The organism is Acidovorax sp. M2(2025), from assembly GCF_049330835.1.
In the GTDB taxonomy this organism is placed as follows: Bacteria; Pseudomonadota; Gammaproteobacteria; order Burkholderiales; family Burkholderiaceae_C; genus Acidovorax.
Genome location: NZ_CP186262.1, coordinates 560,959 through 616,500, shown reverse-complemented (window position 1 = coordinate 616,500; position 55,542 = coordinate 560,959). Strand labels below are relative to the sequence as shown.

The following is a 55,542-nucleotide window of genomic DNA, read 5'->3' as shown; positions in this document are numbered from 1 at the left end:
GGCCAGCAGCGCTGGGAAGCGGCCCAGGCACACCGGCTTGCGGTCGGCCTGCATGTGCCAGCAGTCGAGCGCGGGATGCAGGCGCAAGGCTGCCGGCCATGTACCTTGCGCGGCACCGCTGCGGGCGAGGTAGCGGCCGGCCGCATCGTCGACCGACACCGGCCGCGCCTCTGCCCACAGGCTGGCGATGCGCGCCCGGTTCACTTCGTAGGCGTGCCTTGCTCCTGCTGCGCTCATGCTGGCTGGCCTTCCTGCACCAGCACGGCGTGCAGCGCATCGAGCATGTCGTCCATGGCTGCGGTGCGCTCGGCCATCGCATCGGCCAGCACGCGCAGCGCGGCGGCGAGGTTTTCTCCGGTGAGGGTGTCGGCCGCGCAGGGCGCCATGTCGGCCACGGCCTCGAACGCGAGCTGGGCTTGGCGCATGTGGGTGTGCTGGTCGGTGGCGTCCATGGCGAGATGCCTTGCGCGGTCGTCTGTGTGGCGTACCCCGGTGGCCGTGCGCAGTGCGTCGATCCGCACGCCAATGGCGTCCAGACGCTGCTCCATGGCGTCGCTGTGCAGATGCAGCAGTTCGCCCAGGCCGTCCATGTTGACGGCGGCGTGTGGGTTCGTGGCGCCAGCGGCCAGCGATGCAATGGCATGGCAGGCGCGCAGCACGGTGCGCAGGGATTCGGTGAAGTCCTGGGCTTCAAGCACCAGTTGCGACAGGCAAAGCTCCGCCTGCGCTGCCGGATGGGCAGCGTTGTGGGTGGTCGTGTGCATGGTTACCCCTCCAGGCTCAGGGCCACGTCCAGGCCGCGCAATGCGGCCAGGGCCTGCATCACCTTGCGGCGTGCGCGGGCGGCGTCCACATGCGGCTGGCGCAGGTGGTGCAGTGCGGTGCCCAGCGCGTTGTGCGCAGTGGCGTGCAGCTGGATGGGGTCGGGGGTGCCCGGTGCGGGCGAGGATGTACGCGCGGCGATTGCGCGTGCGTGAGTACGGTCAGCCATGGTGGCCTCCAAGCGGTCGATTTGCAACAACCACCGCACCCAACGCCAATTGAGGGCGGCAGCTCGAACAGGTTGGCGTACCGGGACCGCTTGCGCTGACCGGCGAGCCTTGCGGCTCCCTGCCCGAGCCGCCAAAAAAATGGGGCACGAACGAACAAGCCGCAGGTACTCTGCGGGAGTGACTGCGGCTTGCGTCGCAGCGGTCTTCGGGACGCCAATCCCGATCACGCCTTTTTTTGACGTGACGGGGCAGTGTAGCGTGCGAGGGGGCTGTGGGACAAGGGCTTGCATCGTGAAGTTCCTCACGGTTGGGCGCTCAATTGCCCGGCGCCGCTGCGCTGGTGTTCCGTTGATCGCGCATGCGCATTCACCAGCGCCTGCGGGGACTGCGGCAGGTTGATGGATGGGTCGGGCTTGCCGGAGGGTGACAGCGTGCGCACGGCTTCGGCCTGCACGACGAAGCTGTAACTGCATTCCGGGTCTTCACATTGGTAGATCAGCTCGCGCAGCGTAGGCGACAGGCCCCGGCTGGTGCGGGTCTTGGTCTTGCCCTTGCAGTGGGGGCACAGGAACATCATGCGCGTGGCCATCAGAGCACCCCCATGGCAGATGCCAGTGCGGCCCGGCCTGGCTTGGCGGACTGGGCTGGTGGAACTGGTGGTGTAGCACCCACCGCAGGACGCGCGGCGATCCAGGCGTCCACCTCTGTTTCGCGCCACGCCACGCTGGTGCCGTGCAGTTGCACAGCGCTGGGGAAGTCTCCGGCCTTGACCTTGGCGTAGATGGTGCTGCGGCCGAGGCCCGTCATAAAGCACACATCGTCAATACGTAGCAAGCGCTCGCGGTACGGGCGCACATCGGACGGGCCGGGACCGGCCTGGATGGGTGTGGTTTGCGTGGCTGTTTTCTGCATGTCCCTATGGTCTTGTGTGGACTGCTGAAAGCCAAGAAACCTATGCTGTGGCTGCGCTCCCCACAGTTAGTGGCGGGGGAAATGGGCGGAAAAACGACGCGCGCCGTGGCTCCGCGTGGTGCGGTGCAATTCAAAAAATCAGGGGACGTGAGAGTGCGCGCCGCGGCGCGCTATGTGCGCATCAGCGCGCCGATGACCACGCCTCGGCCCGTCGCTGGGCATCGCGGGCCATGCGCTGCGAGGTGGTCACTAGGGTGTCGATTTCTGCGAGGTGTTCGGGAGACAGCAGTTCGTCCACCTCACAGGCCGCTTGGCCGGATTCGACCTGAAACACCAAGGCCAGTGCGCGACCAGTGGCCATGGCGCAAAGGTACGTGAACGCAACCAAGCCGCCCACCAGGGCGAGCAGTCCAAGCGCGGCCACTATGACGATGAAGGCAGTCATGACGGGATGGTAGCGCAGGGCTGACTTGGTGGGTTTTCTGCCGAAATGCGGACGGTTGGCCTGTGAAAATCATTGATATTTTCAGAATGCAAAGCACTCACTACAAATTTTGCAATTGACTCCACCTCATTCCTTTCTTCCCTGGCGATCCTTTTCCAAAATTAGAAATTCAAAATAGAACAAAATTTTAATCAGATGATGCAAATTATGCATTTCCCTAAAGAGCACGAGAATCATTCTCATAAAATCCAAAAAATACATCGTCTCCCCAGCCGTTTGGGAAATTCCCCCACCATTGGGATAATACCTTATTAGCTGCGTCACCTCATCATAGTGAACATTGTTGTGCGCAATTGAATTTCGAACACCAGCATCAACCGCATCTTTGTCTATATTATAAAAACAATCATCGAGATACTTAAACTTATCCGAGAGCGTTTTGGCAGCAAACTTCTCCAAAGAACTTAGAGCCCCTCCATCCACCTTTTTAAAATCTTCAAAATCACCACGCTTAATAATATTATTAATCCCAGCAATAAGTATCAACTGACGCCCAAAGACTTCGACAATATCTTTATACAAATCCTTATAAGATTGAAAATCTTTTGTTGAAATTCTTGCGGCAGTCTTCGCCTTCTCATAGTCGCCTTTTAAGTCGAGAAATAGAGCTGGCCGAAGCGCCATCTCAGCATGATAGATTTCAGGATAAATCTTTAAGCAGTCCTTCTGAAGATTAGCCAAAAATCCTGCTTTAACAATCGCGTCAACGAACCTCCCCAGCGCAGGCTTGGGAAGTTTTACACTGAGATCACTAAAACCATCAACTACGTCCTTCACCTCGCCAAAATTCACAAATGGCAGAAAAACAAAACTCAGAAACTGATAAAGCGTTGCATTTAAATCTTGTGGCTTCAATGATGGCCCTTGATCTCTTTCAAGAAAATCGCTGACGCGCTTTTTAAATAGCTGCTTATTGTTTCCGCCGTATAGGCGAATTATTGTTTTTATTTCATCAGCCTTGTTGTGAAAGTAATTTAATTGATTTAATCTCTCATTATGAAACTGCATCTTTAAAACCCCCATCATGGGATTTTCATCATCATGCAATTCCTGCGATGCATACATAAATGGAGTAAGTCCTGGAACGTACTCTCCAAATCTGACAGGAAAATCCAGATGCAAATCAACAAATGGATTCGATCCATCAAACATCCTTCTAGGCTGGTTATCAGAAGGCCGACATGATTCAAATGAAAATTTCGATTCTGGCGCATCAGAAATATCCAGCGTTATTCTCATCAGCGATCCGCAATGTGGGCATGCAAAGCTCAACGGTTGGATTTCTCGATTTGAATAACCAATGCGGCAATCTGTATCTTCATTGCACACCTTGCAAGTCATCGTCATATTTGTATTCATTACAGAAATTCCTGTCGAAATAGTTGAAAATAAACAGTGCTAGGTGGCATTTTATGCAACCGATGGTATCCATCTACTCTCGAAAACACAGCACTGATTCTCTAAAGTTTGCAAAGCCAACGCCACTCTGCGCCAGTGGAGTTTGTAGGCTTAGAAGGGTTTGCCCGCCCTCGCAGCGTAAGCCCAGGTTTTGACCAATCCGCAGACCGGCATGCTGCAGAGGTCTCCATGCAGGGTCAAGTTTTAGGTGCAGCGCCGTCTTCTTCGAGGTCTCAGGCCGCGCTCCTTGGTGGGGTTTGTAGGCTTTGAAGGGTTTACCGACCGTCGAAGCGCGAGCAAGTGTTTTGCCCAAGGCACCGGCCTGCACCCTGCAGGAACCAGCAACAAATCAAATTCCATACACCGGGAGATGCCATCTGCAAAACCTTCCGGATGGTCGCCGCTTGGTGGGGTTTGTAGGCTTTGAAGGGTTTACCGACCGTCGAAGCGCGAGCAAGCGTTTTGCCCAAGTCGCCGGACTGCACCCCACTGGAACCCATATCAATTCAAATTTGAGATACCCGAAAAGAACTACCTACAAAGCCTACAAACTGGTCTTCATTGGTGTGTTTGTAGGTAGTTGATTCCAAGTATTTCTAGTTTGAAGAAAGGTTCTTCCCGTTACGTCACAGGCTCCGGCGCCACCCGGCCCACGGCCTCAATAGTCCGTCGATTCCCGACAGTGAAAGCGGCCCTGCAGCGCCCCGCAAGCCCTCGTCAGGCTTGGCGATGCACCCAGGCGGCACCCCCGGCGAAATCAACGCACGAAGCGAGCGGGCGCGGCGGGGTCTCGACAGCGCGCCAAGGGTCGAACCCGCTCCGCCCTGCCTGCGGCTTGGCTCGCCCTCCCCCCGGCTGTCCAGTCAGTGCGCTGGCACCTCGGCGCGTAGTTGGTCGAGGTAGTCGGCCCAGAGCTGCATCATGGCCACGCGCTCCGCGATGAACTCGGTGCGGTTGTAGGCCCGGCCCAGACTGTCTTTCACCGAATGGGCGAGCTGCGCTTCCACCACTGACTCAGCCACGCCCAGGCGCTCTACCAGCATGGTGCGTGCGGTCGCCCGGAAGCCATGGCCGGTCACCTCGTCGGCACTGAACCCCAGGGCGCGCAAGGCGGCATTGATGGCCGCGTCGCTCATGGGGCGCGAGTGGGTGCGCTCGCCACGGAACACCATCACGCCGTTGCCGGTGATGGGCTGCAGTTCTTCCAGGATGGCCACGGCCTGCCGCGCCAGGGGCACCAGATGCGGTTTGCCGTACAGCTTCCCGGCTTTCTCGCGCTTCATCCGGGCTGCAGGCACTGCCCAGGTTGCGGCCGCCAGATTGATTTCAGGCCATTCACCTTGCCGCAGCTCCCCAGGGCGCAGCAGCAGCATCGGCAGCAGCTTGAGCGCGGCGTTCACCACGGGAGTGCCACGGTAGGAGTAAATGGCACGCAGCAGCGTGCCCAGGCGCTCTGGCGAGGTGATGGCCGGGAAGTGCTTCACCATCGGCCGACGGAGCGCGTCTTTCAGGTCGCGGGCCGGGTCGCTGACGATGCGCCCCGTGGCCACGGCGTACCGGAACACCTGCCCGCAGTTCTCCAGCGCCCGATGGGCCGTTTCAACCACTCCCCGCCCTTCCACGCGGCGCAGCACTGCCAGGACCATCGGCGGGGTGATGGAGGTGATGGGCTTGGCGCCCAGCCACGGGAAAACATCGACCTCCAGCCGACGCATGATCTTCTGGCCATACGACGCGGACCAGTCCTCTTTGCGGGTTTCGTACCACTCCCGGGCGATTTGCTCGAAGCTGTCAGGCGGGGGCAGCCCTGCAGCCTCGCGCGCCGCGTCGGCTTCGTCGGCCTGGGTCTGCACCTTGGACGCCTTGCGCACGTCGCTGGGGTCTATGCCCTGGGCGATCAGGGCGCGGGCTTCGTCCCGCTTGTCGCGGGCGGCTTTCAGCGATGTGTCGGGGTAGGTGCCCAGCGACAGGCGCTTCTCGACACCCGCAATCCGGTACTTCAGGCGCCACCACTTCCCGCCGCTGGGGGCAACTTCCAGGTACATGCCCTGGCCATCGGTCAATTTCTGGGTTTTGGGGCCGGGAATAACGCGGCGAATTGCGGTGTCTGTCAGAGGCATTGGGGGCAACTTTTGGGGGCAGCTGACCCAAATTTAGCAGTTGCCCCCAAAGTTGCCCCCAGAAGGTGCTGGCTTGGCATGGACAGCCGTGGACGCGTATGGACAAAAAAAATCCCTAAGCGCTTGATTTGCTTAGGGATTTTGTCATCTGCTGGACGCCTGTGGACGTCTGCGGATAGGTGATTGGTGGCCTGGGGCGGAATCGAACCACCGACACAAGGATTTTCAATCCTCTGCTCTACCGACTGAGCTACCGGGCCTGAGCCTCAAATTATAACCAGAAAAAAGGCGCTTTCCGCAAAAGCTAGAGAATTTGTTGGCCGGTCAGCCGCGCTTGCCCCGGCCCAGGTCCACGCCCAGCTGGCGCAGCTTGCGGTACAGGTGCGTGCGCTCCAGCCCGGTCTTCTCTGCCACGCGGGTCATGGAGCCACCTTCGCGGGCCAGGTGGAACTCGAAATAGGCTTTCTCAAACCCATCGCGCGCTTCGCGCAGGGGGCGGTCCAGATCGAAGCCCTGGTGGGCATGGGGGCCGGGCTCCACGCTGGCGACGGCGGAAGGCGCCGCGGGCAGGTGGGAGAAGCCCGGTTCGGCCGGTGCATGGGCTGGGGGCGCCGCGGCTGGCGCGGGGGCCGCCTGGTGGGCTGCGTTGCGGGCCAGGCCTTGCTCCACGGCCTTGAGCAGCTTTTGCAGGGTGATGGGCTTTTCCAGGAACGAGAAGGCGCCGATCCGCGTGGCCTCCACGGCCGTGTCGATGGTGGCGTGGCCGCTCATCATGATCACCGGCATGGTGAGCACGCCGGCCGTCGCCCATTCCTTGAGCAGGGACACCCCGTCGGTGTCGGGCATCCAGATGTCGAGCAAGACCAGGTCATAGGTATTGCCGGCCCGCGCGGTGCGTGCCTGGGTCGCGTTCTCCGCCAGGTCCACGCTGTGACCTTCGTCGTTCAGGATTTCCGACAACAGGTCACGAATGCCGAGCTCGTCGTCGACCACCAGAATGTTTGCCATGGGTATTGAAGCGCCTTCGGATACTGCGAGGCGGTGTTGTTATCACGCCACCGCGGGTTCAGGGGCGAATGATAACGAGACTTGGGCCCCGCGCACCACGCCATCTTCGGTGCGGTTGGACAGGTCGATGCGCGCTCCATGCTCATCGGCGATCTTTTTGACGACGGCCAGGCCGAGGCCGGTGCCCCGGGGCTTGGTGGTGACATAGGGCTCGAATGCGCGCTGCAGGATGTGTGCGGGGAAGCCCGCGCCGCTGTCCGCCACCACGAGCCGGACACGCCGCGACGACTCGCTCCAGCGGGTGCTGATGCGCACCGGCGGTGGGGGCTCGGAGCCCGCGGCGCGCGCCTGCTCGGTGGCATCCTGCGCGTTCTGCAGCAGGTTGTGCACCACTTGGCGCAGCTGCTGGGCATCGCCCGCGATACGAGGGCAGCGCGGGTCCAGCTCGGCCTCCACGCGCACGGTGGCGTTTTCTTCGCCGTACAGGTGGAGCACGTCCGCCACCAGGGCGTTGAGGTCCAGCGGATGCAGTTCGGCGGCGGGCAGGCGCGCGTAGTCGCGGAACTCGTTGACGAGGCGTTTCATCGCGTCCACCTGGTCCACGATGGTCTTGACGGACTTGGCCAGGATGGCCTGCTCGGGCGCGGGAAGCTTGCCCGACAGCTTGAGTTCCAGCCGCTCGGCGGACAGCTGGATGGGCGTCAGCGGGTTCTTGATTTCGTGGGCCAGGCGCCGCGCGACCTCGCCCCAGGCCTGCGCGCGCTGGGCTGAAACAATTTCTGAAATGTCGTCAAAAACCAACAGTCTATCGGCTCCGGGCAGCTCTGCCCCGCGGGCGACGAGGCTGGTGGCGTGCTGGCCGGCCCCCCCAGCCGATGCGTGCAGCTCAAAGGGTTGCTGCCAGTGGTCCAGCCCGTGGCGCTCGTGGTCCCCTAAAAAGGCATCGAAGTGCGCCTGCACCGACGCGGCAAACTCGGCCAGGCCGGGGACGTCGGCCAGCGAGCGTCCCTCGTAGGCGGCCATCGGCGCGCGCAGGATGCGGGTGGCGCCGGGGTTGGAGGAGCGGACCACGCCCTGCGCGTCCAGCACGATGACGCCGGCCGTCAGGTTGTCCAGGATGGTCTGCAGATTGGCGCGGGCAGCATCCACCTCGCCCATGCTTTGCTCCACGGCATGCCGGGCATCGGCCAGCTGCTGGGTCATCAGCGCGAACGAGCGGGTGAGCCCGCCGAGTTCGTCCTTGCCTTGCAGCACGGCCTTGGGGCTGAGGTTGCCAGCGGCCACTTCGCGCACCCCTTCGGCCAGGACCAGCAGGGGCCGCGCCAGCTGGTTGCCCAGCAGCACCGCCAGCAGCACCGCCCCGAACACCGCCAGGAAGAGGCTGAGCGTGAGCGTGCCGACGTACATGCGCCGCAGCCCGCCGCGCGCCAGAGCCCGCTCCTGGTATTCCCGGTTGGCCTCCTGCACGGCAACGGCGTTGGCCACCAGCGCGGGCGGCAACGGCAGTGTGGCCTGCAGGTAGCGCGGCTCCGCCAGCAAGCCAAAGCTGGAACTGGTGACCAGCGCAATGACCTTGACGCGCGCGTTCTGGGCGGCGGCCGGATCGGATACATCGTCCAGCCCCTCGATCTGCGCGGCAGCGCGCTGCTCCCGCACCGTGCGCAACAGGGACGCACCGGGGCGCTCGGGGTTCAGGCTGTAGCGTGACTGCCCCGCGCTGGCCACGGCCTGGCCGGCAGCGCTCCACAGGACGACATCGCTCGCGCCCAGCTGGTCGCGGATGCGTTCCAGCACCAGCCCCGCGGCGGCGTCGGGCACCTGGGCCACCTGGGCGCTGGCATTGCGCGTCTTGGCCGCCATGTCGGCCGCCAGGGAGTCCAGCGACACGCGGGCCAGGTTGACGCCCGCAGACAGGGCTCCCTCCACCTTCACGTCGAACCAGCTCTCGATGGAGCGGGTGACGAACTGGTAGGACACCACATAGATCAGCAGCCCGGGCATCAGGCCCACCAGCGCGAAGATGGCGGCCAGCTTGACGAGCAGCCGGCTGCCAAAGCGCCCCCGGCGCAGCCGCATGCCCAGGCGCACGGCCACCCACGCCAGCACCGCCAGCAGCAGCACCGCCACCAGCACATTGACGCCGAAGAGCCAGGCGTAATTGCGCTCGTACAGCGCACGGTTGTTGGTGGCCAGCGTCAGCAAAAACATCAGCACGAGGCCGATGGCGGACATGACGGCCGCCCCCACGCCAACGGCCCAGCGCACGGCGCGGGACTGGGGTGCCCCCGCAGGGCTCGGCGCGGCAGCCGGGGCAGCAGCGCTGGAAGCACTGGAGGCGCTGTTGGGGCGGCTCACTTGGCGGCCTCCGCGGCGAGACGCTGGCTGCGCGAAACCAGCAGGTTCCACCCCGACCGCCCCACAGCCCCGATCTGCAGGGGCCGCGGAAGCTGGGACATGTCCAGCCGGAAGCGGAAATTCACGGTGTGGGCCGCATCGGGTTCGATCGCGTCACTGTCCGCAATCTTCCAGCGCGAAATGCGCTGCACGGCGGACAGCGCGTCGCTGTAGTCCTCGAAATTCTGGCCCAGCACCACGCCCAGACCGCTGTTGGTGATGGGCACGGGTGACACGTTCAGGCGCCACCGGCGGGTCAGCGGCTGGTAGCTCAGGCGCAGGTAGCGGGTGGTTTCGGCCACCTGGCGGTCTGACCAGTACCAGCGATCCCGCAGCACCTGGGCTTCCGCCACGAAGAAGATGGGAATGCCCTTGTACAGCGCGTCCTCGGCCAGCTCGGGCAGCGCGAATTGCAGCGCGGTGCTGAGGTACAGGCCGTCCGCGGCATGCTCCAGCTGCAACTCGGCCACCTCGGCCGCGGCGGTGGAAGCCGCCACGGCAGGCGGCCCCCCCCCGGCGCCTGCCGCCCCCCACAAGAGCACACAGGCCAGCAGCCAGCGGGCCACCCACCCGCTATTGCGGCGATTTTTGCAACAGTGCGTAAAAAAACCCGTCGTGATCACCCGGCCGATTGTCCGGGACCGGCCCGCCCTTGTCCCGGTTGCCGGGAATTAAATGGCCGGGCGATGGCAGCAATTGCGCGTCGGTGTTGTGCGCAACAAACGTTTGCACCTGAGCCTCGCCTTCGGCCCGGAACACCGAACAAGTGCAATACAGCAGGCGCCCGCCCGGGCGCACCAGGGGCCAGAGCGCCGCCAGAAGCCGGGCTTGCACGCCCGCCAGCTGGGCGATATCGCTCTCACGGCGCAGCCAGCGCACGTCGGGGTGGCGCCGCACGATGCCGGAGGCCGAGCACGGGGCGTCCAGCAGCACGGCGTCGAACAGCGCGCCCCCACAGTGCTGTGGCCACCACTGCTGCGGCTGGCCGGCGTCGGCCACCACCACCTGGGCCGCCACGCCCAGGCGCCGCAGGTTGTCGTGGATGCGGGCACTGCGGGCCGGATCAATCTCCAGCGCGGTGACCTGCAGCGCAGCGCCGGCGCCCGCCCGCTCCAGCAGGTGGGCGGTTTTCCCGCCCGGGGCTGCGCAGGCATCGAGCACGCGCAGCGGCTGCGTGAGGTCCAGCCCTTCCAGCAGCAAGGGCGCCGCCAGCTGGGCCGCTGCGTCCTGCACCGACACCCAGCCGGCCTCGAACCCCGGCAGCTCCGTGACGGGCACGGGATGCCGTAGCACCAGGCCGGCCTCGCCCACGGGAGAAGAATCAATGTTGATAGCAGCTAGCGCTTGCTGGTAAAGGGCTAGAGTGGTTTTTTGCACATTGACCCGCAAGGTCATGGGTGCGTGGTCGTTGTTGGCCTGCAGAATCTGTTGCCAGGCCTGGGGGTAGTCCTTGCGCAGCCGCTCGATCCACCACCGCGGGTGATTCCAGCGGGCGACCGGATCGGCCTCCGTGGCGGCCACCAGCGCCTCCCGTTCGCGCAGAAAGCGACGCAGGCAGGCGTTCAGGAACGAGGCCTGTGCGCGAACGGCCGGGCTCCGTTTGGCCGCCTCGACGGTCTGGTTGACGAGCGTGAACGCCTCGTAGGGTGCGTCCTCGGGGTTCCAGCACAGCGCCAGCGCGCAGCACAGCAGCGCATCGGCCGCCGGCGGCGGCGTGCGCGCCACCATCTGGCGGCGCAGTGCCTGTGCACGGCCGGTATGGCGCAAAACCCGGAACAGCAGGGCCTGAACGCCCGGCCGCAGCCCTGCGTCCACAGCCGCCAGCGCGGCCGTGCCCGACTGCCCGCCGCGGATGGCCTGCAGTGCGCCCGCCACGGCCTGCAGTTGCCGCCACAGAGGCTCGGGCGCTGCAGCAGCCCCGGTGCTTTTGGCCCGGCGTTCCGGCGGGGCAGGAGGTGTGGTTGTAGTCATGGCAAAGGGGTTACAGGCTGCGGGCGGCCTTGAAACCGAACACGCGCGCCAGCAGGCTGGCGGGAAACTGGGCGATCGCGGCGTTGTACTGCACCACCGCGCCGTTGAACACGCGCGCCGCCTGGTCGGCCTGCTGCGCATGGTCGTCCCACCGCGCACGCCACTGCTCCAGCCGTTGCACGGGCGGCTGCGCACCTTCGCAGGCAGACCCGGCGTCTTCGGCCGCTTTTCCGGCCTTTTCGATCTTTTGGGCGTCTTCGCCTTCTTCCTCAGCCTGGTGCGCAGCGAGGGCTTGCATCCCCTTGTGCCAGCAGGCCAGGAGCACGTCACGGGCGGCGATCAGAGCGGCCACGGCCTCCGGCTGCAGCGGCCGCGCCCGCGCCATGGCCAGCGACGCGCTCAGCTGCGTGGCAGCACCTCGCAGCGCGGCCATTTCGGGGACGCTGGCGGCTGGCGTAGCAGGCACCCGGACCTCCTGCGCCGCTGCGAACTCTCCCAGCAGTGCCAGCCAGCGCACCATATGGGCATCAAAACTGCCGAAGGTCTGCACTACGGCGGAGCGCAGGCGCATCAGGCGGTTGTAGGCACCCAGTGCCCAGAACATGGCCAAAGAGAAAGCTATCCAGAAAAGAGGCGAGGACCACATGCGTTGTTGCCATGGGCGCTGCAGTGCGCGCGACGGCCCCAAGAAGAAAGACAAAGAAAAAAAGGATAGGGGGAAGCAGCGGCGACCGGTCCCGGCGGACCCTGCAAAAAAGCTCCCGGCCTGTCACGACAGGGCGGGAGCTTTTGAGGACGCGGCCGGTACTGCAAGGGACGCTGGTGGCACCTGCCCACGCACCGGCGTGGACAGGCTCAGCGGCGCCTTGCTCAGTCGGCAGCCGCGTCGGTCGCTGCGGAAGCGGCGCTGCCTTCGTCTTCCGTTGCGTCGGCCTGGGCAGCCATCTCGGCGGCTTCGGCTTCAGCAATGGCGCGGCGCTCGGCGTCGTCCATGGCGTCCTTGGCCTTGCGTGCCTGGTGGTAGGCCAGGCCGGTACCGGCAGGGATCAGGCGACCCACAATGACGTTTTCCTTCAGGCCACGCAGCTCGTCGCGCTTGCCCATGATGGCAGCCTCGGTGAGCACGCGGGTCGTTTCCTGGAAGGAAGCAGCCGAGATGAACGAATCGGTCGACAGCGAAGCCTTGGTGATCCCCAGCAGCAGGTTGCTGTAGGTCGCGGGGATCTTGCCTTCGGCCTGGAGCTGCTCGTTGGTGTTGAGGATCTCCGAACGCTCCACCTGTTCGCCAGCGATGTAGCTCGACTCGCCAGGGTTCTCGACCACGACGCGGCGCAGCATCTGGCGAACGATCACCTCGATGTGCTTGTCGTTGATCTTCACGCCCTGCAAGCGGTACACGTCCTGCACTTCGTCCACGATGTAGCGCGACAGTTCCTCGATGCCCAGCAGGCGCAGGATGTCCTGCGGATCGGCCGGGCCGTCCACGATCAGCTCGCCCTTGTTGACCACCTGGCCTTCGTGCACCAGGATGTTCTTTTCCTTGGGGATGAGCTCTTCCCAGACCTTGCCGTCCGGATCGGTGATCTGCAGGCGAATCTTGCCCTTGGTCTCCTTGCCGAACGAGATCGTGCCGGTCATCTCGGCCAGCGTGCCCTTGTCCTTGGGTGTGCGGGCTTCGAACAGCTCGGCCACGCGTGGCAGACCGCCGGTAATGTCGCGGGTCTTCTGGCCTTCCACGGGGATACGGGCCAGCACTTCGCCGGGGCCCACGTCCTGGCCGTCGCGCACCTGGATCAGCGCGCCCACCTGGAAGCCGATGGTCACCGAGTGGTCGGTGCCGGGGATCTTCACTTCCTGGCCTTGCGCGTCGATCAGCTTCACCTGCGGACGGACCACCTTGGCAGCGCCGCGGCGCTTGGGGTCGATCACCACCAGCGTGGACAGACCGGTCACTTCGTCGACCTGCTTGGCAACGGTGAGACCTTCTTCGACGTTTTCGAACTTGGTCTGGCCAGCGAACTCGGTAATGATCGGTCGCGTCAGCGGATCCCAGTTGGCCAGAATCGTGCCGGCCTTGATGGTCTGGTCGGCCTTCACCGTCAGCGTCGCACCGTAAGGCACCTTGTGACGCTCACGCTCGCGGCCGTGCTCGTCGTGGATGATGATCTCACCCGAACGCGCAATCACCACCAGTTCGCCCTTGGTGTTGCTCACGTAGCGCATCGTGGCGTTGAAGCCGATCACGCCGTTGGACTTGGCCTCCACGCTCGACGCGATGGCCGCGCGCGAAGCCGCACCACCGATGTGGAAAGTCCGCATGGTCAGCTGCGTGCCGGGTTCGCCGATGGACTGGGCGGCAATCACACCCACGGCTTCGCCGAGGTTGATCAGGCCGCCGCGGCCCAGGTCGCGGCCATAGCACTTGGAGCACAGGCCGTAGCGGGTTTCGCAGGTCAGCGCCGTGCGCACCTTCACCTCGTCCACTCCCACCGCCTCGATCTCTTCGATGAGGTCTTCTTCCAGCATGGTGCCGGCAGGCACCAGCACCGAGCGGTTTTCGGGGTGCAGGATGTCTTCGGCAGCCGTGCGGCCCAGGATACGCTCGCGCAGCGATTCGATCACTTCACCGCCTTCCACAATGGCGCGCATCAGCGAACCATTGGCGGTGCCGCAGTCGTCTTCGGTCACGACCAGATCCTGCGTCACGTCCACCAGACGGCGGGTGAGGTAGCCGGAGTTCGCAGTCTTCAGCGCCGTGTCGGCCAGACCCTTACGGGCACCGTGGGTGGAGATGAAGTACTCCAGCACGTTCAGACCTTCGCGGAAGTTCGCGGTAATAGGCGTCTCGATGATCGAGCCGTCGGGCTTGGCCATCAGCCCCCGCATACCGGCCACCTGGCGGATCTGGGCGGCAGAGCCGCGGGCACCGGAGTCGGCCATCATGTAGATGGAGTTGAAGGACTCCTGGTCCACTTCCTTGCCGTGGCGGTCCACCACCTTCTGCTTGGACAGCTGGGCCATCATCACCTTGGACACTTCGTCGCCGGCCTTGCCCCAGATGTCCACCACCTTGTTGTAGCGCTCGCCGGCCGTAACCAGACCGGACACGTACTGCTGCTCGATCTCCTTCACTTCCTTCTCGGAGCGCTCGATGATGCCGGCCTTCTGGGGTGGCACCAGCATGTCGTCGATGGCGATGGAGATACCGGCGCGCGTGGCCAGACGGAAGCCGTTTTGCAGCAGCTTGTCGGCGAACACCACGGTTTCCTTCAGGCCGCACTTGCGGAAGGACACGTTGATCAGGCGCGAGATTTCCTTCTTCTTGAGCGCCTTGTTCATGTTGGAGAACGGCAGGCCCTTGGGCAGGATCTCGGACAGCAGCGCACGGCCCACGGTGGTTTCCACCAGCGAGGTCGAGGGCACGAACTCGCCCGTGGCCTTGTCCTTGGTCCACTCGGTCATGCGCACCGTGATCTTGGCAGCCAGTTCGACCTGGCCAGCGTCCAGCGCGCGCTGCACTTCACCGGTGTCAGCGAACACCAGGCCTTCGCCCTTGCCGTTGATGCGGTCGCGGGTGGCGTAGTACAAGCCCAGCACCACGTCCTGCGAAGGCACGATGGAGGGTTCGCCCGAGGCGGGGAACAGCACGTTGTTGGAGGCCAGCATCAGCGTGCGGGCTTCCATCTGCGCTTCTACCGACAGCGGCACGTGCACAGCCATCTGGTCACCGTCGAAGTCGGCGTTGAAGGCCGCGCAAACGAGGGGGTGCAGCTGGATGGCCTTGCCTTCGATCAGGATGGGCTCAAAGGCCTGGATACCCAAACGGTGCAGCGTAGGCGCACGGTTGAGCATCACGGGGTGTTCCTTGATGACCTCTTCCAGGATGTCCCACACCACGGGGGTGCCGGATTCCACTTCCTTCTTGGCGGCCTTGATCGTCGTCGCGATGCCCATGGCTTCGAGGCGCGAGAAGATGAACGGCTTGAACAGCTCCAGCGCCATCAGCTTGGGCAGGCCGCACTGGTGCAGCTTGAGCGTCGGGCCCACGGTAATCACGGAACGACCGGAGTAGTCCACGCGCTTGCCCAGCAAGTTCTGGCGGAAACGGCCGGACTTGCCCTTGATCATGTCGGCCAAGGACTTCAGCGCGCGCTTGTTGGCGCCCGTCATGGCCTTGCCACGGCGGCCGTTGTCCAGCAGGCTGTCCACGGCCTCTTGCAGCATCCGCTTTTCGTTGCGGGCGATGATTTCCGGCGCCTTCAGTTCCAGCAGGCGGCGCAGTCGCGAGTTGCGGTTGATGACGCGGCGGTACAGGTCGTTCAGGTCGGACGTGGCAAAGCGGCCGCCGTCCAGCGGCACCAGCGGACGCAGGTCCGGGGGCAGCACGGGCAGCACGTCCAGCACCATCCACTCGGGCTTGATGCCCGACTTCTTGAACGCTTCCAGCACCTTCAGGCGCTTGGCGTTCTTCTTGACCTTGACTTCGGAGCCGGTCAGGTCGCCGCGCAGCTTCTCGATCGACAGGTCGATGTCGATGGATTCCAGCAGATCCTTGATACCTTCCGCACCCATCTTGGCGACGAACTCGTCGCCGTATTCCTTGCGCTTGGCGTCGTAGTCGTCCTCGGACATGATGCTGAACTTCTTCAGCGGGGTCATGCCGGGGTCGGTCACCACGTAGGCTTCAAAGTACAGCACGCGCTCGATGTCGCGCAGCGTCATGTCCAGCACCAGGCCCAGGCGCGAAGGCAGGGACTTCAGGAACCAGATGTGGGCACAAGGCGCGGCCAGGTCGATGTGGCCCATGCGTTCGCGGCGCACCTTGGTCTGTGTGACCTCAACGCCGCACTTCTCGCAGATCACGCCGCGGTGCTTCAGGCGCTTGTACTTGCCGCACAGGCATTCGTAGTCCTTGATGGGACCAAAAATCTTGGCGCAGAACAGGCCGTCACGCTCGGGCTTGAACGTGCGGTAGTTGATGGTTTCGGGCTTCTTCACTTCGCCGAAAGACCACGAACGGATCTTCTCGGGCGAAGCCATGCCGATGCGGATGGCATCGAAATGCTCGTCCGGCGTGAATTGCTTGAACAGGTCGAGTAGCGATTTCATAGTGACTCTTTCCTTTTCTGCTTAGGAGCGTTCCAGCTCGATGTCCAGGCCCAGCGAACGGATTTCCTTGACCAGCACGTTGAACGATTCCGGCATGCCGGCTTCGATGGCGTGTTCGCCCTTGACGATGGATTCGTACACCTTGGTACGGCCCACCACGTCGTCGGACTTCACCGTCAGCATTTCCTGCAGCACGTAGGCGGCGCCGTACGCTTCCAGCGCCCACACTTCCATTTCCCCGAAACGCTGGCCGCCGAACTGGGCCTTGCCGCCCAGCGGCTGCTGCGTGACGAGCGAGTACGGGCCGGTCGAGCGGGCGTGCATCTTGTCGTCCACCAAGTGGTGCAGCTTCAGGTAGTGCATGTAGCCGATCGTCGTCGGGCGCTCAAAGCGCTCGCCCGTGCGGCCGTCGTATAGGTACGCCTGGGTGCGCGAATCGGTCAGGCCCTTGCGCTCCTTGATGTCGTCCGGGTAGGCGATCTTGAGCATGTCCTTGATTTCTTCTTCCGAAGCACCATCGAACACGGGGGTGGCATACGGCACGCCGTTGGTCAGGTTCTCGGCCATGGCCATCAGTTCGTCATCGCTGAGCTGCGACAGGTCTTCCTTGCGGCCACGCGAGTTGTAGACCTCTTCCAGGAACGTGCGCAGTTCCGAGGCCTTGGCCTGCTCCTGCAGCATGTTGCCGATGCGCTGGCCAATACCCTTGCCGGCCCAGCCCAGGTGGACTTCCAGCACCTGACCGATGTTCATCCGCGAGGGCACGCCCAGCGGGTTCAGCACGATGTCGGCAGGGGTGCCGTCGGCCATGTAGGGCATGTCTTCGACCGGAACGATCTTGGACACCACACCCTTGTTGCCGTGGCGGCCGGCCATCTTGTCGCCAGGCTGCAGGCGGCGCTTGACGGCCAGGTAGACCTTGACCATCTTCAGCACGCCTGCCGGCAGCTCATCGCCTTGCGTGAGCTTCTTGCGCTTTTCTTCGAAAGCCAGGTCGAAGCTGTGGCGCGTCTGCTCCATCGCATTCTTCATGGATTCGAGCTGCGCGGCCACGGCCTCGTCGGCGGGACGGATGTCGAACCAGTGGAACTTCTCCACGCCGTCGAGGTACGCCTTGTCGATCTTCGTGCCCTTGGCCAGCTTCTGCGGGCCACCGTTGGCGGTCTTGCCGACCAGCAGTTTCTCGATACGGTCGAACGCGTCGGCCTCCACGATGCGCAGCTGGTCGTTCAAGTCCAGGCGGAAGCGCTTGAGTTCATCGTCGATGATTTGCTGGGCGCGCTTGTCGCGCTGGATGCCTTCGCGGGTGAACACCTGCACGTCGATCACGGTGCCGGACGAACCCTGATCCACGCGCAGCGAAGTATCCTTCACGTCCGAAGCCTTCTCGCCGAAGATGGCGCGCAACAGCTTTTCTTCAGGCGTGAGGGTGGTTTCGCCCTTGGGCGTGACCTTGCCGACCAGTGTGTCGCCGGGCTGCACTTCGGCACCCACGTAGATGATGCCGGACTCGTCCAGGCGGTTCAGCTGCTGCTCCGACAGGTTCGGAATGTCGCGCGTGATTTCCTCGGCGCCCAGCTTCGTGTCGCGGGCCATCACCACCAGTTCCTCAATGTGGATCGAGGTGTAGCGGTCTTCGGCCACCACGCGTTCGGAGATCAGGATCGAGTCTTCGAAGTTGTAGCCGTTCCAGGGCATGAAGGCGATCAGCATGTTCTGGCCAATGGCGATTTCGCCAAAGTCGGTCGACGCGCCGTCGGCAACCACATCGCCCTTGACCAGCATGTCGCCCTTCTTGACGATGGGACGCTGGTGGATGTTGGTGTTCTGGTTGGAACGCTGGTACTTGATGAGGTTGTAGATGTCCACGCCCACTTCACCGGCCACGGCTTCGGCGTCGTTCACGCGCACCACGATGCGGGTGGCGTCGACATAGTCCACCACGCCGCCGCGCTTGGCGGTGACCACGGTGCCCGAGTCCACGGCAGCCACGCGCTCGATGCCCGTGCCCACCAGGGGCTTCTCGGGACGCAGCACGGGCACGGCCTGGCGCGACATGTTGGCGCCCATCAGTGCGCGGTTCGCATCGTCGTGCTCCAGGAAGGGCACCAGCGACGCCGCCACCGAAACGATCTGGGCAGGCGACACGTCCATGTACTGCACGCGGTCGGCGCCGCACAGGATGGATTCACCCTTCTCACGGGCCGACACCAGTTCGCCCGTCAGGCGGCCATCCTTGTCCAAGGTGGCGTTGGCCTGCGCGATCACGTACTTGCCTTCCTCGATGGCCGACAGGTAGTCGATCTCGTTCGTGACCTTGCCGTCCACGACGCGGCGGTACGGCGTTTCGATGAAACCGTACTCGTTCAGTCGGGCGTACAGGGCCAGCGAGTTGATCAGGCCAATGTTCGGGCCTTCCGGCGTTTCGATAGGGCACACGCGGCCGTAGTGGGTCACGTGCACGTCACGCACTTCGAAGCCGGCACGTTCGCGGGTCAGACCGCCCGGGCCCAGGGCCGACACGCGGCGCTTGTGGGTGATTTCGGCCAGCGGGTTCGTTTGGTCCATGAACTGCGACAGCTGGGACGCGCCGAAGAACTCCTTGAGCGCCGCGGAAATCGGCTTGGAGTTGATCAGGTCGTGCGGCATCAGCGGCTCTTGCTCGGCCTGGCCCAGGCGCTCCTTCACGGCCTTCTCGATCCGTGCCAGACCGGTGCGGTACTGGTTCTCGGCCAGTTCGCCCACGCAACGCACGCGGCGGTTGCCCAGGTGGTCGATATCGTCCACTTCGCCGCGGCCATTGCGCAGATCCACCAGGATCTTCACCACGGCCAGGATGTCCTCGTTGGACAGCACCATGGGGCCAGTGGATTCGTCGCGGCCGATCTTGGCGTTGAACTTCATGCGGCCCACGCGCGACAGGTCGTACGTGTCGGGGTTGTAGAACAGGCGCTGGAACAGGGCCTGCACGGCGTCTTCCGTGGGCGGCTCGCCAGGGCGCATCATGCGGTAGATGGCCACGCGCGCAGCGAATTCGTCCACGGTTTCGTCGATGCGCAGGGTTTGCGAGATGTACGCGCCCTGGTCGAGTTCGTTCGTGTAGATGCACTGCAGCTCTTGCACGCCGGCCGAGCGCAGCTTCTTGAGCAGCGCTTCGGTTAGTTCGTCATTGGCCTTGGCAATGATCTCGCCCGTGTCGGCGTCCACGATGTTGCGCGCGACCACACGGCCGATCAGGAAGTCTTCGGGCACGCTGATGTGCGTGGTGCCGGACTGCTCCAGCTCGCGCGTGTGGCGGGCGGTGATGCGCTTGTCCTTGGCGACGATGACCTTGCCGCTCTTGTCGGTGATGTCGAAGCGGGCCACTTCGCCCTTCAGGCGTTCGGGCACGAATTCCATCTGCGCACCGCTGTCCATCAGGCGGAAGTTGTCGTTGACGAAGAAGTTCGCCAGGATGGACTCGGGGTTCAGGCCGATGGCCTTGAGCAGGATGGTGACCGGCATCTTGCGGCGACGGTCGACGCGGAAGTACAGGATGTCCTTCGGATCGAATTCGAAGTCCAGCCACGAGCCGCGGTAGGGAATGATGCGCGCGCTGAACAGCAGCTTGCCCGAGCTGTGCGTCTTGCCCTTGTCGTGTTCGAAGAACACGCCGGGAGAACGGTGCAACTGCGACACGATCACGCGCTCGGTGCCGTTGATGATGAACGAGCCCTTGTCGGTCATCAGGGGCACCTCGCCCATGTAGACCTCCTGCTCCTTCACTTCCTTGACCACCTTGGACTGCGAGGTCGACGACTCACGGTCGTAGATGATCAGCTGCACCTTGGCGCGCACGGCGGAGGCGAAAGTCAGGCCCCGGGTCTGGCATTCGCGCACGTCGAAGGCCGGCTTGGCCAGGTTGTATTCGACGAACTTCATCTCCACAAAACCGTTGTGCGAGACGATCGGGAAGGCGGCATCGAAAGCGGCTTGCAGGCCTTCGATGGTTCGTTTTTGCGGGGGGGTGTCGGCCTGCAGGAAAGCGGTGTAGGCGTCCTTCTGCATCTGCAGCAGGTAGGGAACTTCGAGCACGCTGTCGCGGGTGCCGAAACTTTTGCGGATTCGCTTGCGTTCGGTATAGGAATAGGCCATGAGATCTCCGGGCAAAGACATGAGTCCTGGGTCTTCGACGACTGACCTGCAGGGCAGTGGAGAACCTGCAGGCTTGGCGGTTGGCCACTACCAACCATGGCGGACGGCGATGCGTTGCACATCGCCCGAACCAAGGCGTCTTCTGCTGTCGGGTTGGACAGAAGACACTCGCAAACCTGCACCGGGTGCGGGCTTGCGGGTGCGCTCTGAAAGCGCCAAAGGCTGGAGGCCCTTTGGGAGCCTCCAGCCCTTGCGCAAAACCGAATTACTTGAGTTCGGCCTTGGCGCCAGCTTCCACCAGCTTCTTGACGGCAGCTTCGGCGTCGGCCTTGGCAATGCCTTCCTTGACGTTCTTGGGAGCGCCGTCCACCAGGTCCTTGGCTTCCTTCAGGCCCAGGCCGGTGATTTCGCGCACTGCCTTGATGACGGCAACCTTGTTGGCGCCAGCGTCGGCCAGCACCACGTTGAATTCCGTCTTTTCTTCGGCAGCAGCAGCGCCACCGCCGGCAGCACCGCCAGCAGCGGGAGCAGCCATTGCAGCTGCGCTCACGCCAAACTTCTCTTCAATGGCCTTCACCAGGTCATTGAGTTCCAGGACCGTCATGCTGTCCAGAGCGGTCAAGAATGCGTCTTTATCGAATGCCATTTTGATTTCCTAACAATTGGTTCAGAGGGGGGGACGTCTGCAAGACCGCCTCAGGCAGCAGCAGGTTCGCCTTCGCCTTTTTTGGCCGCCAGGGCACCCAGCACCACGGCGGTGCGGGAGATCGGCGACATCAGCAAGCCACACAGCTGGGCCAGCAGCACTTCCTTCGAAGGAATGTTGGCCAGTTGCTTCACGCCGTTCACGTCCAGGGCCTTGCCACCGAAAGCGCCACCGCGAATGACCAGCTTGTCGTTGGTCTTCGCAAAATCGGCCACCACCTTGGCGGCGGCCACAGCGTCTTCGGAGAAGCCATAGATCAGAGGACCGGTCATCTGGTCGGCCACCACGTCAAACGGGCTGCCAGCCACAGCACGGCGGGCCAGGGTGTTCTTCAGAACACTCAGGCTCACGCCCTTGCTGCGGGCGTCAACGCGCAGTTTGGTCATGTCGGCCACCGTGATGCCACGGTATTCCGCGATCACGAGCGTTTGAGCTTTAGCGGCGAGGCTGGTCACTTCATTGATGACCGCTTCTTTCTCACTGCGATTAAGACTCAAGGTCTACTCCTTAAATTGTGCTCTCGGGCTACCGCCCTCCAGCACGCTCTTGTTGCAGCGACCAACTGTTTTGGAACGAACCATTCCATCTGCAGCGGGATCGCCATCTGCGTTGGCCCCGGGGGATTAAGTGCAGCAGACAGGCTGCAGCACACCAACGGTCTTGGATGGCCTGAGCGCGAAGGTTGCCCCCCTGCCCTCAGCCCACCACATCAGGCCCCTTGCGAAGCCTGAAGATTTCTTCTCTCGTTGCTAATGCGATTACGCCGAGATGGTCTGGGTGTCCACGCGCACGCCCACACCCATCGTCGAGGAAACCGCCACCTTGCGCAGGTACAGGCCCTTGCTGGAAGCCGGCTTGGCCTTGTTCAACGCATCGATCAGCGCGGCCAGGTTGCCCTGGAGCTTTTCGTTGTCGAACGAACGGCGACCGATGGTGCTGTGCACGATACCGGCCTTGTCCACGCGGAATTGCACCTGACCGGCCTTGGCGTTCTTCACTGCCGTGGCCACATCGGGCGTCACCGTACCCACCTTGGGGTTGGGCATCAGGCCGCGCGGGCCAAGGATCTGGCCCAGCGTACCCACCACGCGCATGGCGTCGGGGGCAGCAATCACCACGTCAAACGGCATGTCGCCGGCCTTGACCTGGGCAGCCAGGTCGTCCATGCCGACCACGTCTGCACCGGCAGCCTTGGCTTCTTCGGCCTTGGCACCTTGCGCGAACACAGCCACGCGGGTGGTCTTGCCGGTGCCATTGGGCAGCACCACGGCGCCACGCACCACTTGGTCCGACTTCTTGGCATCGATGCCCAGCTGCACAGCCACGTCGATGGATTCATCGAACTTGGCGGTTGCGGCTTCCTTCACGAGGGCGACAGCGTCGGCGAAAGCGTACAGCTTGGTGCTGTCAACCTTGCCTTGCAGGGCTTTTTGCTTCTTCGTCAGTTTTGCCATGATCAGAGGCCCTCCACCGTCACGCCCATGGAACGGGCGGAGCCAGCCAGCGTGCGCACGGCAGCGTCCACGTCAGCAGCGTTCATGTCCTTCAGCTTGGTCTTGGCGATTTCTTCCAGCTGAGCGCGGGTGATCTTGCCGACCTTGGTCTTCAGCGCATTGGACGAACCCTTTTCCAGCTTGATGGCCTTCTTGATCAGGGTGGTCGCCGGAGGCGTCTTGATGATGAAGGTGAAGCTCTTATCCGCAAACGCCGTGATCACCACGGGCAGCGGCAGGCCGGGCTCCACACCTTGGGTCTGCGCGTTGAACGCCTTGCAGAACTCCATGATGTTGAGACCACGTTGGCCCAGTGCGGGACCGATTGGTGGGGATGGGTTGGCTTTACCGGCTGGAACTTGCAGCTTGATAAAACCGACGATCTTCTTCGCCATGTCTTACTCCTTGCGGGTACATACGCCGGCCGCTGCACCCTGCAGCGCCGGCTCCCCGGGGGTTAAGGCTCTGAGTGACGATCGCCGCACCGAGCCGAAAAGTGCGGGATCCGAATTTCTGCGCAGCCGCGTGCCGCGCGCTGTGCCGTCAGGTCTTTTCGACCTGGCCGAACTCCAGTTCCACCGGGGTCGAGCGGCCAAAAATCATGACCGACACCCGCAGACGGTTCTTTTCGTAGTTGACCTCTTCCACCGAGCCATTGAAGTCGGTGAAAGGGCCTTCCTTGACACGAACCAGCTCGCCGACCAGGAACTCGATCTTGTGGCGGGGCTTGTCCGTGCCTTCCTGCATCTGGCTGACGATCTTCTGCACCTCGTCTTCCGAGATGGGCGCAGGACGGTTCTTGGCACCGCCCACAAAACCGGTCACCTTGCTCGTGTGCTTCACCAAGTGCCAGGTGTCGTCGTCCATGACCATCTCGACGAACACATAACCAGGGAACAGGCGGCGCTCGGTGGTCTTGCGCTGGCCGTTCTTCATCTCGACCACTTCTTCCGTGGGCACCAGAATCCGGCCAAATTTGCCCTGCATGCCCGAACGCGCGATGCGTTCCTGGATGTTCCGCTCCACAGCCTTCTCCATGCCGGAGTAGGCGTGCACGATGTACCAGCGCAGGTCCGGATTTGCCGAGGCAGAAGCGCTTTCAGGAGCTTGCGCTCCAGTGATTTCCGCAGCGGTGGTCATCATTTTCTCCAGCCCAGAATCAAGTCATACAAGACCCATTCCAGGGTTTTGTCGGTAAACCAAAGAAACAGCGCCATGACGACCACAAAGGCAAACACATAGGCCGTCATCTGAAGCGTCTCTTTGCGAGTAGGCCAGACGACTTTCTTGACCTCGCGCCATGCATCCTTCGCAAAGACAATGAATTGGCGGCCCGACTCCGACACCAGAAATACACCCGCGGCAGCAGCCAAGCCTACGACCAGGGCGGCCCACTGGACCAACGCCCCTTGCTTGCCCAGCAAATAAAAACCCGCAACCGATGCGATGACCAGGGCCACCACCGCTGCGAGCTTGGCCTTGTCCGCGCCTGTATTGACAGTTTCAACCTGTGAAGTGGCCATCTTTGAGTCTTTTCCTGCTTCGAACCACGGCATCACTTAAGACACCGAAGCCCGCCAGGGTCTGGCGGGCTTGTGTTGGGCCACTTTCAAGTGGCAGGGGCAGTAGGAATCGAACCTACAACCTTCGGTTTTGGAGACCGACGCTCTGCCAATTGAGCTATACCCCTGTGTGAACCTTGCTACTTAAGCAATGATCTTGGCCACGACGCCAGCGCCCACGGTACGGCCGCCTTCGCGGATAGCGAAGCGCAGGCCTTCTTCCATGGCGATGGGGTTGATCAGCTTCACCGTGATGGACACGTTGTCGCCAGGCATCACCATTTCCTTGTCGGCCGGCAGCTCGATGGCACCCGTCACGTCGGTCGTGCGGAAGTAGAACTGGGGACGGTAGTTGTTGAAGAAGGGCGTGTGGCGGCCGCCTTCGTCCTTGCTCAGCACGTACACCTCAGCCGTGAAGTGGGTGTGGGGCTTGATGGAGCCGGGCTTGCACAGCACTTGGCCGCGCTCGACTTCTTCGCGCTTGGTGCCGCGCAGCAGCAGGCCCACGTTGTCGCCAGCCTGGCCTTGGTCCAGCAGCTTGCGGAACATTTCCACGCCGGTGCAGGTGGTCTTTTGCGTGTCGCGGATACCGACGATTTCAATTTCTTCGCCGACCTTGATGATGCCGCGTTCCACACGGCCCGTCACCACGGTGCCGCGGCCGGAGATGGAGAACACGTCTTCCACGGGCATCAGGAAGGCGCCGTCCACAGCGCGCTCGGGCGTGGGGATGTAGGTGTCCAGGGCTTCAGCCAGCTTCATGATGGCTTCTTCGCCCAGCTTGCCCTTGTCGCCTTCCAGGGCGAGCTTGGCGGAGCCGCGGATGATGGGGGTGGCGTCGCCAGGGAAGTCGTACTTGTCCAGCAGTTCGCGCACTTCCATTTCGACGAGTTCCAGCAGTTCTTCGTCGTCCACCATGTCGCACTTGTTCAGGAACACGATGATGTAGGGCACGCCCACTTGGCGGGCCAGCAGGATGTGCTCGCGGGTCTGGGGCATGGGGCCGTCAGCGGCGGAGCAGACCAGGATAGCGCCGTCCATCTGGGCAGCGCCGGTGATCATGTTCTTCACATAGTCGGCGTGGCCGGGGCAGTCCACGTGGGCGTAGTGGCGGTTTTGCGTTTCGTACTCGACGTGGGCGGTGTTGATGGTGATACCGCGGGCCTTTTCTTCAGGGGCCGCATCGATTTCGTCGTACTTCTTGGCTTCGCCGCCGAACTTGGCGGACAGCACCGTGGCGATCGCTGCCGTCAGCGTCGTCTTGCCATGGTCCACGTGGCCGATCGTGCCCACGTTCACGTGGGGCTTGGTACGTTCGAACTTACCTTTTGCCATTTTTCCGACTCCGAAAAAAATCTATACCAACACAACAGGATCTTGGCGCAACCAGAATCGGACGCACCCTATAAAGTGGTGCCCATGGCGGGAATCGGACCCGCGACCTCTCCCTTACCAAGGGAGTGCTCTACCACTGAGCCACATGGGCAAATTGATGCCACTCACACAGCACCAACATTTATAACTTCCACAACCAGCACACGAGCATTGGAGCGGGAGACGGGAATCGAACCCGCGTCATTAGCTTGGAAGGCTAGGGTTCTACCATTGAACTACTCCCGCATCGGCACCAGCCTTTGCGCGCCAGCCCCACGACACTCCGGGACCAAGCCTCTTGCTCTCAACTCACTCACTGGTGGAGGGGACTGGATTCGAACCAGTGTAGGCGTAAGCCAACAGATTTACAGTCTGCCCCCTTTAGCCACTCGGGCACCCCTCCGGAGAATTTCGAATTATAGCACCAGTTTTTGACCGAACGAAGAAAGTTGCAAATTCACCCCTCCACAGTCAGGCACTGGTGATGGTTGGCGCGGCTGGCGGGGATCGAACCCACGACCCTTGGCTTCGGAGGCCAATACTCTATCCACTGAGCTACAGCCGCACTTCCAAAAACTGGCACAGCATTGCATTATCGCATGCAACACGCACCGCCAGCCAAGATCCCGGCACAGACGGCCCGCCCGAACACCCCGAAGCCTCAACCCTGGCGCGCCGGCACGGACACCGACAGACCCAACCCCTGCAGGAACGCATCGACACCCACCACTCCGACGCGCACCAGGTCAAAGGCGCCGTCACCCAGAATCCAGTTTCTGATCAAGCCATCAAACAAGGCATGCAAACCCACCGCCGCTTCGGACGGCGCCATGGGCAGCACCACCCCCTGCCCCCGTGCCGCCAGATCAAAGTCCCGGGCCAGCCGCTGCGTAAAGGCCTCGGAGGCGGCTACATGCCGGTCGCGAACCCCCGCGAGTTCACTCACGTACTCCACCTTGTAGAGCGCAATCTCAAAGACCCTGCGAGTGCGGTCTTCCTGTGCAACGCTGCGCAGCACAAGCTCCATCACCGCACGCAGCCGCTGCACCGGATCCAGGCAAGTGCTGGTTTCAAATTCGCCACACCCCTGCTCCAGCGGCAGCGTGACCCGGTCCATCATGGCGTTGAAGAGATCCACCTTGTCCTTGAAGTGCCAGTAGATCGCACCCCGGGTGGCGCCTGCAGCCTGGGCGATGTCACAAAGGGAAGCGCGCGACACCCCCTTTTCGCAGAAGACCTGCTCGGCCGCATCTATCAGGCCGTTGCGGGTGGCAATCGCATCCTCTTTCGTTCGGCGCGCCATGGCGGCTGTCTCCTTGTATTCATTTCGCTAGAGCACGCTGCACAAGCGGTGCGCGGCACCCGATCTTTTAATTATACATTCATGTTTGTATGTATAATCGCACACCTGTTTTGTCGGGATCTACTCTGCCAGCCCCCTGCGCCGGCAGGGCATCCCCTACAACCCCCATTCCTTGACGCCAATCAAAAGGACTCCCATGCCCGCCTCGCGTGACGCATCTGCCCTCCTCCCCATGCGGCCCCTTCTCCGCCACCCTTCTGCGGTTGTGCTGGCAACGGCAGCGGCCGCCCTGGTGCTGGCCTCCTGCGGCAAGACCGAGGCGCCCCCCGGCAGTGGCGGCGGGCCCAAGATGCCCCCGGTGGAAGTGGGTGTGGTCACGGCAACGCCCGGCGACGTGGGCCTGATCACTGAACTCCCCGGACGCGTGGAAGCCTCGCGCGTGGCCCAGGTCCGGGCCCGCGCGGCCGGCATCCTCCAGCAGCGGCTGTTCAAGGAAGGCAGCGACGTGAAGGCCGGACAGCCGCTGTTTCGCATCGACCCTGCGCCGTACGCTGCGGCCGCCGAGAGTGCCCGGGCGAGCCTTGCGAAGGCCCAGGCCAACCTGGCCCAGGCGTCGGCCCTGGTGGAACGGTACCGGCCGCTGGTGACCGCCAACGCCATCAGCCGGCAGGACTTCGTCAATGCCGAAGCGGCCGAGAAGCAGGCGCAGGCGGACGTGGCCGCCGGCAAGGCCGCGGTGCGCACCGCCGACATCAACCTGGGCTACGCCAGCGTGACCTCACCCATCTCGGGCCGCATCGGCCGCGCTCTGGTGACCGAGGGTGCGCTGGTGGGACAGGGCGAAGCCACGCCCCTGGCCGTGGTGCAGCAGATCAATCCGGTGTACGTGAACTTCACCCAGTCGGCCAGCGACGTGTTCCAGCTGCGCCGCGCGATGGAAAGCGGGCAATTCAAGCGTGCCGGCAGCGCGGAGGCCGCCAGCGTCAAGCTGGTGCTGGGGGACGGCTCGGAATACGCCGAGCCCGGCAAGCTGCTGTTCACCGACCTGTCGGTGGACTCCACCACCGGCCAGGTCACGCTGCGCGCGGAAGTGCCCAACCCCAAGGGCGACTTGCTGCCCGGCCTGTATGTGCGGGTGCGCATCGAGCAGGCCCAGGCCAGCAACGCCATCACCCTGCCCCAGCAGGCGGTCACGCGCACGCAGCAGGGCGACACCGTGAGCGTCGTGGCCGACGACGGGAAGGTGTCCCAGCGCTCCATCAAGGTGAGTGCCGCACAGAACAACCGGTGGGTGGTTCTGGACGGTCTGAAGGCGGGCGAGAAGGTCATGGTCGACGGCTTCCAGAAAGTGCAGATGCTGCCCCCCGGCACGCCGGTCAAGCCCGTTCCATGGCAGGCCTCCGCGGCACCGGCCGCAGCCTCGCCAGCGTCAGCGCCGCAAGCGCCGGCATCCGCCGCCTCTACAGCCAAGCCCTGAGAAAGCTCCAGCATGGCCAAGTTCTTTATTGACCGCCCGATCTTTGCGTGGGTGATCGCGCTGTTCATCATGGTGGTGGGCGGCGTGGCGATCACGCAATTGCCCATCGCGCAATACCCTCCGGTGGCGCCTCCGTCCATCGTCATCAACGCCGCCTACCCGGGCGCCTCCGCGCAAACGCTGGAAGACAGCGTGCTGTCGGTCATCGAACGCGAGATGAACGGCTCGCCGGGCCTGATCTACATGGAATCGGTGGCGCAAGCCGACGGATCCGGCAGCATCACCCTGAGCTTCCAGCCGGGCACCAACGCCGACCTGGCCCAGGTCGATGTGCAAAACCGCCTGTCGCGGGCCACGCCCCGGCTCCCCTCCGCCGTGACGCAACAAGGCGTGCGCGTGGACAAGTCGCGCTCGAACTTCCTGCTGTTCACCATGCTCTCGTCCACCAACCCGGCCACCGACACCGTGGCGCTGGGGGACTACGCTTCGCGCAATGTGGTGCCTGAGCTGCAACGCCTCCAGGGCATCGGGCAAGCCCAGCTGTTCGGCACGGAGCGCGCCATGCGCATCTGGATCGACCCGGCCAAGATGGTGAGCTTCAACCTCTCTGCCGCCGAGATCACGGCCGCCATCCGGGCGCAGAACGCCCAGGTCGCCAGCGGCACCATCGGCGACCTGCCCAATGTGGCCGGCCAGAGCATTGCCGCGACGGTCGTCGTGAACGGCCAGCTCTCCACGGTGGAGCAGTTCGGCAACGTGGTCCTGCGCGCCAATACCGATGGCTCCACCGTGCGCATCAAGGACGTGGCCCGCGTGGAGCTCGGCGGCCAAGGCTATGCCACCGCCGCCCGCCTGAACGGGAAGCCTGCCGTGGGCATCGGCGTGCAGCTGTCGCCCACCGGCAATGCCCTCGAGGCCGCCAAGGCCGTGCGCGCCAAGATGGACGAGCTCTCGCGCTACTTCCCGGAAGGCATGAGCTGGAGCATTCCGTACGACAGCTCGCGGTTTGTGGACATCTCCATCACCCAGGTGGCCGAGACGCTGCTGGAGGCCGTGGCCCTGGTTTTCCTCGTGATGTTCCTGTTCCTGCAGAACTGGCGCTACACCATCATCCCGACCATCGTGGTGCCTATCGCGCTGCTGGGTACGTTCGCCACCCTGATGGCGCTGGGCTTCTCGATCAACGTGCTCACCATGTTCGGCATGGTGCTCGTGATCGGCATCGTGGTGGACGATGCCATCGTGGTCGTGGAGAACGTCGAGCGCATCATGAGCGAGGAAGGCCTGTCGCCGCTGGAGGCCACCCGCAAGGCCATGCGCCAGATCTCGGGCGCCATCATCGGCGTGACAGTGGTGCTGATCTCGGTGTTCGTGCCGCTGGCCTTCTTCGCAGGCTCGACGGGCAACATCTACCGCCAGTTCTCCGCGGTGATGGTGGCGTCTATCGGCTTTTCGGCCTTCATGGCGCTGTCGCTGACGCCGGCGCTGTGCGCCACCTTGCTCAAGCCCGTGGAAGCCGGCCACCACCATGAAAAGCGAGGCTTCTTCGGCTGGTTCAACCGGGGCTTTTCGCGCACGGCCAAGGGATACGAAGGGCTGGTGGCCCGCATCCTCAAGCGTGCGGCGCGCTACCTCGTGATCTACGCCGCCATCGTGGCTGCGGTGGCCGTCGTGTACCTGCGCTTGCCCACCTCGTTCCTGCCCGGCGAAGACCAGGGCAACATCATCGTCAACGTGCAGCTTCCCCCGGGCGCGACGCAGGAGCGCACGCTGGCCGTGATGGAGCAGGTGGAAGCCTTCATCCTCAAGCAGCCCGAAGTGCAGAGCATGGTGGGCGTATTGGGCTTCAGCTTCTCGGGCCAGGGGCAGAATGCAGCGCTTGCGTTCGTCACGCTCAAGGACTGGAGCGAGCGCCACGGCCCCGGCCAGTCGGCGCAGGACGTGGCCAACCGGGCGTTCGGTGGCCTGATGGGGATCCGCGACGCGTTCATCTTCCCCCTGAGCCCGCCGCCCATCCCCGAGCTGGGCAACGCCAGCGGCTTCACCTTCCGCCTGCAAGACCGCGGCGGCGCGGGGCACGAGGCGCTGGTGAAGGCCCGCAACCAGCTGCTGGGCATGGCATCGCAAAGCAAGGTGCTCACGCAGGTGCGGCCCGACGGCCTGGAGGATGCGCCGCAGCTGCAGATCGACATCGACCGCGACAAGGCCAACGCCCTCGGAGTCCCGTTCGACGCGATCAATTCGGCCTTGTCGACGGCCCTGGGCTCCAGCTATGTGAACGACTTCCCCAACCAGGGACGTTTGCAGCGCGTGGTGGTGCAGGCCGATGCGCCGGCGCGCATGCAGCCGGATGACCTGCTGCAGATCAATGCCGCCAACAGCCAGGGCAAGCCGGTGCCGCTGTCAGCCTTCGCCACGACCCGCTGGGTGAACGGCGCGCAGCAGACGGTGCGCTACAACGGCTATCCGGCGATGCGCATTTCGGGCTCGCCCGCACCGGGCTTCAGCACCGGCGCCGCCATGGCCGAGATGGAAAAGCTCGCAGCGCAGCTGCCCCCCGGCTTCGGCTTTGAATGGACCGGGCAATCGCGCGAGGAGAAGCTGGCAGGCTCGCAATCGCTGATCCTGTACAGCTTCGCCATCCTGGCCGTGTTCCTGTGCCTGGCCGCGCTGTACGAGAGCTGGTCCATCCCGCTGGCGGTGATCCTGGTCGTGCCCCTGGGCGTGCTCGGGGTGCTGCTGGCCACGCTGTTGCGCGGCTATGCGAACGACGTGTACTTCCAGGTGGGCCTGATCACCATCATCGGTCTGTCCGCGAAAAACGCCATTCTGATCATCGAGTTCGCCAAGGACCTGCAGGCGCAGGGCAAGGGAGTGATCGAATCCGCGCTGGCGGCCGCCCACCTGCGGTTCCGGCCGATCGTGATGACCTCGATGGCCTTCGGCCTGGGGGTGCTGCCGCTGGCCATCGCCTCGGGCGCCGGGTCGGCCAGCCAGCGGGCCATCGGTACCGGCGTGCTGGGCGGCATGGTCACGGGCACGGCGCTGGCCGTTTTCTTCGTGCCCGTGTTCTTCGTGGTGGTGCGCAGCCTGTTCAAGGGAAGCGCCCGCCAGCAGGAAATGAACCGCCGCCACGCAGAAGAAGCAGGAGTTGGAACCCATGATTGATACTTCGCGCGCCACCACGGCCACTGCGCTGGCGGCAGCCCTGCTGCTGGGCGGCTGCTCGTTCATCCCCACGTACGAACGCCCCACGGCACCCGTTCCTGCCACCTTTGCGGGCGCCGGTGCCGAGGCCGGGGCGGCAGAGCAGGCAGCCTCCGCCGTGCCCTGGCAGGACTACTTTGCCGAGCCCCGGCTGCGGCAGTTGATCGAGACAGCCCTGGCCAACAACCGCGACCTGCGCATCGCCGCGCTCAACATCGACCAGGCGCGCGCCACCTTCCAGGTGCGCCGTGCGGACCTGTACCCTGGCGTCGGCCTGGCCGCCAACGCCAGCCGTGCGCCTGCCGCGGGCTCGGGCGACCTGACCAACTCCTTCAGCGTGGGGCTGGCCGTGTCGGCCTGGGAGATCGACTTTTTCGGCCGCATTGCGAGCCTCAAGGAACAGGCCCTGGCGCAGTACCTCGCCACCGAGGAAGGCCGCAACGCCGCGCAGGTCAGCCTGGTGGCGGCAGTGGCCAACGGTTGGCTGAACCTGCTGGCGGACGAAGAACTGCTGGAGCTGTCGCGCCAGACGCTGGCCTCGCGCGAAGAGTCCGTGCGCCTGACCAAGATGCGGCTGGACTCGGGCGTGGCGTCTGAACTGGATTTCCGCCAGGCTGAATCGCTGGCCCACGCGGCGCGCGCGACGCTGGCCCAGCAGCAGCGCCAGCGGGCCCTGGACGAAAACGCCCTGGCGCTGCTGCTGGGGCAGCCGCTGCCTGACGATGTTCGCACCAGCCTCGCAGGCAGTCGCCTGGGCGCAGCCCCGGTGATGGCGCCTTTGCCCGCCGGGTTGCCTTCGCAGTTGCTCACCCGCCGGCCGGATGTCCGCCAGGCGGAGCAGCAGCTGATCGCGGCCAACGCCAACATCGGGGCAGCGCGGGCCGCGTTCTTCCCGCGCATCTCGCTCACGGCCCAGGCCGGCACGGCCAGCGGCGAGCTGTCGGGGCTGTTCAAGAACGGGTCCTGGGGCTTCACCATTGCGCCGTCCCTGCTGCTGCCCATCTTCGATGCGGGCCGCAACCAAGCCAACCTGGAAAGCGCCCAGGCAGGCCGCAGCATTGCCGTCGCCCAGTACGAGAAGGCCATCCAGACCGCCTTCCGCGAGGTGTCGGATGCGCTCGCCGGCCAGGCAACGCTGGGGGAACAGGCCCAGGCGCAACAGCAGCAGGCCCAGGCAGAATCCGCGCGGCTGCAGCTGGCTGACCTGCGCTACCGCAACGGCGTGGCCAGCTACCTGGACCTGCTAGACGCCCAGCGCTCGCTCTTCGCGGCACAGCAGGCCGTGGTGCAGGTCCAGCTTGCGCGGCTGCAGAACCAGGTGGCGCTGTACAAGGCGCTGGGCGGCGGTGCGGGCAACTCCGCCGCGGCCGCCGACACCCCTTCGTGAAGCACCGGCGCTCTTGCGCCGCCGCCCCGCTCCGCCCCCACCCCGCCCTTCCTGCGGCGGGCGGAGCGTGCCTGCGCGCAGCGGCCTGGGAGTCGGCGGGGCCGTCAAGCCCCCCGGATATAATTTAAGGTTGATTTCTCACCCTGCCCCCGATATACCCTGAGGACGTCATGAGCGCCAACCACGAAGAAGCACATACCGGACCGATCAAGAGCCCCAAGCAGCTGCTGGTCGCGGTACTTTTCTCGTTTGTGATCCCGGTCTTTGCCATCATCGGCCTGGTCCTGTACGTCACCTCGGCCGACAAGCCGGCGGCAGGCGCCGCGAATCCTGAAAAGGCCATTGCCGAGCGGATCCAGAAGGTGGGCATGGTGGAGATCCGCGACGCCAACCGGCCGCTGCGCACCGGCGAGGAAGTGTTCAAGGCCCAGTGCTCCGCCTGCCACGCCACTGGCGCCGCAGGCGCGCCCAAGCTCGGCGACGCCGCAGCCTGGGCGCCCCGCATTGCCACCGGCTTTGAAACCCTGGTGCAGTCTGCTTTGAAGGGCAAGAACGCCATGGCGCCCCAAGGCGGCGGCGACTTCAACGATACCGAGATTGCGCGCGCGGTGGCCTTCATGGCCAACGCCGCAGGGGCCAAGTTTGCCGAGCCCGCAGCGCCTGCCGGTGCCGCCCCTGCTGCGGCCGATGCAGCCCCCGCCGCCGCTCCCGCGGCAGCCCCGGCTCCCGCAGCAGCAGCGGCCCCTGCGCAGGCCGCGCCCGCTGCTGCCGCAACGGCCAACGCCGGCGAAGCGCTGTACAACCAGACCTGCCAGGCCTGCCACGCCGCGGGCGTTGCAGGGGCCCCCAAGTTTGGCGACAAGGCCGCGTGGGCCAGCCGCCTGCCCGCCGGGATCGACGCGCTGTACAAGAGCGTGCTCAATGGCAAGAACGCCATGCCGCCCCGTGGCAGCGCAGCCAGCGCATCGGATGCCGACCTGCGCGCTGCCGTCGAATTCATGGCGGCCGCCGCCAAGTAACTCAACGCAGTCCACGCAACAGGCTGCACGCCCTGCGCGTGCGGCGCTTTCCACGGCCCGGACGGGCGGTGGCCACAAGCCGGCTCCAGGAGCCGGCTTTTTTGTTTGTGCCGGCCGTGCTAAGACGGTGAAGGGTGCCGGTGCGGCGGCCGGCCGGAGGCCTCCCACCGCGCGTGCGGGCTCCGCACGAAACCGTAGCGGGTTGGCAGCTGCGCTGCCTCCACCTCTTGGGGCAGCCACCGGCCCGCTTCCACAGCCTCGGCGGCCACCAGGACATCCAGCGTGTGGACCAGTCCGACGCCGAGCGGCGAGACCAGGTAGACCCGCCCTTCCCCGTCGACCAGGCAGTCCGTCACCGTGGTGCTGCGCCCTGTGTGGGAGACGACGGAGAAGTCAGGCTGGATGCGCCACACCCACGGCGTGTTCTCCAGCTCCACGTACACGCGCTGCGGGCCGTTCTGGAAGAACCACTGCCCCTCGCTGTCGGGCTCGTAGTTGCGGCCAATGAACTCCAGGAGCTTTTCGTGGCGCAGCAAGGAGCCCCTGCTCTGCACAAGGGGGCCGGCGGCCTGCACCGCCTCGTCCCGCAGGTACCAGTGGCCGCGCGCATCCAGGCCCAGCCAGCCGTAGCAGTAGGGCACATGCGGCCACTTGGCCAGGGCCTGCTTGACGATGTCATCCATGGGCGAATTGTGCCCCTGCCTGCAAAGCCCCGCCGACGTGGCCGGCCAGCCAGCCGGCCACGGCATCGGGCATGGCCCGCACGTGGCCCGGCAGACGGCCCTGGGCAAAGCCGACATGGCCTCCGTGCGCGGGCTGCCACAGCTCCACCCAGGGGTTGGCCACCTCCGCGGCCTGGGGCAGGCTGGCGGCCGGCACGAACGGGTCATTGCGGGCGTTGACCACCAGCGCGGGCAGGCGAATGCGATGCAGCAGCGGCTTGGCGGAGGCGCGCTGCCAGTAGTCGTCGGTGTTGCGAAAGCCGTGCAGCGGGGCCGTGAACACGTTGTCGAACGCGTACAGGTCCCGCGCCGCCAGGAGTGCCTGCCGGTCGAACAGCCCCGGGTGCTGGGCCAGTTTCTGCAGGGCCTTGGGCACCAGGGTGCGCATGAACATGCGCGTGTAGACCTGCCGGTTGAAGCCGCGCCCGATGGCATGACCGCCCGCGGCCAGGTCGAGCGGCGAACACACGGCGGCCACGGCGTCAGCGCTGCGGCGGGCGTCCTCGCCCACCTCGCCCGCCCAGCGCAGCAGCGCATTGCCGCCCAGGGATACGCCCACGGCCATCAGCGGCCCCCGGTGGACCGCCCGAAACCGCGCAAGCATCCAGCCGATCTCGGCATGGTCGCCCGAGTGGTAGGCGCGGGGCGCCCGGTTGATCTCGCCGCTGCAGCCGCGAAAGTGGGGCAGCGCGCAGGCCCATCCGCGCTCGCGCGCCAGGTCGGCAAAGGCTTCGCTGTAGTGGCTGCGGGACGAGCCCTCCAGGCCGTGAAATACGACCAGCAGCGGCCGGACGGCGGGAGGTGCGCCGCCCTCCCGTTCGCTGCGCAGGAAGTCCACGTCCACGAAATCCCCGTCCGGCGTCTCCCAGCGCTCGCGGCGGTACGCGGGCCGGGGGCCCAAGACCCGGCGGGAGTACAGGGCGGGCCAGATGGTCTGCAGCTGCCCGCCCGGCAGCCAGCGAGGCGCTACATAATTCATAGCTTCTTGCGCTTGCTGGTCGAGCGTTGGAGCCGGATTTTGCTGAGACATGCCCTGGCCCCACCCGCTCAGTGGAGCACGGGTCGGTGGGCCGGGTCCACCGGGGCCTGGGGTGCTGCGCCGGGGCTGGCGTGGTGGGCCACCATCCGCCAGCCTTCGGGGGTCTTGTGGTAGACGTTGGTGGCCAGCACCATGGCCTGGTGCAGGCCGTCGGGCAGCATCACCTCGATCTGCTCGGCCACGCTGTGCACGGCGCTGGTCAGTGCCACCACCCGGTGCACCTGCACCGGCCGCGCCCGCACGCTGCCCTGGGCAAAAAAGGCTTCGAACGCCGCGCGGATGGCGCCGGCGCCCAGCAGGCGGGAGCCGCCCGGGTGAACGCAGACGATCTCGTCCTCCTCGGCCCAGCAGGACATCAGCAGTTCGATGTCGCCACGCTGCAGGGCCTCGTAGAACGCGGCTTCGGTTTCGTCGGGAGATCCTCCGAAAAGGACGGCGCTGGAAGGGCGGCGGGGCATGGCGGTAATGGCGTGTGGACTCGGTCGGGGGCTGGCGCGGGCGCTGCCAGCGCTGGGGCGGCGGAGCAGAAACCACGCACCGGCAGCAACCCCCTATTGTGCGACGATCACGGCCGGCACGGCCCTGCGCCGGCCGGGTGGCGACAGGCGTACAGTTGCTGCAGAATCGTCCGGGGCGGGCTGCCCTTGCCGCCCTGCCCTGTTTTCCCGACCCTCCTGGGCACGCATGACCATGATTTCACGCATTTTTCTTCTTCTGACCACCGTGCTGGCATTGACCGGCTGCGGCTACAACAACTTCCAGCGCCTGGACGAAGAGACCAAGGCCGCGTGGAGCGAGGTGCTCAACCAGTACCAGCGCCGGGCCGACCTGGTGCCCAACATCGTCGCCACCGTGCAGGGCGAGGCCAACTTCGAGCAGGACACGCTCACCCGCGTGGTCGAGGCCCGCGCCAAGGCCACGTCGCTGCAGGTCAGCCCCGAGACCCTGAACAACCCCGAAGCCTTTGCCAAATTCCAGCAGGCGCAGGGGGAACTGTCGGGCGCGTTGTCGCGGCTGATGGTGGTGTCCGAGCGCTACCCGACCCTGCAGGCCAACCAGGGCTTCCGGGACCTGCGGGTGACGCTGGAAGGCACCGAGAACCGCATCACCGTGGCACGCAACCGCTACATCCAGACGGTGCAGGAGTACAACGTGCTGGCGCGCAGCTTCCCGACCAACCTCACGGCCATGGCCTTCAGCTACGCGCCCAAGCCCACCTTCACGGTGGCCAATGAAGCCCAGATCGCCACGCCGCCGAAGGTGGACTTCTCCGCATCCCGCGCCAAGCCCTGAACGGGGCTGCCGTTGTCCAGAAATACTACTCAAATATGCCTCTAGCGCTTATCTACCAAGCGCTTGCAGCTATATTTTTTATAGCTTTTTGCGTGCCACCGGCCCAGGCGCAGGCCGTGCTGCGGCCCGTGCCCCCGCTGGTGCGCGCCGTGATCGACGAGACGGGAACGCTCAGCCCCGCCGACCAAAGTGCGCTGGAGGCGCAACTGCACGCCCTGGAGCAATCCCGGGGTGCGCAGGTGGTGGTGCTGATGGTGCCCAGCACGGCGCCGGAAGACATCGCCGCCTTCGCGAACCGCGTGGGCAACGCCTGGAAGATCGGTCGGCGGGAGGTGGGAGACGGCATCCTGGTGGTCGTGGCCAAGAACGACCGCCGGATGCGGATCGAGGTCGCCAAGGCGCTGGAAGGCGCCGTCCCCGACATTGCGGCCGCGCGCATCATCGACAGCGCCATGAAGCCCCGCTTTCAGCAAAACGATTACGCGGGCGGCCTGAAAGCCGGGATCACCGAGCTGGAAGCCCGCATCGCTGGCGAAGCGCTGCCCGCGCCCGCCGCGGCGCAGGGCCACAACGCACCTGATCGGGAAGGGCTGGACTGGAAGGACCTCGCCATCTTCCTGTTCTTCGGCGTGATGGTGGCCGGCCCGCTGGCGCGCGCCGTGTTCGGCGGAAGGCTGGGCGGCCTCCTCATGGGCGGCGGCGTGGGGTTTCTCGCATTTGTCTTCACGGCCAGCCTGCTCGCCGCCGGGGTGGCCGGCCTGCTGGCCCTGCTCTACACCTGGATCTTCGCGGGCACCGGCTCCGGCTTTCGCTCCGGCCGCGGGGGCCCGCCCTTCGGGGGCTGGGGATCGGGGGGCGGCGGTAGCTGGGGGCGCGGAAGCAGCGGAGGCTCGGGCGGATTCAGCTCCGGCGGCGGGGGTGATTTTGGGGGCGGCGGCGCCTCGGGAGACTGGTGAAATGCAGCCCGACCTCGCCAAAAACCAGCCCTTGGCCCCGCCACCTGGCGGGCTCGCCAGCGCCCTCTGGCGCATGGTGCGGCAACGCTGGCACGAGCCGGCAGCGCGCCGCGCGCTCTCCAGCGCCGCACTTCACCGCCTGGAGGGGCGGATCGGCGCCAGCGAGCGGCGCCACACGGGCCAGATCCGCGTGGTGGTGGAAACCAGCCTGCCCTGGAGCTACGTGCGCCGCCACGCACCGGTGCGCGAGCGCGCACTGACCCTGTTCGGCAAATACCGGGTGTGGGACACCGAGCACAACAACGGGGTGCTGATCTACCTGCTGATGCCCGAACGCGCCATCGAGATCGTGGCGGACCGGGGTCTTGCCCGCCACATCGGCACCACCGATTGGGAAGCGGTGGTCGCACGCATGGCCGCCCGCTTCCAGTCCGGGGCGTTCGAGGACGGCCTGGCGGATGCCGTGGACGCAGTGTCCCAGCAACTGGCCCATTGGTTTCCCCGCCCCGACGGGGTGGAAGCGCCCAACGAATTGCCGGACCGCCCCGTGGTGCGTTGAGCCCCCCTTTCTCCCCCAGTGCGTCGGGGGGCACCACGGAGCGCATCGGGACGTCATGGGGCTTGGCGCGCTTCCTCCTGCGGCTCACCGCCAAGCACCGGGAAGCACGGCAAGGCGCCGGCGATTGTTCTGCCTTTTGCCCCGGGTTTACCCGGAAATATCTCCGTGAAAGCCCTTCCCCGTGGCTTATCGCCACACTCACGCCCAAAGTTCCGCGTTAATTATTTCCATTACTGGAACAGTTAGTTGGCGACTGGTGGGTTTTTCTGCGAACTCTACCGGCGTACAGTTCACCCCATCGATGAGCCGAATGTGCAAGACGACTCACCGAACCGGACCGAAGCCTCCCGCTGTACGGGGGCATTCACCCGGACCCGGACGTTTGTACCGCTCACTCTATTTGTTGGAAGGACTTTTGATCATGAACACCACCGCCCGCATTCTGTCGATCGCCGCTGTTGCCGCCTTTGCTTCCTTTGGCGCCCACGCTGACGAAGCCGATGCTTCGCAATTTGCAACCCAATTCCAAACCAACCGCACCCGCGCAGAAGTGAACGCTGAAGCCGTGGTGGAAGCCCGCACCCACAACATGGAACCCGAAGGCTCCCGCATTGCCACCTACAAGAGCACCGCCGACCGCGCCGTCGTGCGCGCACAGGCCGCTGAAGCGCTGCGCCTGGGCCTGCTGTCGGCCGGCGAAACCGGCATGTAATGCCACGGGCGGGATGGGGCACGAAGCGCCGCAAGGCCGCCGTCCCCTGGCACTCCTCCCACCGCACGCACTGCCGCACTGCCGCACCGCCAAGTGCAGCCACCAAGGGCCCCTTCCGGGGCCCTTTTTTCATGGGCGGCGGGTTCGCTCCTCATCCCGACCCCGCCGCTCCCATCCCCTAGGCCGCACGTTCCGTCGCGGCACCCGGGTGCTGCAACGCAGGGGCGAAAAAAAACCCGGCAGTGCCGGGTTCTTGCAGATCCGCCAGGGTGAGCGGAATGCTTGCTTGCGGGCCAGCGCTTCTTGGGGCGCTGATGCCCTTTTGCTCACTTCTTCTGGCGGAACTTGCGCAACGCGGCGATCTGTGCCGCCATGACAGCCAGTTCCGACTGGGCCTTGGCCAGATCGATCTCGCTCTTGGCGTTCTTGAGCGCTTCTTCGGCGGCAGCCTTGGCAGCGTTGGCCTTTTCGTCGTCCAGGTCCTTGCCACGGATGGCGGTGTCCGACAGCACGGTCACGCGGTTGGGCTGCACTTCCAGAATGCCACCGGCCACGAAAACAAACTCTTCGCCACCGTCGGCCATCTCGATGCGCACCGAGCCCGGCTTGATGCGGGTGATCAGCGGGGTGTGGCGGGGGTAGATACCCAGTTCGCCGGCCTCGCCCGGCAGCGCGACAAAACGCGCTTCACCGGAAAAGATCGACTCTTCGGCACTGACCACATCAACGTGGATGGTGTTCATCATTGCTCCTCAGACAAGGTGGGTTGCTCGATTGCATGCGGGAAGCTGAGCCGCCAGCGGCAGGCTCAGCCGCCGGGCGCAATCAGGCGACCTTCTTGGCCTTTTCGATGGCTTCGTCGATGGTGCCCACCATGTAGAAGGCCTGCTCGGGCAGGTGATCGCACTCACCGTTCACGATCATCTTGAAGCCGCGGATGGTTTCGGACAGCGGCACGTACTTGCCGGGCGAGCCGGTGAACACTTCGGCCACGTGGAACGGCTGCGACAGGAAACGCTGGATCTTCCGGGCGCGGGCCACGGCCAGCTTGTCCTCGGGGGCCAGTTCGTCCATGCCCAGAATGGCGATGATGTCGCGCAGTTCCTTGTAGCGCTGCAGCGTGCCCTGCACGGCGCGGGCCGTGTTGTAGTGCTCTTCGCCGACCACGTTCGGGTCCAGTTGGCGGCTGGTGGAGTCCAGCGGGTCCACGGCGGGGTAGATACCCAGCGAAGCGATGTCACGCGACAGCACCACGGTGGAATCCAAGTGGGCGAAGGTCGTAGCAGGCGAGGGGTCGGTCAAGTCATCGGCAGGCACGTACACGGCCTGGATGGAGGTGATCGAGCCCACCTTGGTGGAGGTAATACGCTCTTGCAGGCGGCCCATTTCCTCGGCCAGCGTCGGCTGGTAGCCCACGGCGGAAGGCATACGGCCCAGCAGAGCGGACACTTCGGTACCGGCCAGCGTGTAGCGGTAGATGTTGTCCACGAAGAACAGCACGTCACGGCCTTCGTCGCGGAACGACTCGGCGATGGTCAGGCCGGTCAGCGCCACGCGCAGACGGTTGCCTGGAGGCTCGTTCATCTGGCCGTACACCATGGCCACTTTGGACTCGCCCAGGTTCTCCAGGTTCACCACGCCGGAATCGGCCATTTCGTGATAGAAGTCGTTCCCTTCACGGGTACGCTCGCCCACACCCGCAAACACCGACAGACCGCTGTGGGCCTTGGCGATGTTGTTGATGAGTTCCATCATGTTCACGGTCTTGCCCACACCGGCGCCACCGAACAGACCCACCTTGCCGCCCTTGGCAAACGGGCAGACCAGGTCGATCACCTTGATGCCGGTTTCCAGCAGCTCCTGCGAAGGCGACAGTTCGTCGTACGCAGGCGCCTTGCGGTGAATGGAGGCCGTCAGTTCCTGGCCCACGGGACCACGTTCGTCGATGGGGTTTCCCAGCACGTCCATGATGCGGCCCAGGGTGGCCTTGCCCACGGGCACGGTGATGGGGGCGTCCGTGTTGGACACCACCAGGCCGCGGCGCAGGCCGTCGGAAGAACCCAGCGCGATGGTACGCACCACGCCGTCACCCAGCTGCTGCTGCACTTCCAGCGTCAGGGCTGAGCCCTCCAGCTTCAGGGCGTCGTAAACCTTGGGCATCTGGTCGCGCGGGAACTCCACGTCCACCACGGCGCCGATACATTGAACAATCTTGCCTTGCACTTGAGCCATTTTTCGCTCCAATAATGTTGTCTGTCGGGCTGCTTAAACCGCAGCGGCGCCTGCCACGATTTCGGACAGTTCCTTCGTGATCGCTGCCTGACGTGTCTTGTTGTAGACCAGCTTGAGTTCGCTGATCACGTTGCCGGCGTTGTCGGTGGCGGCCTTCATGGCCACCATGCGCGCCGATTGCTCGGACGCCATGTTTTCCGCAACCGCCTGGTAGATCAGCGATTCCACGTAGCGGACCAGAAGCTCGTCGATCACGCTTTGCGCATCTGGCTCGTAGATGTAATCCCAGCCGTGCTCCGTCTTGTCGGCCTGCATCTGCGCGGAAGACAGGGGGAGCAGTTGCTCCACCACCGATTCCTGCTTCATGGTGTTGATGAACTTGGTGTAGCTCAGGTACACCGCGTTGATCTTGCCTTCAGCATACGCATCGAGAAGCACCTTGACGGGGCCGATCAGCTTGTCCAGATGGGGCGTATCGCCCAGGCCCGTCACGTGCGAAACCACCTTGGCACCCACTCGGTTCAGGAAACCCAGGCCCTTGTTGCCAATGGCCACGGCTTCGGTCGCCACGCCAGCACCTTGCAGCTCCCGCAGCTTGGCGGTGACGGCACGCAACACGTTGGTGTTCATGCCGCCGCACAGGCCCTTGTCCGTCGTGATGACGATCACGCCCGCCGTCTTGGCATCGTTCACTTTCATGAACGGATGCACGTACTCCGGGTTGGCCTGGCCGAGGTTGGCTGCAATGTTGCGGATCTTCTCGCTGTAGGGGCGGGCAGCGCGCATCCGGTCCTGCGCCTTGCGCATTTTGGATGCAGCCACCATCTCCATGGCCTTGGTGATCTTCTTGGTGTTTTCCACCGATTTGATCTTGCCGCGTATTTCCTTGCCTGCTGCCATGATGGCTCCTCGTCCGGTTTAAGCGAACGACTTCTTGAACGCGGCGATTGCTGCGGTCAACTCGGCTTCAGCGTCCTTGTCCATGGCCTTGGCCTGTTCCAGCTTGGCCAGCAAAGCGGCGTGGCTGGTCTTCAGGAACTGGTGCAGGCCGTGCTCGAAGGACAGCACCTTCTTGACGTCGATGTCGTCCATGAAGCCCTTGTTCACAGCGAACAGCGTGGCGGCCATCAGCGAGATGGGCAGCGGGCTGTACTGGGCCTGCTTGAGCAGTTCGGTCACGCGGGCACCGCGGTCCAGCTGCTTGCGGGTGGCTTCGTCCAGGTCGGAAGCGAACTGCGCAAACGCAGCCAGTTCACGGTACTGGGCCAGGTCGGTACGGATACCGCCGGACAGGTTCTTCACCAGCTTGGTCTGGGCAGCCCCCCCCACGCGCGACACCGAGATACCGGCGTTGATGGCGGGGCGGATACCGGCGTTGAACAGGCTGGTTTCCAGGAAGATCTGGCCGTCGGTGATCGAGATCACGTTGGTGGGCACGAAGGCGGACACGTCGCCGGCTTGCGTTTCGATGATGGGCAGTGCCGTCAGCGAACCCGTCTGGCCCTTGACTTCACCCTTGGTGAAGGCTTCGACGTAGTCGGCGTTCACACGGGCAGCACGTTCCAGCAGGCGGCTGTGCAGATAGAACACGTCGCCGGGGTAGGCTTCGCGGCCTGGCGGGCGGCGCAGCAGCAGCGAGACCTGGCGGTAGGCCACGGCTTGCTTGGACAGATCGTCGTACACAATCAAGGCGTCCTGGCCGCGGTCACGGAAGTATTCGCCCATCGTGCAGCCGGAGTAGGCCGACACGTACTGCATGGCCGCCGATTCGGACGCCGATGCAGCCACGACGATCGTGTAGTCCATGGCGCCGGCTTGTTCCAGCGCGCGCACCACGTTCTTGATCGAGGAAGCCTTCTGGCCGATAGCGACGTAGATACACGTCACGCCCTGGCCCTTCTGGGCGATGATGGCGTCGATGGCCACGGCCGTCTTGCCGGTCTGGCGGTCGCCAATGATCAGCTCGCGCTGGCCACGGCCCACGGGCACCATGGAGTCGATGGACTTCAGGCCGGTCTGCAGAGGCTGGTCCACGGACTTGCGGGCGATCACGCCCGGAGCGACCTTTTCGATCACGTCGGTGAGCTTGGCGTTGATGGGACCCTTGCCGTCGATGGGCTGGCCCAGGGCGTTCACCACGCGGCCGATGAGTTCGGGGCCCACGGGCACTTCCAGAATGCGACCCGTGCACTTGACGGTGTCGCCTTCGGAGATGTGCTCGTACTCGCCCAGAATCACGGCGCCGACCGAATCACGCTCCAGGTTCAGTGCCAGGCCGTAGGAGGGCTGGCCGTCGGCGGTGGCGGGGAACTCCAGCATTTCGCCTTGCATCACGTCGGACAGGCCGTGCACGCGCACGATACCGTCCGACACGGACACCACGGTGCCCTGGTTGCGGATGTCGCTGCTGGCAGCCAGACCTTCGATGCGGCTCTTGATGAGTTCAGAAATTTCTGCGGGATTGAGTTGCATGACTCTTTCCTTCTTTCTTTGGTTCGCGAAAACCCCGGCGCCTTAGGCGACGAGGGCCGCTTTCATTTGTTCAAGACGGGCCTTGACCGAAGTGTCCAGCACCTCGTCACCCACCACTACGCGAATGCCACCGATCAGGGATTCATCCACCTGAACGGAGAGGTTGAGCTTGCGGCCAAAGCGCTTTTCCAGCGCTTCGCTGACCGAAGCCAGCGCCGCCCCGTCCATGGGGAAGGCACTGTGCACCACGGCATCCGAGGAGCCGTTGCGGCGATTCACGAGGGTTCGGAACTGCGTCGCCACTTCCGGAAGCGCGTTGACGCGACCGTTGTCGATGACTGTGCGCAGAAAATTCTTTGCCGTGTCCGGCAGCGCCGAGCGGGCCACTCCGGTGAACACGGTAAACACCTGCTCGGCCGTCACCTTGGGGTTGTCGGCCAACTGGCGCATTTGCGGGTTGGCGGCAATCGCCGCCAGTTCGTCCACCCAGGCAGCGGTGCTGCCCAGGTCAACGCCCGCACCCGAGGTGGCGGCCTTGAACAAGGCCTCGGCGTAAGGACGGGCAATGGTGGCGAGTTCAGCCATGTGTGCCCCCTTACAGCTCGGTCTTCAGGCGGTTGAGCAGCTCGGCATGGACGCCGGCGTTGACCTCCTTGCGGAGAATCTGCTCGGCCCCCTTGACGGCCAGCGCAGCCACCTGCTCGCGCAGGGCTTCGCGGGCTTGCACCGTTTGCTGCTCGGCTTCGGCACGGGCAGCGGCAACGATCTTGTTGCCTTCTTCGGTGGCGCGGGCCTTGGCCTCTTCGATGATGGCCTGGGCACGGCGGTCGGCGTCCGCAAGACGCGAGGCCGTTTCGTTGCGTGCCTGTGACAGTTCTTTCTCGACGCGCTGGTTGGCAGCGGTCAGTTCGGACTTGGCACGGTCGGCAGCAGCGAGGCCATCGGCGATTTTCTGGGCTCGTTCATCCAACGCCTTCGCGATCGGAGGCCACACGAATTTCATCGTGAACCACACGAGGATCAGGAAGACGATGGCCTGAATGAACAGGGTCGCGTTGATACTCACGGCAACACCTTTCTAGAGTGGCGTTGGGTGGAATTACTTGGGCAGGTTGGCCAAGAGCGTGGAAACGAAGGGGTTGGCGAAGGCGAACAGCAGGGCGATAGCCACGCCGATCAGGAAGGCGGCGTCGATCAGACCGGCCAAGATGAACATCTTGGTTTGGAGTTCGTTCATCAGCTCAGGCTGGCGAGCCGACGACTCGAGGTACTTGCCGCCCATCAGCGCGATACCGATGGAAGCGCCGATAGCGCCGAGGCCAACGATCAGACCACAAGCCAGAGCGACGAGACCGAGAATGTTTTCCATGATGACTCCTGAGTTAAAAAAGAAAGGTTGAAAAGGAAAGAGAACGAAAGAAAAGAACCCTAGTGCGCGTTGTGCGCCTGACCGAGGTAGATCAGCGCAAGCATCATGAAGATGAAGGCTTGCAGCGAGATCACCAAAATGTGGAACAGCGTCCAGATGGTGCCAGCAATGACGTGGCCCACAGGCAGCAGCACACCCGACAGCGACAGCGCAGCCGCACCACCCATCAGGGCGATCAGCATGAACACCAGTTCACCGGCGTACATGTTGCCGAACAACCGCATGCCGTGCGACACCGTGTTGGCAACATATTCAATGACCTGCATGAGCAGGTTCACCACGCCCAGGATCAGGGCGAAGATGGGATTCTTGCTGGTGCCGAAGGGGGCGGACACGAGCTCGTGCGCCCAGCCGCCGGCACCCTTGATCTTGATGCTGTACCAGAAACGCAGCAGCAGCACGGCGAACGCCAGGCCCAGCGTGGTCGACAGGTCGGCCGTGGGCACGACGCGCAGATAGGCGTGAGACGGATCGTGCCCGGCGGCGGCATAGGCCTTGCCCCACAGGGCGGGCAGCAGGTCCACCGGCAGCATGTCCATGAAGTTCATGAAGAAGATCCACACGAACACCGTCAGGCCCAGGGGCGCGATGAACTTGCGGCTTTCCGCGTTGTGAATGTTGGCCTTGGCCTGGTTGTCCACCATCTCCACCAGCATTTCCACCGCGGCCTGGAAGCGGCCGGGCACGCCGGAGGTTGCCTTACGGGCAGCTGACCACAAGACCAAAAGCGCGAGCAGCCCGAGAACCAACCCGATCACAATCGAGTCGTAGTTGATGACACTGAAGTCAACAATCTTGGTTTGCTTGACGTTTTGAAGATGCTGCAGGTGGTGAACGATGTATTCACTTGCAGTCGGAGCGTGCGCTTCTGCGGCCATCGGACAACTCTTCTCTCTATCAATCGGTTTTTCGGACACCGGGCCGCACCAACAGCGCCACCCAGTACGTTTTCATCGTGACCACCATGCCTGCCAGCAGGGCGATCCAGTTCAGGCCCGGCACCAGCCTGGGTGCCGCCGCGAGCAGCGCCACCGTCAGCACAATCTTGGCAACCTCCCAGCCAAAGAACCCCACCAGCGCAGCCCGGGCGTGCGGCGTTGCCTTTTGGCGCAACACACCCCGCGCAAACAGGCTCGCCGGAGCCACGACCGCCAGTGCGCCGTAGGCTGCCGACCAGCCCGCCGCCGCCTGACCCGTCACTGCCCAGGCCACCAGGGCCACCAGCACTCCCACCACCGCCTGGCCCACCACCAACTTCCGGATGGAGAGCGGGGGATTGCGGCGGCGCCACTGTTCAGCCTCTTGGGCCGTCAGGGGCTTGAAGTCAGATTCTTCAGCCTCAGTTTCAGTCTCTGGCGGGATTGTTTTCATCGTTGAAGGACGCCCGCGTTACAGACCGCAACTTTCACAAAGCCTCTAATTATAAGTAAAAACCCGCGACGCTCGACAAAGACCCGGAAGGGCGGCCCGAAACCGGTGCACGCGCATGCGCTGTTGTGGTGACAGGCCAACGTCCTCCCGCGTGCCGGACGCCGGCCGCGCACTGCCTTGGCGCAGGCACAAAACCGTACTTCCCGCACCGCCCAGGCCGGGTCGCGGCACGGTGGCGCACAATGAATGCCCCCTGCTTCGCGTGCAGCCCGCGCCGCCCAACACCGCTTTTCTTTGCCATGACTTCTCCTGCTTCGCCCCCCGCCAATGGCCTGGACACCCAGGCTGTCCAGGATCCCCGCAAGGACTCCCTGATCGAGTACCCCAGCCGCTTTCCCATCAAGGTCATGGGCGCGAAGGTGGACGGGTTCGTGCATGCCGTGACGGCGCTGGCCCGCCAGTTCGACCCCACCTTCGATGCCAGCACCATTGAACTGCGCGACAGCCGCGCCGGCAATTACCTGGGAATAACCATCACGGTCACGGCCACCAGCCGGCAGCAGCTGGACGACCTGTACCGCGCGCTCTCGTCCCACCCCATGGTCAAGTTCGTCTTGTAGCCGCGCGCGGCCACGCCACGCCATGACCCTCGACGTCCGCAGACTCGGCCAGGTGGACTACGCGGCCACCGTGCAGGCCATGCAGGAGTTCACCGCCCAGCGCGGCGCAGGCACGCCCGACGCGCTGTGGCTGTGCGAACACGCGCCCTTGTACACGCAAGGCCTTGCCGGCAAGAGCGACCACGTGCTGGCGCCCGGCGGCATCCCCGTGGTGGCCACCAACCGGGGCGGGCAGGTCACCTACCACGGCCCCGGCCAGGTGGTGGCCTATCCGCTGATCGACCTGCAGCGCGCGGGCTACTACGTGAAGGAGTACGTCTACCGCGTGGAGGAGGCCGTCATCCGCACCCTGGCGCATTTCGGCGTCACGGGCCACCGCGTGGGCGGCGCGCCCGGCATCTATGTGCGGCTGGACGACCCGCGCGGCCACGCCCTGCTGCCCCAGCGCCCGCAAAAGCGCACGGATGCCGCAGCACCGCCCGCCCCCGACTTCGAGGGCCTGGGCAAGATCGCCGCGCTGGGCATCAAGGTCAGCCGCCACTGCACGTACCACGGCGTGGCGCTCAACGTGGCGATGGACCTGGAACCCTACTCCCGCATCAACCCTTGCGGCTACGCAGGCTTGCGCACGGTGGACCTTTCTACAATCGGGGTCCATACCACCTGGGACGAAGCCGCGCAGGTGCTGGGCCAGCAGCTCAGCATTCGCCTGGCGCCGTGACCCCTTTCTCCTCCTCGCCGCCACCACGCCATGAGCACCCCTGAAGTCGTCCGCGAAGCGCAATCCACCGAAGCCTACAACCCGCTGGCCAAGCAAAAAGCGGCCGCCAAGCTCTCGCGCATTCCCATCAAGGTGGAGCAGGGCGAAGTGCTCAAGAAGCCCGAATGGATCCGCGTGAAGGCCGGCAGCCCGACCACGCGCTTCTACGAAATCAAGGACGTGCTGCGCGAGCACAAGCTGCACACGGTGTGCGAGGAAGCTTCCTGTCCCAACATCGGTGAGTGCTTCGGCAAGGGCACGGCCACCTTCATGATCATGGGCGACAAGTGCACGCGCCGCTGCCCCTTCTGCGACGTGGGCCATGGCCGCCCCGACCCGCTGGACAAGGACGAGCCGCTGAACCTGGCCAAGACCATTGCCGCGCTCAAGCTCAAGTACGTGGTGATCACCAGCGTGGACCGCGACGACCTGCGCGATGGCGGCAGCGGCCACTTCGTGGAGTGCATCCAGCGCATCCGCGAGCTCTCGCCCAGCACGCAGATCGAGATCCTCACGCCCGACTTCCGCGGCCGCGACGACCGCGCGCTCGAGATCCTGAAGGCCGCGCCGCCCGACGTGATGAACCACAACCTGGAAACCGCGCCGCGCCTGTACAAGGAGGCGCGCCCCGGCTCCGACTACCAGTTCAGCCTGAACCTGCTGAAAAAGTTCAAGGAACTGCACCCCAACGTGCCCACCAAGAGCGGCATCATGGTGGGCCTGGGCGAGACGGACGAAGAGATCCTGCAGGTGATGCGCGACATGCGCGCGCACAGCATCGACATGCTGACCATCGGCCAGTACCTGGCGCCCAGCAACAGCCACCTGCCGGTGCGCCGCTACGTGCACCCCGACACGTTCAAGATGTTCGAGGAAGAAGCCTACAAGATGGGCTTCAGCCACGCGGCCGTGGGCGCGATGGTGCGCTCCAGCTACCACGCCGACCAGCAGGCGCACGCCGCGGGCGTCTGAGCCGCACCGCACCCGCGGCACGCCCTCCACACGCCCCAGCCCCCCCCGATGGACGCGCAGGCCGGATCGCTCTCGCTGCGGCAGTATGGCGCCTCGCCGGGCAGCCACAGCCATGCGCACTTCCAGATCCTGCTGGGCCTCACCGGCGCGCTGGAGCTGGAGGTCGAAGGCCGCGGCCTGCGTGTGGGCCCCGGCGGCGGCTGCGTGATTGCGCCGGGTGACCGGCACGACTTCGCGTCGGCGCGCGGCAGCCTGTGCCTGGTGCTGGACAGCAGCCACCCCGACTGGGCGCGCTGTGCACCGCAGCGCACGCACCCCGCCGCACCGCCCGCACCCGCCTTGCAGCTGGCGCGCTACCTGGCCGCCGCCGTGCGGCAGGGCCAGCCGCTGGCACAGGCCCATGGTCCTGTGCTGCTGCGCGAAGCCTGGCTGGCCGCCGGCCACCCCGACGCGCCCCCCACGGCCGCCGCCAGCGCCGCACGCCGCCGGCCCATCGACTGGGCGGCGCTCGAACACTGGGCCGCCCAGCAGTGGCACAAACCCCTCACCGTCGCTGACCTGGCGCAGCGCGTGCACCTGAGCGAGAGCCAGTTCGCCGCGCGCTGCCGCGACGACCGGGGCGTGAGCGCCATGGCCTGGCTGCGCGGCCTGCGGCTGGAACAGGCACGGCTGCTGCGGGGCAGCGGCCTGGCCGTGGCCGATGTGGCCCGGCGCACGGGCTACCGCTCGCCGTCGGCGCTGACGGCGGCGCTGCGGCGCGCGGGCCGCTGATTCCGCGTTCACGGTACCGCGTTTTCGCGACGACGGACCGTCGCCCCGCGATGGCCCGCCCGCGTATCCTCGGCGGGATGAAAGCCAACCTCTACGCCCTGGGCGCCATCGCGCTGTGGGCCTCGCTGGCCTCGCTAGGCGTGTCGCTCACGCACGTGCCGCCGTTCCTGCTCACGGGCATTGCGCTGGTCATCGGCAGCGTGCCGGCCTGGCCGCTGGTGGTGCGCGACCCGGCCCAGTGGCGCGTGCCGCTGCCCACGCTGGCGCTGGGCGTGTACGGGCTGTTTGCCTACCACTTCCTGCTGTTCATTGCGCTGCGGCATGCGCCGGCGGTGGAGGCCAACCTGGTCAACTACCTGTGGCCGCTGCTGATCGTGGTGCTGTCGCCGGTGCTGCTGCCGGGCGTGCGGCTGCGGCCGGCGCATGTGCTGGCGGCGCTGCTGGGCTTTGGGGGCGCGGCCCTGGCCATCGCGGGCGGGCGCGAGCTGAGCGGCGAGCTGGCCTGGGGCTATGTGCCGGCGCTGGCAGCGGCGTTCATCTGGGCCAGCTATTCGCTGCTGACCAAGCGCGTGGCGGCGTTCCCGACCACGGCCATCGGGCTGTTCGGGCTGGTGTCGGGCGTGCTGTCGCTGCTGTGCCATGCGGCGCTGGAGCCCGCCACCGCGCTGCAGTGGCGCGACTGGGGCCTGCTGGCACTGTTGGGGCTGGGGCCGCTGGGCGCGTCTTTTTTCATGTGGGACAAGGCGCTGAAGCTTGGTGATGCGCGGCAGATCGGCATCCTGAGCTACATCACCCCGCTGGCCTCCACCACCCTGCTGGTGCTGGTCAGCGGCCGCCCGTTCAGCGGCAGCATCGTGCTGGCCACGGCCCTCATCCTGGGTGCCGCGGTGCTGGGCGTGCGCGCACGCTGAACACCTCTTTCACGGCACATGTCCGACCCACGCCCCGCCCCGCTCGCACTGGCCGCGCCCGGCGCGTTCGTGCTGATCTGGTCCACCGGCTTTCTGGTGGGCCGGGGCGTGGCCGCGCACGCCGACCCGTTCTGGTTCCTGGCCGCGCGCTTTGCCTGCGTGGCGCTGGCGTTCTGCGCCGCGGCGGCCTGGGCGCGCGCCGCCTGGCCGCAGGGCGTGCGGCGCAATGCCCTGCACCTGCTGGCCGGCGCGCTGATGAGCGGCATCTACCTGGGCCCGAGCTGGTGGGCGATGGCGCGCGGCATGCCGGCCGGGGTGATGGCGCTGATCGGCTCGCTGCAGCCCTTGTTCACCGCGCTGGTGGCCGTGCTGTGGCTGCGCCAGCATCTGCCGGCACGCACCTGGGCGGGACTGGCGCTGGGCTTTGGCGGGGTGGCGCTGGTGCTGGCGCCCCGGCTGGCCGCGGCCGATGCGGCCGCCCTGCAATGGCCGGTGGTGCTGGCGGCGGTGGGCAGCATATTCTCGCTCACGCTGGGGTCGATGGTGCAAAAGTCGCGCTGGCTGGCGCACGACGATCTGCGCAGTGCCAGCGCGGTGCAGAATCTGGGCGCCGTGGCGGTGCTGCTGGCCATGGCCTGGGCCGTGGGCACGCCGCGCTGGGACGGATCGCCCGCGCTGTGGGGCTACCTGGCGTTTGCCGTGGGCGTGCTGTCGCTGGGCGGGGCCACGCTGCTGATCTGGCTGATGCGCCGCGGCGAGGCCACGCGCACGGCGGCGCTGCTGCTGGCGGTGCCGCCGCTGGCCGCGCTGGAGGCCTGGGTGATCTTTGGCGAGACGCTGGCGCCGGTGCAACTGCTCGGCTTTGTGCTGGCCATGGCGGGGGTGGCGCTGGCGCGGCGTTGAAGCGAAATTTATAGAAAAGTGCCCCCAGCGCTTTACCAGCAAGCGCAAGCAGCTGCAAAATTAATAGCAAACCAACCCCACTGCCTCAGTGGGCTGTGCCCCGGGCCAGGGTGGCCTCGCCCTCCAGCACCTGCTGCGCCCAGGGGGCCAGCTTGCGCGTGTCGGCGCGCAGCACCTCCTGCTTGATGGCCAGGATCTGTGCCGGGTGCATGGAGAAGCTGCGCAGCCCCAGGCCCAGCAGCAGGCGCGTCATGGCCACATCGCCGGCGGTTTCACCGCACACGGACACGCTCTTGCCCTGGCGATGGCCTTCGGCAATGACATCGGCCACCAGGCGCAGCACGGCGGGGTGCTGCGGGTCGTACAGGTGGGCCACGGCCTCGTCGGCGCGGTCGATGGCCAAGGTGTACTGGATGAGGTCGTTGGTGCCGATGGACAGGAAGTCGAAGTACTTGAGGAAGGTGCGCACCATCAGCGCCGCCGCGGGCACCTCGATCATCGCGCCCAGCTGCACGGGGCCGTAGGGCTCGCCCCGGGCGTCCAGCTCGCCGCGGGCCAGGTCCACCTGGGCCAGCGTCTGCTGGATCTCGTGCGTGTGCGCCAGCATGGGGAACAGCAGGTTGACCTTGCCGTGCGCCGCCGCGCGCAGCACCGCACGCAGCTGGGTGCGGAACATGGCCGGGTCGGCCAGGCTCCAGCGGATGGCGCGCAGGCCCAGCGCGGGGTTCAGGTAGTTGTCCTTGTGGCTCTTGTGGTCCAGCGGCTTGTCGGCGCCCACGTCGATGGTGCGGATGGTGACGGGCAGGCCCTGCATGCCCTCCAGCGCCTCGCGGTAGGCGCGGTATTGCTCGTCTTCGCCGGGCAGGTTGCCGCTCTTGCCCATGAACAGGAATTCGCTGCGGAACAGCCCCACGCCCACAGCCCCCGCGCGCACGGCGGCCGCCGCGTCGCCGGGCTGCTCGATGTTGGCCAGCAGCTCGATCTTGTGGCCGTCCAGCGTGATGGCCGGCGTGTGGCGCAGCCGGGCGAGGCGCTCGCGCTCCAGCTCGACCTGGCGCTGGCGAAAGCCGTACTCGGCCAGGATGATGGGCGAAGGATCGACGATCACCACACCTGCGTCGCCGTCGATGATGACCCAGTCGTCCTGCCGCACCAGCTGGCTGGCAGCGCGCGCGCCCACCACGGCCGGGATGTCCATGCTGCGCGCAACGATGGCCGTGTGGCTGGTCTTGCCGCCCACGTCGGTCACGAAGCCCGCAAACACGCTCTGCTTGAACTGCAGCATGTCCGCCGGCGACAGGTCGTGCGCCACCAGCACCAGGGGCACGTCCACCGTCTCGTCCAGCAGCAGGTCTTGCTGCAGGCCCAGCTGCTGGTGGCGGCGCGGGCTGCTGGCCGGCGGCGCCACCGGGCTGGCCACGCCCTTCATGTAGCGCAGGATGCGTTCGACCACCTGTTCGAGGTCGGCCTTGCGCTCGCGCAGGTAGTCGTCCTCCATCTCGTCGAACTGCCGCGCGATCACTTCCAGCTGCGTGGTCAGGGCCCACTCCGCGTTGTAGAGGCGGTCGGTGATCCAGTGCTTCACGCCGCCAGTCAGGGCCTCGTCCTGCAGCAGCATCAGGTGCACGTCCAGCAGCGCGCCCAGCTCGTGCGGCGCGTCCGCGGGCATGTCGGCCTGCAGGCGCTGCAGCTCCTCCACCACCGTATTGCGGCCCTTGCGCACCCGCTCGATCTCGGCCTCGACCTGGTCGGGCTGGATGAAGTAGTGCGCCACGTCCATGCGGCTGGACGCCACCAGCACCGCCCGCCCGATGGCAATGCCGCGCGCAACCGCAAGACCGTGGACGGAAAAAGTCATGGCTTCGCCACCTGAACAGGACGCAACACGCAGCGCGCGACCGTGGGGGCCATCGCAGCCCGCCGCCCGGCCGCCCGAAGGCGGGCTGGGCCCCCCTGGGGGGCAGGGAGCGACACGCAGTGCGCGACCGTGGGGGCCATCGCAACCCGCCGCCCGACCGCCCGAAGGCGGGCTGGGCCCCCTTGGGGGGCAGGGAGCGACACGCAGTGCGCGACCGTGGGGGCCATCACCTCATTCACCCTCGCCAAACTTGTCGGCGATCAGCGCCAGCAGCGCGTCCATCGCCTCCTGCTCGCGGTCGCCGTTCGTTTCCAGCTCCACTTCGGTGCCCATGCCGGCGGCCAGCATCATCACGCCCATGATGCTCTTGGCGTTGATGCGGCGGTCGCCGCGGCTCATGTAAACATCGCAGGGGAAACTGCCGGCCAGCTTGGTGAGCTTGGCCGATGCGCGGGCGTGCAGGCCCAGCTTATTGCTGATGGTGGTACGCGTCTTGATCATGTCGTTTGCGGGTGTTCTGGTTCTGCGGTGCGGAGATGGCCACCTGCATGACGCCCTGGGTGCCTCCCACCACGGCGCGCGTGACGACGGCATCGAGCGCTTCGTGCCGGTAGCTCACCGCCCGCAGCAGCATGGGCAGGTTGGCTCCGGTCACCAGGCGCGAGCGGACGTTCTCGATCACGCGCTGCGCGACGTTGCAGGGAGTGGCGCCAAACACGTCGGTCAGCACCAGGGTGGAATCCTCGCCCAGCTGCTGCAGCAGGATGCGGGCCTGCGCCAGGGACTCTTCGGGCGGCTGGTTGGGTTGCACGTCCAGCGCCGCCACGCTGTCCCCGCAGTCGGGGAACACATGCAGCGCGCACGCGCGCAGCGCATGGGCCAGCGGCGCGTGGGCGATGATGAGAATGTGAGTGGTGGTGCTGGTGCTCATGGGGTGGCGGTTTGCGGGACATTATGGCTCCGCCCCCGCAGCACGAACCACGCATAGGCGCTGGCGTTGCACGCCAGGTACACCGCCATGGCCGCCTGGAAGGACTGCGTGGCCGAGAAGCCGGCGGCCGCAAAGGCGTCCACGGCCAGCCCGATGCCCCACTGCACGACAAACACCCCGGCGAAGATGACCAGGTTGTAGGCCGACAGCGCGCGCCCCGCGAGCGCCTGGGGAAAGGCCATCGCCACTGCGGGCTGCGAGAGCGAGACAAAGGTGCACGACACGCAAAACAGCGCCCAGGCACCGCCGCCCGCGCCGGGCCCGGCCACGATGATGCCCAGCAGCAGCACCAGGCATGCGGGCAGGCCGGCCGCCATGAGCCGGTCGGCCCCCAGGCCGCGGCGCTGCAGCCAGGGATTGACCAGTCCCCAGGTCCAGAACGCACAGAGCATGGACACATTGATCCAGAACAGCCCGGTGGCCGCCTGCAGCGGCGTGTAGCCTGCCACGCGCTGCATCCACGGCCCGGCCCACAGGGTCTGCATGGCCACCATGCCGCCGTACACAAAGAAGCCGAGTGGCGCCAGCCGCTGGAAGTAGGGGTGGCGCCACACCACGGAATACCCCTGGGGCACCTCGCCGGCCGGCCGGGAGCGCCCCGTGGGGGTAGCGCCTTGCGCAGTTGCGGCCCAGCCGGGAACCCACACCGCGATCACCCCCATGGACACCGCGATCAAGGCCGCCAGCCCCCAGAACAGCGGCCGCCAGCCCACCAGCGGCAGGGCCCACTGCACGGGCAAGGTGGACGCCACCATGCCCAGCGAGCCGGTCATCAGCATCCACGAGTTGGCCCGCATCTGGACGGTGGGCTCGAACCAGCGCCGGTAGCCGGTGAGCGGGGCCATCAGGCAGGCGCTCACGCCCGCCCCGCAGAGCACCCGCCCCGCGAGCAGGCCCGAG

Annotated in this window: 53 protein-coding genes and 6 tRNA genes (2 of these 59 cut by a window edge); 14 read left to right on the top strand and 45 right to left on the bottom strand. The window is 65.3% G+C overall.

Features of this window, described 5'->3' with window-relative positions; translation table 11 throughout:
• The 29 genes from ACOYR3_RS02850 to ACOYR3_RS02710 form a co-directional block, all read right to left on the bottom strand.
• Positions 1-237, bottom strand: partial view of a DUF7146 domain-containing protein gene (locus ACOYR3_RS02850; RefSeq protein ID WP_422844993.1) — the 5' end (the start) only. Its footprint begins 483 nt before the window's first position; only the first 237 of its 720 coding nucleotides appear in the window; it begins with the start codon at positions 235-237; the stop codon falls past the left edge of the window.
• A complete protein-coding gene (locus ACOYR3_RS02845) occupies positions 234-764 on the bottom strand; it encodes a hypothetical protein (RefSeq protein WP_422844992.1) in 531 nt (176 codons plus the stop codon). The genes ACOYR3_RS02850 and ACOYR3_RS02845 overlap by 4 nt, the downstream gene beginning before the upstream one ends.
• 2 nt (positions 765-766) lie before the next feature.
• A complete protein-coding gene (locus tag ACOYR3_RS02840; protein ID WP_422844991.1) occupies positions 767-991 on the bottom strand; it encodes a hypothetical protein in 225 nt (74 codons plus the stop codon).
• 302 nt (positions 992-1,293) lie between these two features.
• Positions 1,294-1,581 carry an ogr/Delta-like zinc finger family protein gene (locus ACOYR3_RS02835; RefSeq protein WP_121729912.1) on the bottom strand — a complete coding sequence of 96 codons (288 nt, stop codon included), beginning with the start codon at positions 1,579-1,581 and terminating at the stop codon, positions 1,294-1,296.
• Positions 1,581-1,904, bottom strand: coding sequence for a helix-turn-helix transcriptional regulator (locus ACOYR3_RS02830; protein WP_422844990.1), 324 nt, complete (start codon positions 1,902-1,904; stop codon positions 1,581-1,583). The genes ACOYR3_RS02835 and ACOYR3_RS02830 overlap by 1 nt, the downstream gene beginning before the upstream one ends.
• Positions 1,905-2,085: 181 nt before the next feature.
• Positions 2,086-2,349, bottom strand: a complete 264-nt coding sequence (locus ACOYR3_RS02825; RefSeq protein ID WP_422844989.1) for a hypothetical protein — start codon at positions 2,347-2,349, stop codon at positions 2,086-2,088.
• Positions 2,350-2,475: 126 nt separating this feature from the next.
• Positions 2,476-3,768: a hypothetical protein gene (locus ACOYR3_RS02820; RefSeq protein ID WP_422844988.1), complete on the bottom strand. Its 1,293-nt coding sequence runs from the start codon at positions 3,766-3,768 to the stop codon at positions 2,476-2,478.
• A gap of 902 nt (positions 3,769-4,670) precedes the next feature.
• Complete coding sequence (locus ACOYR3_RS02815; protein ID WP_422844987.1) at positions 4,671-5,927, bottom strand: tyrosine-type recombinase/integrase; 1,257 nt, start codon at positions 5,925-5,927, stop codon at positions 4,671-4,673.
• Positions 5,928-6,111: 184 nt separating this feature from the next.
• Positions 6,112-6,187: transfer RNA gene (locus ACOYR3_RS02810), tRNA-Phe, on the bottom strand.
• Positions 6,188-6,251: 64 nt separating this feature from the next.
• Complete coding sequence (locus tag ACOYR3_RS02805) at positions 6,252-6,935, bottom strand: response regulator (RefSeq protein ID WP_422844986.1); 684 nt, start codon at positions 6,933-6,935, stop codon at positions 6,252-6,254.
• 42 nt (positions 6,936-6,977) lie between these two features.
• Positions 6,978-9,167, bottom strand: a complete 2,190-nt coding sequence (locus ACOYR3_RS02800; RefSeq protein WP_422846513.1) for an ATP-binding protein — start codon at positions 9,165-9,167, stop codon at positions 6,978-6,980.
• A 119-nt stretch (positions 9,168-9,286) separates the two neighbouring features.
• Positions 9,287-9,826 carry a DUF4390 domain-containing protein gene (locus tag ACOYR3_RS02795; RefSeq protein ID WP_422844985.1) on the bottom strand — a complete coding sequence of 180 codons (540 nt, stop codon included), beginning with the start codon at positions 9,824-9,826 and terminating at the stop codon, positions 9,287-9,289.
• A 76-nt stretch (positions 9,827-9,902) separates the two neighbouring features.
• A complete protein-coding gene (gene rsmB, locus ACOYR3_RS02790; protein WP_422844984.1) occupies positions 9,903-11,300 on the bottom strand; it encodes a 16S rRNA (cytosine(967)-C(5))-methyltransferase RsmB in 1,398 nt (465 codons plus the stop codon).
• A gap of 10 nt (positions 11,301-11,310) precedes the next feature.
• Entirely contained in the window at positions 11,311-11,946 is a 636-nt protein-coding gene (locus tag ACOYR3_RS02785) for a LemA family protein (protein ID WP_422844983.1), read from the bottom strand.
• 224 nt (positions 11,947-12,170) lie between these two features.
• On the bottom strand, positions 12,171-16,409 hold the full coding sequence (rpoC, locus tag ACOYR3_RS02780) for a DNA-directed RNA polymerase subunit beta' (RefSeq protein ID WP_422844982.1): 4,239 nt from the start codon (positions 16,407-16,409) through the stop codon (positions 12,171-12,173).
• Positions 16,410-16,430: 21 nt separating this feature from the next.
• A complete protein-coding gene (gene rpoB / locus ACOYR3_RS02775) occupies positions 16,431-20,543 on the bottom strand; it encodes a DNA-directed RNA polymerase subunit beta (protein ID WP_422844981.1) in 4,113 nt (1,370 codons plus the stop codon).
• Between the two features lie 265 nt (positions 20,544-20,808).
• Positions 20,809-21,189, bottom strand: coding sequence for a 50S ribosomal protein L7/L12 (gene rplL / locus ACOYR3_RS02770; protein WP_015914493.1), 381 nt, complete (start codon positions 21,187-21,189; stop codon positions 20,809-20,811).
• Positions 21,190-21,239: 50 nt separating this feature from the next.
• On the bottom strand, positions 21,240-21,746 hold the full coding sequence (rplJ, locus tag ACOYR3_RS02765) for a 50S ribosomal protein L10 (RefSeq protein WP_422844980.1): 507 nt from the start codon (positions 21,744-21,746) through the stop codon (positions 21,240-21,242).
• 261 nt (positions 21,747-22,007) lie between these two features.
• Positions 22,008-22,703: a 50S ribosomal protein L1 gene (gene rplA, locus ACOYR3_RS02760; RefSeq protein ID WP_422844979.1), complete on the bottom strand. Its 696-nt coding sequence runs from the start codon at positions 22,701-22,703 to the stop codon at positions 22,008-22,010.
• 2 nt (positions 22,704-22,705) lie between these two features.
• Positions 22,706-23,137 (bottom strand): 50S ribosomal protein L11, encoded by a 432-nt coding sequence (gene rplK / locus ACOYR3_RS02755; protein ID WP_187735168.1) that lies wholly within the window; start codon positions 23,135-23,137, stop codon positions 22,706-22,708.
• 148 nt (positions 23,138-23,285) lie between these two features.
• Positions 23,286-23,882, bottom strand: coding sequence for a transcription termination/antitermination protein NusG (nusG, locus tag ACOYR3_RS02750; RefSeq protein ID WP_422844978.1), 597 nt, complete (start codon positions 23,880-23,882; stop codon positions 23,286-23,288).
• Positions 23,882-24,265: a preprotein translocase subunit SecE gene (gene secE, locus ACOYR3_RS02745; RefSeq protein ID WP_422844977.1), complete on the bottom strand. Its 384-nt coding sequence runs from the start codon at positions 24,263-24,265 to the stop codon at positions 23,882-23,884. Before secE ends, nusG begins: the two co-directional genes overlap by 1 nt.
• A gap of 91 nt (positions 24,266-24,356) precedes the next feature.
• Positions 24,357-24,432, bottom strand: a tRNA-Trp gene (locus ACOYR3_RS02740).
• A gap of 16 nt (positions 24,433-24,448) precedes the next feature.
• Positions 24,449-25,639 (bottom strand): elongation factor Tu, encoded by a 1,191-nt coding sequence (gene tuf, locus ACOYR3_RS02735; RefSeq protein WP_422844939.1) that lies wholly within the window; start codon positions 25,637-25,639, stop codon positions 24,449-24,451.
• A gap of 76 nt (positions 25,640-25,715) precedes the next feature.
• A tRNA-Thr gene (locus ACOYR3_RS02730) sits at positions 25,716-25,790 on the bottom strand.
• A 60-nt stretch (positions 25,791-25,850) separates the two neighbouring features.
• A tRNA-Gly gene (locus tag ACOYR3_RS02725) sits at positions 25,851-25,924 on the bottom strand.
• A 71-nt stretch (positions 25,925-25,995) separates the two neighbouring features.
• Positions 25,996-26,081: transfer RNA gene (locus ACOYR3_RS02720), tRNA-Tyr, on the bottom strand.
• Between the two features lie 86 nt (positions 26,082-26,167).
• Positions 26,168-26,243 (bottom strand) — tRNA-Arg (locus tag ACOYR3_RS02715).
• 96 nt (positions 26,244-26,339) lie between these two features.
• Complete coding sequence (locus tag ACOYR3_RS02710; RefSeq protein ID WP_422844976.1) at positions 26,340-26,981, bottom strand: TetR family transcriptional regulator; 642 nt, start codon at positions 26,979-26,981, stop codon at positions 26,340-26,342.
• Between the two features lie 196 nt (positions 26,982-27,177).
• Between ACOYR3_RS02710 and ACOYR3_RS02705 the strand changes: the two genes are divergently transcribed.
• From ACOYR3_RS02705 to ACOYR3_RS02690, 4 genes are all read left to right on the top strand, one after another.
• A complete protein-coding gene (locus tag ACOYR3_RS02705) occupies positions 27,178-28,458 on the top strand; it encodes an efflux RND transporter periplasmic adaptor subunit (protein ID WP_422844975.1) in 1,281 nt (426 codons plus the stop codon).
• Positions 28,459-28,470: 12 nt separating this feature from the next.
• Entirely contained in the window at positions 28,471-31,626 is a 3,156-nt protein-coding gene (locus ACOYR3_RS02700) for an efflux RND transporter permease subunit (protein ID WP_422844974.1), read from the top strand.
• Positions 31,619-33,052 carry an efflux transporter outer membrane subunit gene (locus tag ACOYR3_RS02695; RefSeq protein WP_422844973.1) on the top strand — a complete coding sequence of 478 codons (1,434 nt, stop codon included), beginning with the start codon at positions 31,619-31,621 and terminating at the stop codon, positions 33,050-33,052. Before ACOYR3_RS02700 ends, ACOYR3_RS02695 begins: the two co-directional genes overlap by 8 nt.
• Positions 33,053-33,222: 170 nt before the next feature.
• Complete coding sequence (locus ACOYR3_RS02690) at positions 33,223-34,071, top strand: c-type cytochrome (protein WP_422844972.1); 849 nt, start codon at positions 33,223-33,225, stop codon at positions 34,069-34,071.
• Between the two features lie 119 nt (positions 34,072-34,190).
• Here the strand turns inward: ACOYR3_RS02690 and ACOYR3_RS02685 are convergent, their stop codons facing one another.
• The 3 genes from ACOYR3_RS02685 to ACOYR3_RS02675 form a co-directional block, all read right to left on the bottom strand.
• The gene (locus ACOYR3_RS02685; RefSeq protein WP_422844971.1) at positions 34,191-34,754 is read right to left on the bottom strand and encodes a DUF2946 family protein; all 564 of its coding nucleotides are present in this window, start codon (positions 34,752-34,754) and stop codon (positions 34,191-34,193) included.
• Positions 34,747-35,772: a YheT family hydrolase gene (locus ACOYR3_RS02680; protein ID WP_422844970.1), complete on the bottom strand. Its 1,026-nt coding sequence runs from the start codon at positions 35,770-35,772 to the stop codon at positions 34,747-34,749. The genes ACOYR3_RS02685 and ACOYR3_RS02680 overlap by 8 nt, the downstream gene beginning before the upstream one ends.
• A 68-nt stretch (positions 35,773-35,840) precedes the next feature.
• Positions 35,841-36,290 (bottom strand): YybH family protein, encoded by a 450-nt coding sequence (locus tag ACOYR3_RS02675; RefSeq protein ID WP_422844969.1) that lies wholly within the window; start codon positions 36,288-36,290, stop codon positions 35,841-35,843.
• Positions 36,291-36,522: 232 nt separating this feature from the next.
• Here ACOYR3_RS02675 and ACOYR3_RS02670 point away from each other — a divergent pair, with 232 nt between their 5' ends.
• The 4 genes from ACOYR3_RS02670 (at position 36,523) to ACOYR3_RS02655 (ending at position 39,352) form a co-directional block, all read left to right on the top strand.
• Complete coding sequence (locus ACOYR3_RS02670; protein ID WP_422844968.1) at positions 36,523-37,125, top strand: LemA family protein; 603 nt, start codon at positions 36,523-36,525, stop codon at positions 37,123-37,125.
• A gap of 35 nt (positions 37,126-37,160) precedes the next feature.
• Positions 37,161-38,081 (top strand): TPM domain-containing protein, encoded by a 921-nt coding sequence (locus tag ACOYR3_RS02665; RefSeq protein WP_422844967.1) that lies wholly within the window; start codon positions 37,161-37,163, stop codon positions 38,079-38,081.
• A 1-nt stretch (position 38,082) separates the two neighbouring features.
• Positions 38,083-38,640 carry a TPM domain-containing protein gene (locus ACOYR3_RS02660; RefSeq protein ID WP_422844966.1) on the top strand — a complete coding sequence of 186 codons (558 nt, stop codon included), beginning with the start codon at positions 38,083-38,085 and terminating at the stop codon, positions 38,638-38,640.
• A 421-nt stretch (positions 38,641-39,061) separates the two neighbouring features.
• Positions 39,062-39,352 (top strand): DUF4148 domain-containing protein, encoded by a 291-nt coding sequence (locus ACOYR3_RS02655; protein WP_291483450.1) that lies wholly within the window; start codon positions 39,062-39,064, stop codon positions 39,350-39,352.
• 326 nt (positions 39,353-39,678) lie between these two features.
• Here ACOYR3_RS02655 and ACOYR3_RS02650 read toward each other — a convergent pair whose 3' ends face one another.
• The 9 genes from ACOYR3_RS02650 to ACOYR3_RS02610 form a co-directional block, all read right to left on the bottom strand.
• Positions 39,679-40,095 (bottom strand): F0F1 ATP synthase subunit epsilon, encoded by a 417-nt coding sequence (locus ACOYR3_RS02650; protein ID WP_291483448.1) that lies wholly within the window; start codon positions 40,093-40,095, stop codon positions 39,679-39,681.
• A gap of 82 nt (positions 40,096-40,177) precedes the next feature.
• A complete protein-coding gene (atpD, locus tag ACOYR3_RS02645; RefSeq protein ID WP_422844965.1) occupies positions 40,178-41,584 on the bottom strand; it encodes a F0F1 ATP synthase subunit beta in 1,407 nt (468 codons plus the stop codon).
• A gap of 33 nt (positions 41,585-41,617) precedes the next feature.
• Positions 41,618-42,484, bottom strand: coding sequence for a F0F1 ATP synthase subunit gamma (gene atpG, locus ACOYR3_RS02640; RefSeq protein WP_422844964.1), 867 nt, complete (start codon positions 42,482-42,484; stop codon positions 41,618-41,620).
• 18 nt (positions 42,485-42,502) lie between these two features.
• Positions 42,503-44,056 carry a F0F1 ATP synthase subunit alpha gene (gene atpA, locus ACOYR3_RS02635; protein WP_422844963.1) on the bottom strand — a complete coding sequence of 518 codons (1,554 nt, stop codon included), beginning with the start codon at positions 44,054-44,056 and terminating at the stop codon, positions 42,503-42,505.
• A 42-nt stretch (positions 44,057-44,098) separates the two neighbouring features.
• The gene (locus tag ACOYR3_RS02630; protein ID WP_422844962.1) at positions 44,099-44,641 is read right to left on the bottom strand and encodes a F0F1 ATP synthase subunit delta; all 543 of its coding nucleotides are present in this window, start codon (positions 44,639-44,641) and stop codon (positions 44,099-44,101) included.
• A 10-nt stretch (positions 44,642-44,651) separates the two neighbouring features.
• Complete coding sequence (locus ACOYR3_RS02625; RefSeq protein WP_291484026.1) at positions 44,652-45,122, bottom strand: F0F1 ATP synthase subunit B; 471 nt, start codon at positions 45,120-45,122, stop codon at positions 44,652-44,654.
• A 33-nt stretch (positions 45,123-45,155) separates the two neighbouring features.
• Positions 45,156-45,425 carry a F0F1 ATP synthase subunit C gene (atpE, locus tag ACOYR3_RS02620; protein WP_291484027.1) on the bottom strand — a complete coding sequence of 90 codons (270 nt, stop codon included), beginning with the start codon at positions 45,423-45,425 and terminating at the stop codon, positions 45,156-45,158.
• Between the two features lie 59 nt (positions 45,426-45,484).
• On the bottom strand, positions 45,485-46,363 hold the full coding sequence (gene atpB, locus ACOYR3_RS02615) for a F0F1 ATP synthase subunit A (protein ID WP_422844961.1): 879 nt from the start codon (positions 46,361-46,363) through the stop codon (positions 45,485-45,487).
• 19 nt (positions 46,364-46,382) lie between these two features.
• Positions 46,383-46,856 carry an ATP synthase subunit I gene (locus ACOYR3_RS02610; protein WP_422844960.1) on the bottom strand — a complete coding sequence of 158 codons (474 nt, stop codon included), beginning with the start codon at positions 46,854-46,856 and terminating at the stop codon, positions 46,383-46,385.
• Positions 46,857-47,155: 299 nt separating this feature from the next.
• On the opposite strand from ACOYR3_RS02610, the gene ACOYR3_RS02605 reads away from it, so the two are divergent.
• The 6 genes from ACOYR3_RS02605 to ACOYR3_RS02580 all read left to right on the top strand — a co-directional run bounded on the left by ACOYR3_RS02605 (position 47,156) and on the right by ACOYR3_RS02580 (position 51,793).
• A complete protein-coding gene (locus ACOYR3_RS02605) occupies positions 47,156-47,476 on the top strand; it encodes a YbeD family protein (RefSeq protein ID WP_422844959.1) in 321 nt (106 codons plus the stop codon).
• A 22-nt stretch (positions 47,477-47,498) separates the two neighbouring features.
• Positions 47,499-48,197 carry a lipoyl(octanoyl) transferase LipB gene (gene lipB / locus ACOYR3_RS02600; protein WP_422844958.1) on the top strand — a complete coding sequence of 233 codons (699 nt, stop codon included), beginning with the start codon at positions 47,499-47,501 and terminating at the stop codon, positions 48,195-48,197.
• Positions 48,198-48,227: 30 nt separating this feature from the next.
• Entirely contained in the window at positions 48,228-49,208 is a 981-nt protein-coding gene (gene lipA / locus ACOYR3_RS02595; RefSeq protein ID WP_422844957.1) for a lipoyl synthase, read from the top strand.
• A 48-nt stretch (positions 49,209-49,256) separates the two neighbouring features.
• A complete protein-coding gene (locus tag ACOYR3_RS02590) occupies positions 49,257-49,979 on the top strand; it encodes an AraC family transcriptional regulator (RefSeq protein ID WP_422844956.1) in 723 nt (240 codons plus the stop codon).
• Between the two features lie 77 nt (positions 49,980-50,056).
• Positions 50,057-50,890 carry a DMT family transporter gene (locus ACOYR3_RS02585; protein WP_422844955.1) on the top strand — a complete coding sequence of 278 codons (834 nt, stop codon included), beginning with the start codon at positions 50,057-50,059 and terminating at the stop codon, positions 50,888-50,890.
• An 18-nt stretch (positions 50,891-50,908) separates the two neighbouring features.
• Positions 50,909-51,793: a DMT family transporter gene (locus tag ACOYR3_RS02580; protein WP_422844954.1), complete on the top strand. Its 885-nt coding sequence runs from the start codon at positions 50,909-50,911 to the stop codon at positions 51,791-51,793.
• A gap of 85 nt (positions 51,794-51,878) precedes the next feature.
• Here the strand turns inward: ACOYR3_RS02580 and ptsP are convergent, their stop codons facing one another.
• From ptsP to ACOYR3_RS02560, 4 genes are all read right to left on the bottom strand, one after another.
• Positions 51,879-53,651, bottom strand: a complete 1,773-nt coding sequence (gene ptsP / locus ACOYR3_RS02575; RefSeq protein ID WP_422844953.1) for a phosphoenolpyruvate--protein phosphotransferase — start codon at positions 53,649-53,651, stop codon at positions 51,879-51,881.
• A 231-nt stretch (positions 53,652-53,882) separates the two neighbouring features.
• On the bottom strand, positions 53,883-54,152 hold the full coding sequence (locus ACOYR3_RS02570) for an HPr family phosphocarrier protein (protein ID WP_422844952.1): 270 nt from the start codon (positions 54,150-54,152) through the stop codon (positions 53,883-53,885).
• Positions 54,121-54,582, bottom strand: coding sequence for a PTS sugar transporter subunit IIA (locus ACOYR3_RS02565; RefSeq protein WP_422844951.1), 462 nt, complete (start codon positions 54,580-54,582; stop codon positions 54,121-54,123). The genes ACOYR3_RS02570 and ACOYR3_RS02565 overlap by 32 nt, the downstream gene beginning before the upstream one ends.
• On the bottom strand, positions 54,579-55,542 hold the 3' portion of the coding sequence (locus ACOYR3_RS02560; protein ID WP_422844950.1) for an MFS transporter. Its footprint extends 311 nt past the window's final position; 964 of the gene's 1,275 nt are visible here — the last part of the coding sequence; its start codon lies off the right edge, out of view; the stop codon is at positions 54,579-54,581. Before ACOYR3_RS02560 ends, ACOYR3_RS02565 begins: the two co-directional genes overlap by 4 nt.

What these genes read in the sequence shown, in the direction of transcription:
- ACOYR3_RS02845 (WP_422844992.1), bottom strand. Translation starts at nt 764, where the DNA reads ATGCACACGACCACCCACAACGCTGCCCATCCGGCAGCGCAGGCGGAG.
- ACOYR3_RS02840 (WP_422844991.1), bottom strand. Translation starts at nt 991, where the DNA reads ATGGCTGACCGTACTCACGCACGCGCAATCGCCGCGCGTACATCCTCG.
- ACOYR3_RS02835 (WP_121729912.1), bottom strand. Translation starts at nt 1,581, where the DNA reads ATGGCCACGCGCATGATGTTCCTGTGCCCCCACTGCAAGGGCAAGACC.
- ACOYR3_RS02830 (WP_422844990.1), bottom strand. Translation starts at nt 1,904, where the DNA reads ATGCAGAAAACAGCCACGCAAACCACACCCATCCAGGCCGGTCCCGGC.
- ACOYR3_RS02825 (WP_422844989.1), bottom strand. Translation starts at nt 2,349, where the DNA reads ATGACTGCCTTCATCGTCATAGTGGCCGCGCTTGGACTGCTCGCCCTG.
- ACOYR3_RS02820 (WP_422844988.1), bottom strand. Translation starts at nt 3,768, where the DNA reads ATGAATACAAATATGACGATGACTTGCAAGGTGTGCAATGAAGATACA.
- ACOYR3_RS02815 (WP_422844987.1), bottom strand. Translation starts at nt 5,927, where the DNA reads ATGCCTCTGACAGACACCGCAATTCGCCGCGTTATTCCCGGCCCCAAA.
- ACOYR3_RS02805 (WP_422844986.1), bottom strand. Translation starts at nt 6,935, where the DNA reads ATGGCAAACATTCTGGTGGTCGACGACGAGCTCGGCATTCGTGACCTG.
- ACOYR3_RS02800 (WP_422846513.1), bottom strand. Translation starts at nt 9,167, where the DNA reads ATGTCCGCCATCGGCCTCGTGCTGATGTTTTTGCTGACGCTGGCCACC.
- rsmB (WP_422844984.1), bottom strand. Translation starts at nt 11,300, where the DNA reads ATGACTACAACCACACCTCCTGCCCCGCCGGAACGCCGGGCCAAAAGC.
- ACOYR3_RS02785 (WP_422844983.1), bottom strand. Translation starts at nt 11,946, where the DNA reads ATGTGGTCCTCGCCTCTTTTCTGGATAGCTTTCTCTTTGGCCATGTTC.
- rpoC (WP_422844982.1), bottom strand. Translation starts at nt 16,409, where the DNA reads ATGAAATCGCTACTCGACCTGTTCAAGCAATTCACGCCGGACGAGCAT.
- rpoB (WP_422844981.1), bottom strand. Translation starts at nt 20,543, where the DNA reads ATGGCCTATTCCTATACCGAACGCAAGCGAATCCGCAAAAGTTTCGGC.
- rplL (WP_015914493.1), bottom strand. Translation starts at nt 21,189, where the DNA reads ATGGCATTCGATAAAGACGCATTCTTGACCGCTCTGGACAGCATGACG.
- rplA (WP_422844979.1), bottom strand. Translation starts at nt 22,703, where the DNA reads ATGGCAAAACTGACGAAGAAGCAAAAAGCCCTGCAAGGCAAGGTTGAC.
- rplK (WP_187735168.1), bottom strand. Translation starts at nt 23,137, where the DNA reads ATGGCGAAGAAGATCGTCGGTTTTATCAAGCTGCAAGTTCCAGCCGGT.
- nusG (WP_422844978.1), bottom strand. Translation starts at nt 23,882, where the DNA reads ATGACCACCGCTGCGGAAATCACTGGAGCGCAAGCTCCTGAAAGCGCT.
- secE (WP_422844977.1), bottom strand. Translation starts at nt 24,265, where the DNA reads ATGGCCACTTCACAGGTTGAAACTGTCAATACAGGCGCGGACAAGGCC.
- tuf (WP_422844939.1), bottom strand. Translation starts at nt 25,639, where the DNA reads ATGGCAAAAGGTAAGTTCGAACGTACCAAGCCCCACGTGAACGTGGGC.
- ACOYR3_RS02710 (WP_422844976.1), bottom strand. Translation starts at nt 26,981, where the DNA reads ATGGCGCGCCGAACGAAAGAGGATGCGATTGCCACCCGCAACGGCCTG.
- ACOYR3_RS02705 (WP_422844975.1), top strand. Translation starts at nt 27,178, where the DNA reads ATGCCCGCCTCGCGTGACGCATCTGCCCTCCTCCCCATGCGGCCCCTT.
- ACOYR3_RS02700 (WP_422844974.1), top strand. Translation starts at nt 28,471, where the DNA reads ATGGCCAAGTTCTTTATTGACCGCCCGATCTTTGCGTGGGTGATCGCG.
- ACOYR3_RS02695 (WP_422844973.1), top strand. Translation starts at nt 31,619, where the DNA reads ATGATTGATACTTCGCGCGCCACCACGGCCACTGCGCTGGCGGCAGCC.
- ACOYR3_RS02690 (WP_422844972.1), top strand. Translation starts at nt 33,223, where the DNA reads ATGAGCGCCAACCACGAAGAAGCACATACCGGACCGATCAAGAGCCCC.
- ACOYR3_RS02685 (WP_422844971.1), bottom strand. Translation starts at nt 34,754, where the DNA reads ATGGATGACATCGTCAAGCAGGCCCTGGCCAAGTGGCCGCATGTGCCC.
- ACOYR3_RS02680 (WP_422844970.1), bottom strand. Translation starts at nt 35,772, where the DNA reads ATGAATTATGTAGCGCCTCGCTGGCTGCCGGGCGGGCAGCTGCAGACC.
- ACOYR3_RS02675 (WP_422844969.1), bottom strand. Translation starts at nt 36,290, where the DNA reads ATGCCCCGCCGCCCTTCCAGCGCCGTCCTTTTCGGAGGATCTCCCGAC.
- ACOYR3_RS02670 (WP_422844968.1), top strand. Translation starts at nt 36,523, where the DNA reads ATGATTTCACGCATTTTTCTTCTTCTGACCACCGTGCTGGCATTGACC.
- ACOYR3_RS02665 (WP_422844967.1), top strand. Translation starts at nt 37,161, where the DNA reads ATGCCTCTAGCGCTTATCTACCAAGCGCTTGCAGCTATATTTTTTATA.
- ACOYR3_RS02660 (WP_422844966.1), top strand. Translation starts at nt 38,083, where the DNA reads ATGCAGCCCGACCTCGCCAAAAACCAGCCCTTGGCCCCGCCACCTGGC.
- ACOYR3_RS02655 (WP_291483450.1), top strand. Translation starts at nt 39,062, where the DNA reads ATGAACACCACCGCCCGCATTCTGTCGATCGCCGCTGTTGCCGCCTTT.
- ACOYR3_RS02650 (WP_291483448.1), bottom strand. Translation starts at nt 40,095, where the DNA reads ATGAACACCATCCACGTTGATGTGGTCAGTGCCGAAGAGTCGATCTTT.
- atpD (WP_422844965.1), bottom strand. Translation starts at nt 41,584, where the DNA reads ATGGCTCAAGTGCAAGGCAAGATTGTTCAATGTATCGGCGCCGTGGTG.
- atpG (WP_422844964.1), bottom strand. Translation starts at nt 42,484, where the DNA reads ATGGCAGCAGGCAAGGAAATACGCGGCAAGATCAAATCGGTGGAAAAC.
- atpA (WP_422844963.1), bottom strand. Translation starts at nt 44,056, where the DNA reads ATGCAACTCAATCCCGCAGAAATTTCTGAACTCATCAAGAGCCGCATC.
- ACOYR3_RS02630 (WP_422844962.1), bottom strand. Translation starts at nt 44,641, where the DNA reads ATGGCTGAACTCGCCACCATTGCCCGTCCTTACGCCGAGGCCTTGTTC.
- atpE (WP_291484027.1), bottom strand. Translation starts at nt 45,425, where the DNA reads ATGGAAAACATTCTCGGTCTCGTCGCTCTGGCTTGTGGTCTGATCGTT.
- atpB (WP_422844961.1), bottom strand. Translation starts at nt 46,363, where the DNA reads ATGGCCGCAGAAGCGCACGCTCCGACTGCAAGTGAATACATCGTTCAC.
- ACOYR3_RS02610 (WP_422844960.1), bottom strand. Translation starts at nt 46,856, where the DNA reads ATGAAAACAATCCCGCCAGAGACTGAAACTGAGGCTGAAGAATCTGAC.
- ACOYR3_RS02605 (WP_422844959.1), top strand. Translation starts at nt 47,156, where the DNA reads ATGACTTCTCCTGCTTCGCCCCCCGCCAATGGCCTGGACACCCAGGCT.
- lipB (WP_422844958.1), top strand. Translation starts at nt 47,499, where the DNA reads ATGACCCTCGACGTCCGCAGACTCGGCCAGGTGGACTACGCGGCCACC.
- lipA (WP_422844957.1), top strand. Translation starts at nt 48,228, where the DNA reads ATGAGCACCCCTGAAGTCGTCCGCGAAGCGCAATCCACCGAAGCCTAC.
- ACOYR3_RS02590 (WP_422844956.1), top strand. Translation starts at nt 49,257, where the DNA reads ATGGACGCGCAGGCCGGATCGCTCTCGCTGCGGCAGTATGGCGCCTCG.
- ACOYR3_RS02585 (WP_422844955.1), top strand. Translation starts at nt 50,057, where the DNA reads ATGAAAGCCAACCTCTACGCCCTGGGCGCCATCGCGCTGTGGGCCTCG.
- ACOYR3_RS02580 (WP_422844954.1), top strand. Translation starts at nt 50,909, where the DNA reads ATGTCCGACCCACGCCCCGCCCCGCTCGCACTGGCCGCGCCCGGCGCG.
- ptsP (WP_422844953.1), bottom strand. Translation starts at nt 53,651, where the DNA reads ATGACTTTTTCCGTCCACGGTCTTGCGGTTGCGCGCGGCATTGCCATC.
- ACOYR3_RS02570 (WP_422844952.1), bottom strand. Translation starts at nt 54,152, where the DNA reads ATGATCAAGACGCGTACCACCATCAGCAATAAGCTGGGCCTGCACGCC.
- ACOYR3_RS02565 (WP_422844951.1), bottom strand. Translation starts at nt 54,582, where the DNA reads ATGAGCACCAGCACCACCACTCACATTCTCATCATCGCCCACGCGCCG.